This is a genomic window from Micromonospora sp. NPDC048947, assembly GCF_040649495.1.
GTDB classification, from domain to species: domain Bacteria; phylum Actinomycetota; class Actinomycetes; order Mycobacteriales; family Micromonosporaceae; genus Micromonospora; species Micromonospora alfalfae.
Genome location: NZ_JBEZFO010000010.1, coordinates 161,246 through 217,516, shown reverse-complemented (window position 1 = coordinate 217,516; position 56,271 = coordinate 161,246). Strand labels below are relative to the sequence as shown.

The 56,271-nt window shown below is 73.1% G+C and carries 53 protein-coding genes, 1 pseudogene and 1 riboswitch (1 of these 55 running past the window's edge); of the genes and pseudogenes, 24 read left to right on the top strand and 30 right to left on the bottom strand.

From position 1 onward, the window contains the following. The 12 genes from AB0B98_RS17115 to AB0B98_RS17060 form a co-directional block, all read right to left on the bottom strand. Window positions 1–1,008, bottom strand: partial view of a putative baseplate assembly protein gene (locus AB0B98_RS17115; protein ID WP_357363630.1) — the start only. It extends 1,662 nt beyond the left edge of the window; the window shows 1,008 of its 2,670 coding nt (coding positions 1–1,008); it begins with the start codon at window positions 1,006–1,008; the stop codon falls past the left edge of the window. Continuing rightward, window positions 1,005–1,439, bottom strand: a complete 435-nt coding sequence (locus tag AB0B98_RS17110) for a GPW/gp25 family protein (RefSeq protein WP_030489705.1) — start codon at window positions 1,437–1,439, stop codon at window positions 1,005–1,007. Before AB0B98_RS17110 ends, AB0B98_RS17115 begins: the two co-directional genes overlap by 4 nt. Beyond that, entirely contained in the window at window positions 1,436–1,774 is a 339-nt protein-coding gene (locus tag AB0B98_RS17105) for a hypothetical protein (RefSeq protein WP_357363628.1), read from the bottom strand. Before AB0B98_RS17105 ends, AB0B98_RS17110 begins: the two co-directional genes overlap by 4 nt. Further along, window positions 1,774–3,366, bottom strand: coding sequence for a contractile injection system protein, VgrG/Pvc8 family (locus tag AB0B98_RS17100; RefSeq protein ID WP_357363626.1), 1,593 nt, complete (start codon window positions 3,364–3,366; stop codon window positions 1,774–1,776). Before AB0B98_RS17100 ends, AB0B98_RS17105 begins: the two co-directional genes overlap by 1 nt. Then, window positions 3,363–4,235, bottom strand: coding sequence for a hypothetical protein (locus AB0B98_RS17095; RefSeq protein WP_357363624.1), 873 nt, complete (start codon window positions 4,233–4,235; stop codon window positions 3,363–3,365). Before AB0B98_RS17095 ends, AB0B98_RS17100 begins: the two co-directional genes overlap by 4 nt. Beyond that, the gene (locus tag AB0B98_RS17090; protein ID WP_357363622.1) at window positions 4,235–5,617 is read right to left on the bottom strand and encodes a hypothetical protein; all 1,383 of its coding nucleotides are present in this window, start codon (window positions 5,615–5,617) and stop codon (window positions 4,235–4,237) included. Before AB0B98_RS17090 ends, AB0B98_RS17095 begins: the two co-directional genes overlap by 1 nt. After that, window positions 5,592–6,074 carry a phage tail protein gene (locus tag AB0B98_RS17085; protein WP_030327509.1) on the bottom strand — a complete coding sequence of 161 codons (483 nt, stop codon included), beginning with the start codon at window positions 6,072–6,074 and terminating at the stop codon, window positions 5,592–5,594. Before AB0B98_RS17085 ends, AB0B98_RS17090 begins: the two co-directional genes overlap by 26 nt. A gap of 1 nt (window position 6,075) precedes the next feature. Next, complete coding sequence (locus tag AB0B98_RS17080) at window positions 6,076–7,326, bottom strand: phage tail sheath subtilisin-like domain-containing protein (RefSeq protein WP_357363620.1); 1,251 nt, start codon at window positions 7,324–7,326, stop codon at window positions 6,076–6,078. A 23-nt stretch (window positions 7,327–7,349) separates the two neighbouring features. Continuing rightward, complete coding sequence (locus AB0B98_RS17075) at window positions 7,350–8,048, bottom strand: carboxypeptidase-like regulatory domain-containing protein (RefSeq protein ID WP_357363618.1); 699 nt, start codon at window positions 8,046–8,048, stop codon at window positions 7,350–7,352. Beyond that, a complete protein-coding gene (locus AB0B98_RS17070; protein WP_238670645.1) occupies window positions 8,045–8,653 on the bottom strand; it encodes a glycine zipper family protein in 609 nt (202 codons plus the stop codon). Before AB0B98_RS17070 ends, AB0B98_RS17075 begins: the two co-directional genes overlap by 4 nt. 11 nt (window positions 8,654–8,664) lie before the next feature. Continuing rightward, window positions 8,665–9,009 carry a hypothetical protein gene (locus AB0B98_RS17065; RefSeq protein WP_357363616.1) on the bottom strand — a complete coding sequence of 115 codons (345 nt, stop codon included), beginning with the start codon at window positions 9,007–9,009 and terminating at the stop codon, window positions 8,665–8,667. A 143-nt stretch (window positions 9,010–9,152) separates the two neighbouring features. Next, on the bottom strand, window positions 9,153–9,935 hold the full coding sequence (locus AB0B98_RS17060; RefSeq protein WP_238670646.1) for a DUF3153 domain-containing protein: 783 nt from the start codon (window positions 9,933–9,935) through the stop codon (window positions 9,153–9,155). 170 nt (window positions 9,936–10,105) lie between these two features. Here AB0B98_RS17060 and AB0B98_RS17055 point away from each other — a divergent pair, with 170 nt between their 5' ends. Then, on the top strand, window positions 10,106–10,570 hold the full coding sequence (locus AB0B98_RS17055; RefSeq protein ID WP_357363614.1) for an NUDIX domain-containing protein: 465 nt from the start codon (window positions 10,106–10,108) through the stop codon (window positions 10,568–10,570). Here the strand turns inward: AB0B98_RS17055 and AB0B98_RS17050 are convergent. Further along, window positions 10,540–11,703 (bottom strand): FAD-dependent oxidoreductase, encoded by a 1,164-nt coding sequence (locus AB0B98_RS17050; RefSeq protein WP_357363612.1) that lies wholly within the window; start codon window positions 11,701–11,703, stop codon window positions 10,540–10,542. The two genes, AB0B98_RS17055 and AB0B98_RS17050, sit on opposite strands and share 31 nt — an antisense overlap. Before the next feature lie 67 nt (window positions 11,704–11,770). Here AB0B98_RS17050 and AB0B98_RS17045 point away from each other — a divergent pair, with 67 nt between their 5' ends. Then, window positions 11,771–12,400 (top strand): TetR/AcrR family transcriptional regulator, encoded by a 630-nt coding sequence (locus tag AB0B98_RS17045; protein ID WP_357363610.1) that lies wholly within the window; start codon window positions 11,771–11,773, stop codon window positions 12,398–12,400. A 359-nt stretch (window positions 12,401–12,759) separates the two neighbouring features. After that, a complete protein-coding gene (locus AB0B98_RS17040) occupies window positions 12,760–13,884 on the top strand; it encodes an FUSC family protein (protein WP_357363608.1) in 1,125 nt (374 codons plus the stop codon). Window positions 13,885–14,048: 164 nt separating this feature from the next. Here AB0B98_RS17040 and AB0B98_RS17035 read toward each other — a convergent pair whose 3' ends face one another. Continuing rightward, a complete protein-coding gene (locus AB0B98_RS17035) occupies window positions 14,049–14,750 on the bottom strand; it encodes a phospholipase (protein WP_357363607.1) in 702 nt (233 codons plus the stop codon). Window positions 14,751–14,828: 78 nt separating this feature from the next. Continuing rightward, window positions 14,829–15,821: a LacI family DNA-binding transcriptional regulator gene (locus tag AB0B98_RS17030; protein WP_357363606.1), complete on the bottom strand. Its 993-nt coding sequence runs from the start codon at window positions 15,819–15,821 to the stop codon at window positions 14,829–14,831. Between the two features lie 160 nt (window positions 15,822–15,981). Between AB0B98_RS17030 and AB0B98_RS17025 the strand changes: the two genes are divergently transcribed. Then, complete coding sequence (locus AB0B98_RS17025) at window positions 15,982–17,244, top strand: MFS transporter (RefSeq protein WP_238670653.1); 1,263 nt, start codon at window positions 15,982–15,984, stop codon at window positions 17,242–17,244. Window positions 17,245–17,497: 253 nt separating this feature from the next. On the opposite strand, the gene ileS is transcribed toward AB0B98_RS17025, so the two are convergent. The 5 genes from ileS to AB0B98_RS17000 form a co-directional block, all read right to left on the bottom strand. After that, window positions 17,498–20,644 carry an isoleucine--tRNA ligase gene (gene ileS, locus AB0B98_RS17020; protein WP_357363604.1) on the bottom strand — a complete coding sequence of 1,049 codons (3,147 nt, stop codon included), beginning with the start codon at window positions 20,642–20,644 and terminating at the stop codon, window positions 17,498–17,500. A gap of 279 nt (window positions 20,645–20,923) precedes the next feature. Further along, entirely contained in the window at window positions 20,924–21,586 is a 663-nt protein-coding gene (locus AB0B98_RS17015; RefSeq protein WP_357363602.1) for a hypothetical protein, read from the bottom strand. 20 nt (window positions 21,587–21,606) lie between these two features. After that, complete coding sequence (locus tag AB0B98_RS17010) at window positions 21,607–22,449, bottom strand: metallophosphoesterase (RefSeq protein WP_357363599.1); 843 nt, start codon at window positions 22,447–22,449, stop codon at window positions 21,607–21,609. A gap of 62 nt (window positions 22,450–22,511) precedes the next feature. Continuing rightward, the gene (locus tag AB0B98_RS17005) at window positions 22,512–23,582 is read right to left on the bottom strand and encodes a DUF5937 family protein (RefSeq protein ID WP_357363598.1); all 1,071 of its coding nucleotides are present in this window, start codon (window positions 23,580–23,582) and stop codon (window positions 22,512–22,514) included. Between the two features lie 91 nt (window positions 23,583–23,673). Further along, window positions 23,674–24,159: a hypothetical protein gene (locus tag AB0B98_RS17000; protein ID WP_357363596.1), complete on the bottom strand. Its 486-nt coding sequence runs from the start codon at window positions 24,157–24,159 to the stop codon at window positions 23,674–23,676. 157 nt (window positions 24,160–24,316) lie between these two features. On the opposite strand from AB0B98_RS17000, the pseudogene AB0B98_RS16995 reads away from it, so the two are divergent. Both AB0B98_RS16995 and AB0B98_RS16990 read left to right on the top strand, forming a co-directional pair. Beyond that, window positions 24,317–24,421 (top strand): annotated as a pseudogene (locus AB0B98_RS16995) (4a-hydroxytetrahydrobiopterin dehydratase); the annotation flags it as partial. A 115-nt stretch (window positions 24,422–24,536) separates the two neighbouring features. Next, a complete protein-coding gene (locus AB0B98_RS16990; protein WP_357363594.1) occupies window positions 24,537–25,313 on the top strand; it encodes a maleylpyruvate isomerase family mycothiol-dependent enzyme in 777 nt (258 codons plus the stop codon). On the opposite strand, the gene AB0B98_RS16985 is transcribed toward AB0B98_RS16990, so the two are convergent. Then, complete coding sequence (locus tag AB0B98_RS16985; RefSeq protein ID WP_357282776.1) at window positions 25,310–26,035, bottom strand: hypothetical protein; 726 nt, start codon at window positions 26,033–26,035, stop codon at window positions 25,310–25,312. The two genes, AB0B98_RS16990 and AB0B98_RS16985, sit on opposite strands and share 4 nt — an antisense overlap. Further along, window positions 26,028–26,483: an RNA polymerase sigma factor gene (locus AB0B98_RS16980; RefSeq protein WP_357363592.1), complete on the bottom strand. Its 456-nt coding sequence runs from the start codon at window positions 26,481–26,483 to the stop codon at window positions 26,028–26,030. The genes AB0B98_RS16985 and AB0B98_RS16980 overlap by 8 nt, the downstream gene beginning before the upstream one ends. A 255-nt stretch (window positions 26,484–26,738) precedes the next feature. On the opposite strand from AB0B98_RS16980, the gene AB0B98_RS16975 reads away from it, so the two are divergent. The 13 genes from AB0B98_RS16975 (at window position 26,739) to cobA (ending at window position 44,130) form a co-directional block, all read left to right on the top strand. Continuing rightward, window positions 26,739–27,074, top strand: coding sequence for a hypothetical protein (locus tag AB0B98_RS16975; protein WP_357363590.1), 336 nt, complete (start codon window positions 26,739–26,741; stop codon window positions 27,072–27,074). A gap of 431 nt (window positions 27,075–27,505) precedes the next feature. Next, window positions 27,506–27,635: riboswitch (cobalamin riboswitch) on the top strand. A 278-nt stretch (window positions 27,636–27,913) separates the two neighbouring features. Further along, window positions 27,914–31,582 carry a cobaltochelatase subunit CobN gene (gene cobN / locus AB0B98_RS16970; protein ID WP_357363588.1) on the top strand — a complete coding sequence of 1,223 codons (3,669 nt, stop codon included), beginning with the start codon at window positions 27,914–27,916 and terminating at the stop codon, window positions 31,580–31,582. An 89-nt stretch (window positions 31,583–31,671) separates the two neighbouring features. Then, complete coding sequence (locus tag AB0B98_RS16965) at window positions 31,672–33,846, top strand: VWA domain-containing protein (RefSeq protein WP_357363662.1); 2,175 nt, start codon at window positions 31,672–31,674, stop codon at window positions 33,844–33,846. Window positions 33,847–33,933: 87 nt separating this feature from the next. Beyond that, window positions 33,934–34,545, top strand: coding sequence for a cob(I)yrinic acid a,c-diamide adenosyltransferase (gene cobO / locus AB0B98_RS16960; protein WP_238670664.1), 612 nt, complete (start codon window positions 33,934–33,936; stop codon window positions 34,543–34,545). Further along, window positions 34,542–35,903, top strand: coding sequence for a cobyrinate a,c-diamide synthase (locus AB0B98_RS16955; RefSeq protein ID WP_357363586.1), 1,362 nt, complete (start codon window positions 34,542–34,544; stop codon window positions 35,901–35,903). The genes cobO and AB0B98_RS16955 overlap by 4 nt, the downstream gene beginning before the upstream one ends. Beyond that, entirely contained in the window at window positions 35,900–36,679 is a 780-nt protein-coding gene (gene cobI, locus AB0B98_RS16950; RefSeq protein ID WP_357363584.1) for a precorrin-2 C(20)-methyltransferase, read from the top strand. Before AB0B98_RS16955 ends, cobI begins: the two co-directional genes overlap by 4 nt. Then, window positions 36,676–37,521, top strand: coding sequence for a precorrin-4 C(11)-methyltransferase (gene cobM / locus AB0B98_RS16945; protein ID WP_357363582.1), 846 nt, complete (start codon window positions 36,676–36,678; stop codon window positions 37,519–37,521). The genes cobI and cobM overlap by 4 nt, the downstream gene beginning before the upstream one ends. Next, window positions 37,518–38,669: a cobalt-precorrin-5B (C(1))-methyltransferase gene (locus AB0B98_RS16940; RefSeq protein WP_357282756.1), complete on the top strand. Its 1,152-nt coding sequence runs from the start codon at window positions 37,518–37,520 to the stop codon at window positions 38,667–38,669. Before cobM ends, AB0B98_RS16940 begins: the two co-directional genes overlap by 4 nt. Further along, on the top strand, window positions 38,666–39,988 hold the full coding sequence (gene cbiE / locus AB0B98_RS16935; RefSeq protein ID WP_357363580.1) for a precorrin-6y C5,15-methyltransferase (decarboxylating) subunit CbiE: 1,323 nt from the start codon (window positions 38,666–38,668) through the stop codon (window positions 39,986–39,988). Before AB0B98_RS16940 ends, cbiE begins: the two co-directional genes overlap by 4 nt. Then, a complete protein-coding gene (gene cobJ / locus AB0B98_RS16930; RefSeq protein WP_357363578.1) occupies window positions 39,985–41,712 on the top strand; it encodes a precorrin-3B C(17)-methyltransferase in 1,728 nt (575 codons plus the stop codon). Before cbiE ends, cobJ begins: the two co-directional genes overlap by 4 nt. Further along, on the top strand, window positions 41,700–41,897 hold the full coding sequence (locus AB0B98_RS16925) for a 4Fe-4S binding protein (protein ID WP_238670670.1): 198 nt from the start codon (window positions 41,700–41,702) through the stop codon (window positions 41,895–41,897). Before cobJ ends, AB0B98_RS16925 begins: the two co-directional genes overlap by 13 nt. Further along, window positions 41,894–42,490, top strand: a complete 597-nt coding sequence (locus AB0B98_RS16920; RefSeq protein WP_357363576.1) for a precorrin-8X methylmutase — start codon at window positions 41,894–41,896, stop codon at window positions 42,488–42,490. Before AB0B98_RS16925 ends, AB0B98_RS16920 begins: the two co-directional genes overlap by 4 nt. Beyond that, window positions 42,487–44,130, top strand: coding sequence for a uroporphyrinogen-III C-methyltransferase (gene cobA, locus AB0B98_RS16915; RefSeq protein WP_357363574.1), 1,644 nt, complete (start codon window positions 42,487–42,489; stop codon window positions 44,128–44,130). The genes AB0B98_RS16920 and cobA overlap by 4 nt, the downstream gene beginning before the upstream one ends. Before the next feature lie 3 nt (window positions 44,131–44,133). On the opposite strand, the gene AB0B98_RS16910 is transcribed toward cobA, so the two are convergent. The 7 genes from AB0B98_RS16910 to AB0B98_RS16880 form a co-directional block, all read right to left on the bottom strand. Further along, entirely contained in the window at window positions 44,134–46,290 is a 2,157-nt protein-coding gene (locus AB0B98_RS16910; RefSeq protein ID WP_357363572.1) for an FtsX-like permease family protein, read from the bottom strand. Further along, window positions 46,287–46,967, bottom strand: a complete 681-nt coding sequence (locus AB0B98_RS16905; protein ID WP_357363570.1) for an ABC transporter ATP-binding protein — start codon at window positions 46,965–46,967, stop codon at window positions 46,287–46,289. The genes AB0B98_RS16910 and AB0B98_RS16905 overlap by 4 nt, the downstream gene beginning before the upstream one ends. Further along, a complete protein-coding gene (locus AB0B98_RS16900; protein ID WP_030327552.1) occupies window positions 46,964–47,488 on the bottom strand; it encodes a PadR family transcriptional regulator in 525 nt (174 codons plus the stop codon). Before AB0B98_RS16900 ends, AB0B98_RS16905 begins: the two co-directional genes overlap by 4 nt. Window positions 47,489–47,604: 116 nt before the next feature. Further along, on the bottom strand, window positions 47,605–47,967 hold the full coding sequence (gene crcB, locus AB0B98_RS16895; protein WP_357363568.1) for a fluoride efflux transporter CrcB: 363 nt from the start codon (window positions 47,965–47,967) through the stop codon (window positions 47,605–47,607). Beyond that, on the bottom strand, window positions 47,964–48,437 hold the full coding sequence (locus AB0B98_RS16890; RefSeq protein WP_357363566.1) for a CrcB family protein: 474 nt from the start codon (window positions 48,435–48,437) through the stop codon (window positions 47,964–47,966). The genes crcB and AB0B98_RS16890 overlap by 4 nt, the downstream gene beginning before the upstream one ends. Before the next feature lie 32 nt (window positions 48,438–48,469). Then, complete coding sequence (locus tag AB0B98_RS16885) at window positions 48,470–49,228, bottom strand: class I SAM-dependent methyltransferase (RefSeq protein WP_357363564.1); 759 nt, start codon at window positions 49,226–49,228, stop codon at window positions 48,470–48,472. 142 nt (window positions 49,229–49,370) lie between these two features. After that, on the bottom strand, window positions 49,371–50,591 hold the full coding sequence (locus tag AB0B98_RS16880) for an MFS transporter (protein WP_357363562.1): 1,221 nt from the start codon (window positions 50,589–50,591) through the stop codon (window positions 49,371–49,373). 135 nt (window positions 50,592–50,726) lie between these two features. Here AB0B98_RS16880 and AB0B98_RS16875 point away from each other — a divergent pair, with 135 nt between their 5' ends. The 4 genes from AB0B98_RS16875 to AB0B98_RS16860 all read left to right on the top strand — a co-directional run bounded on the left by AB0B98_RS16875 (window position 50,727) and on the right by AB0B98_RS16860 (window position 54,315). Then, window positions 50,727–51,176 (top strand): MarR family transcriptional regulator, encoded by a 450-nt coding sequence (locus AB0B98_RS16875; protein ID WP_238670680.1) that lies wholly within the window; start codon window positions 50,727–50,729, stop codon window positions 51,174–51,176. A 78-nt stretch (window positions 51,177–51,254) separates the two neighbouring features. Then, a complete protein-coding gene (gene paaK / locus AB0B98_RS16870; protein WP_357363559.1) occupies window positions 51,255–52,577 on the top strand; it encodes a phenylacetate--CoA ligase PaaK in 1,323 nt (440 codons plus the stop codon). A gap of 10 nt (window positions 52,578–52,587) precedes the next feature. Further along, window positions 52,588–53,694: a nucleotide disphospho-sugar-binding domain-containing protein gene (locus tag AB0B98_RS16865; RefSeq protein WP_357363557.1), complete on the top strand. Its 1,107-nt coding sequence runs from the start codon at window positions 52,588–52,590 to the stop codon at window positions 53,692–53,694. Window positions 53,695–53,748: 54 nt separating this feature from the next. Then, entirely contained in the window at window positions 53,749–54,315 is a 567-nt protein-coding gene (locus AB0B98_RS16860; RefSeq protein ID WP_357363556.1) for a dienelactone hydrolase family protein, read from the top strand. A 168-nt stretch (window positions 54,316–54,483) separates the two neighbouring features. Here the strand turns inward: AB0B98_RS16860 and AB0B98_RS16855 are convergent, their stop codons facing one another. Next, window positions 54,484–55,413 carry an NADP-dependent oxidoreductase gene (locus tag AB0B98_RS16855; protein ID WP_357363554.1) on the bottom strand — a complete coding sequence of 310 codons (930 nt, stop codon included), beginning with the start codon at window positions 55,411–55,413 and terminating at the stop codon, window positions 54,484–54,486. Window positions 55,414–55,463: 50 nt separating this feature from the next. On the opposite strand from AB0B98_RS16855, the gene AB0B98_RS16850 reads away from it, so the two are divergent. Continuing rightward, window positions 55,464–56,105, top strand: coding sequence for a helix-turn-helix domain-containing protein (locus AB0B98_RS16850; protein ID WP_357363552.1), 642 nt, complete (start codon window positions 55,464–55,466; stop codon window positions 56,103–56,105). Window positions 56,106–56,271 lie beyond the last annotated feature (166 nt).

The window sequence follows — 56,271 nt, the reverse complement described above, 5'->3', positions numbered from 1 at the left end:
CTGGGCGAAGAACTCGTACGGGCCGCGCAGCAGCACCGACTCCAGCGCCTCCATCTCCCGGCCCCCGGCCGCCGGGGCGGGGTTGTCCACGCGTACCCCCGGTAGCGGGTCACGCAGGCTGGTCAGCGTGCCCGCCGCCACGTTGCCGGTGGGTCCGCCACCGGCGCGGTACCAGAGCCGGATCTGCCGTCCGGCCGGCGGCACCGCCGCGACGGTCACCGGCGCTACGGTGCTCGCCGGTGCTGCCGCGTCGGCAGTGGCCTCGCCGTGCGGGGTCGCCCCGGCGGGGGGTCGCAGGTCGAGGGCCGGGGCGAAGATGACAGTGCCGGAGCAGCGGTCGACAAGGTACGCCTTGGCCTGCGGACCGAGCCCGGCGAAGCTGTCCACCGGCTGCCAGATCTCGAACGTGCGGGAGTCGTGCTCGCGGGCCGCCGCACCCAGCTCGACAGTGCCGGCCGGCACCTCCACCCCGAGCAGCAGGTCCAGCGCCTCGGCGGTGCGTGTCAGCGGCGCGCGCGTCGCGCGCAGAACCTGCCCCGGCTGGCCGGTGCCGACCCCGAGCAACTCCGCCTCGACCGGCTCGCAGTGGTGCATCCGCACCGTCACCGACGTCTCGTCGGCAGGCAGCAGCGTCGGCTCGGTGGTGACGAACACGACAGGCCGAGGGTCCGCGCCCCGGGCCGCGGCGACCCGCAGCCCGGCCGGGATCCGGACCGCACCGCGGTCGGTGCCGGTACGGGTGAACCGGACGTCCGCCCAGGCCGCTGTCGGCGCGTGCCGGGTGACCCCGAGCAGGTTCAGAAACGAGACGTACGCCTTCTCCGGCAACTGGTTCAACCGGTAGATCATCACCTCGGTGAGGTGTGCGAACGTCTCCACCAGTGCCATGCCGGGGTCGTGCGCCGACAGGTCGGTCCACGCCGGGCAGGACTGCCGGATCCGTTCCCGGGCCTCGGTGACCAGGTCGAGGAAGCCGCGATCGTCCAGGTGCGGCACGGGCAGCGTCATGATGCTCCTCCCTGAGCGGGCTCGTCGACCGGGAGCAGATCCACTGAGAAGACCAGTTGCCCGGGGGTCAGGCTGGCCCGCACCCGGTAGTCCAACCGGATCACCAACCGCCACGCGTCGTCCGGGTCCGGCCCGGCGTCCACGTCGATCACCTCGACCCGGGGCTCCCACCGGGCGATGGCCTGCCGGACGTAGTGAATGGCCAGGCCGGCCGTGGTGTCGTCGTTGGGCGCGAAAACCAACCGGTGCAGCCGGGAGCCGTACCCGGGTCGCATCAGCCGCTCGCCCGGCGTGGTCGACAGGAGCAGGAACAGCGCCTGCCGTACGCTCTCGTCGCCCTCGGTCATCGCCAGGCCGCCGGCCGCGGTGAGCGCCAACCCGCCGGTGCGGCCGGCGTCGAAGCCGGCGCCGACGAAGCGGAAGGCCCTCATCGGTCCGCCCCCAGGAACTGTTGGCGGGGGTCGCGCACCGTGTGCTTGACCAACCCCGGCGGTGTGCCGTTGGTGAACCCCTCCAGGTGCGACAGCACCACCCGGTGCCCGTCGACGCGGATCCAGTCGCTGTAGCCGACCCGGACGGTCAGCGTCGTCGTGCACGGCTTGATGGTCGGGCCGTAGTTCGGGCAGGCGACGATCGTGCGTCCCTCCGGGTCGTCGTCGACGAGCACTGGCACACCGGTGACGGTCACCCACTGCCGCGAGGGTCGGTTCTCGACCCGGCCGTCGTGATCGCAGGTGATCACGGAGTCCCTGTGGATCCAGCGCATCAGCCGCCTCCTTCGTGGTGGGCGCGGGCGAGCGAACGAGCCTGCTCCGCCGCGGTGCTCGGGTCCTCGGTCGAGTCGGCGTGCAGGAAGTCCACGCTGCGGGCGCGCACCACGATGGCCCGGCCGGGTGCGGAGATCACCAGGTCGGACGCCGCGTGCAGGGTGGCCAGGTCGGGGGTCAGCTCCAGGAAGCTTCCGCCCTCGGTGCCCAGCCGCAGGCTGCGCCGCACGTCGTCGACGACGATCGACTGTCCGCCGGCGGTGCGCATCGTCCAGCGGCGGGCCCTTCCGTCGTCGATGCCCGCGTCGTACGGCTCGACGGCGCCGAACAGCGAACCGAGCACGATGCCCGAGGCCGGCTCGCCGCCGGGCAGCACCACCAGCACGGTGTCGCCCGGATCGGGCAGCGCCACGAGACCCTTGCCCGGCCCGGCCCCGGGGCAGAGCACGGCGAGCCAGCCGGCGTCGAGGTCCCCGTACGCCGGCAGGGTCAACCGGACCCGGCCCAGCCCGTCCGGGTCGGCGACGTCGGTGACGCTGCCGAGGGTGACCACCGCCCCGCCGCCCGGGGTCGTCGGGGTGGCCGGCGGCGCAGTGGAGAAACGGGTCAGGTGCCCGTTGCCGTCCACCGTGTGCACCACCTCGGTCAGCACGTACGTCCCGGCGACCGGGTCGGGCACCCCGCCGAGGTCGACGCGCCGGCCCGGCCGTAGCGCCGGATCGCCCTCGGCCACCCCCTCGGCCGTGGCCAGCGCCGCCGCGCGGGTGTCCAACCGGGCCTGGGCCAGCGCCGCCAACTCGTCGTCGCTGCGGCCGGGCTGGTCCACGGCGGTGCGAACGCCGCCGGCACCCACGTCGGCCGGGTCCGGGCGGTCGTCGGCGGGTCGGCCGCAGCGCGCCTCGTCGACCTGCTGGCTGATCACCTCGGCCCGCTGCGGGTGCCAGCCCAGTGCCGCACTGGCACCGCTGGCCTGGTCGGTGTTCGTGGACAGTCGCAGGGTGTGCACTCCCGCGCCGAGCGTCAACGCGACAGGCTCCCCGTAGCCGGCGAGGGTGACCAGCCGGACGCCGTCACCGTCGGCGGCCAGGTGCAGCCCGGCCCGGCCGGCCACCTCGCGCAGCAGCTCCAGGTCGCTGTGCCGGTGTTGGAGCAGCCGCTCCAACCGAGGGCCGTCGACCTCGGCCGTCACCGCCAGCCCCACCGCGCCGCACAGTTCCCGGGCCAGCTCGACGGCGGTCACCGCGGTGAAGACCCGTAACCCCTGCCGCTTGCGCAGCCGGTGCAGCCTGTCGTACGCCCGCAGCCGCAGCACCGCCGCCCCGTCGGCGGCGAACTCCACCTCCACGCAGGTGACCTCGCCGCTGAACAGGGCGTCCACGTGGTCGGCGAGCCGTACGTCGAGCGCCGTGCCGGGACGTACCGCCGGGTCGAACGCGCCGGTCCCGGCGGTGGTGGCGAGCACCAGCTCGGCCTGGGTGGGCTGGTTGAGCCGGGCCGCCACCCGCACTGAGCGGACCCGCTGACGAGCCGCGCCGACCAGCTCGACGCCGTCGAGCAGGACGATCAACGCCCGGGGCGCGACGCTGGTCACGGCGTACCCCCGGGACTGCCGGACCCGCTCGGAACCGCGCCGGTCGGGCCGGTGGCCCTGTCCCACGGCGCTCCGGCGACCGAAGCGCCCAGGTACGACGCTCCCGCGCCCACAGCACCCGCCACCGACCGCGCCAACCCGGTCACCGAAGCGGTGCCGGCGGTCGGTGGGACGGCGAGGGTGGTGCCGGCCGGCACGGCGAGGGGATCGGTGATCCGGTTGTGTTCGGCAAGCAGCCGCCAGCGCAGCGGCGAGCCCAGCGCGTCGTTTGCCAGCAGGTCGAAGCGCACACCGGAGCGGCCCGGCTCGGCCGCGCCGTCACCGGCGGCGATCACCGCGCTGCCCGGCGCGGCGGTCGGGGTGCTCGCCGCGGCCAACTCCTCGGCGAAACCGGCCTCGGCCTGATCGGCCGTCTCCGCGGCGCGGACCAGCTTCAGCCGCAACCAGGACCGCCGCGGCGACCCGGTGCCGGTGAACGCGTCGAACCGTTCCGCCACCGCGACGATCACACCCGGCACGTTCCAGGTCTTGCCCCAGACCAACCGGACCAACGGCGGTCGCAGCCAACCATGCTCGGCGGTGGAATTCTCCGCCAGCATCCACAGCGGACGCGTGAGCACCCGGACGTCGGCCGGACGCAGTTGCGCCTCCACGAAGTCGACGTCGAAAAGCAGGTCCAACACCAGCTCGGTACGGCCACCGCCGGTGAAGACCAGCGGGTCGTCGGCCAGACCGGACCCGGTGAGCTGCCCGCCGTCGGCACCCCGTTGGCGTACGCCGGCGAGCCGGGTCACCTGCACGGTCTCCGGGTTGAGCAGACAGTCCACCCGAACGCCCGAGGAGTCGATGAGGAAGGCGACGCGTTCCATCAGTCACCCGCCTGTTCCCGGTCCAGTCGGGTCAGATGGGCGTTGTCCACCGACGCCCCGGCGACCGACCACAGCGCGGTGTCGTCGGGCAGCGCCGGCCATGGGTCGACACTCCGCGTCGCCGCGCTGGGCGACGGCCCGTCGACGCCCGACGCTCGCCCACCGCCGGCCGCTCCCGTCAGTGCGTCGCGCAGCGGGGCCACGGGCCCGGGTAGTGCCGGTTCGCCGGGCAGGGCCAGCCAGGGTCCACCGTCCCCGAGGCGATCCAGTTCGCCGCGCGCGGATGATGACGGGTTCCCGCCGCTCGTTGCCGTCGCACCGGCCCAGGACGCGTCGACCCCGCCCCGGGTCGGCCCGTTCACGAAGCGGTGCCCAGCCACCGCGTCCACCTGCGACGTCCGCGCCACGCTCGGCGCACCACCACGTGGGTGCCCGCCCGCATCCCCTCTCGGCCGGGCCTGGCCGTCCACCAGGTCGCCCCGGAACCCGTCGTGACCAGCCGAGAGTCGATCGGCGGTGGGTAGTGCGATGGAGGAGTCGGCGGAACGCCGGTGGGCGACCTCGCCGGGCCACTGTGCGTCAGGGTGCGGGTGGGAGGTGGTTCGGGTGGCTTCGCCATCCGCCCGGGGCAGCCCGCTCGCGTCGAGAGCCGTGCTGTCGAGGGCCATGGTGTCGAGGGCCGTGGTGTCGACCCGGGCCGCCCGCAGTACCGGAGGCGCCGCCGCGCCCGGTCCCGCCGGCCCTGTCGAACCGGCTGGCGGGGTCGACGGATCCGGCCAGGTGGACCCGGCCGGCATGATGGTCAGGTCCGAGCTGGTCGGGGGCGTCCCGTCGCCGGATGGGCAGGCAGCACCGGTGCCCGTACCGTCGGGCTGGTCACCGGCTCGCGACGGGCCCGCCCTGCCGGTTCGGCCCTCGGCCCGCGACCGGGTCGACCCCTTGTCCCCGCTCGCACCGGGCCCGCCCACGTCTCCCGCGTCGCCGAGCCTGTCGAGCCTGGGCCCGCCGGATCCGCCGGACCTGCCGGATCCGCCAAGCCTGTCGGACCTGCTGAACCTGGCGTTCGTGACCGGGTCCGCGCCGTCGGCGTCGACCCGAGCGGCCGGCTCGCCCTGCCCGCCGTTGCGGACCCCGGCCTCGGCGTTGCCGGTCGGGGACGGGTCGAGGTCCAGGTCGTGCAGCAGGCCTGGCGCGTGGGCCGCGACAAGGTCCAGCCAGTGCCGCGGAGGCTCCCCGAAACGGCGGGGGGCCACCACTGGCGTCTGCGACGGCGGCGGAAGGTGGCCGGCGGGCTCGACCCGCCCGGCGAGGCGTTGCACCGCCCCGGCCGCCGAGCGCAGCCGGCCGGCCAGCCAGCTACGCGGGCGTCGGCGCGGTGGCACCGCCGGTCTCCAGCTCCAGGCCCTCGTAGCGCAGGGTCAGCGAGGCGATGGCGATCTCGTGGCTGAGGGTGTTGAGGTGTGCCCCGCGCCACCGGGTCGGCCAGGCGTCGATCAGGTTCCAGCGCAGCACCTCGGCCGTCCCGACCGAGTCGAGCAGCACCACTGACACGTTGCGGCGGTTGAGAGTGCCCTGGGCGGTGGCGTTCACCCAGTCCCACAACTCACGGGAGGCGGTGAGGCCGAAGTGCAGCGTCACCGGCTCGTACTCGGCCTGGCCGGGCACCATCCGCATCCGACCCAGGCCGTGCTCCCGGTACGGCTGCCCGGGGATGTTCACCTCCAACCCGGTCATCTCGGTGAAGTGGCCGTTGGTGACGCCGTTGATGAGCAGTCGGAAGTTGTACGCCCGGTACGGGTCGACAGGGGCCCCGGGTTGCGGGGTGGCGGTGGTGGGCATGTCAGCCTCCGATCGTCTCGGTCTCGGTGCCGCCGGCCCACTGGCTCAGCTTGAACACCACGAATTCGGCGGGCTTGACGACAGCGATGCCGATGTGGGCGATCACCATGCCCGCGTCGCGGACGTCCGGCGGGTTGGTCTCCTCGTCGCACTTGACGAAGAACGCCTCCTCCGGGCTGCGCCCCAGCAACGCGCCGTCGCGCCACACCCGGGTGAGGAACGCCCCGATGTCGCGCCGGATCGAACGCCAGAGGGTGAAGTCGTTGGGCTCGAACACCATCCACCGGGTGCCGTTGGCGATGGCCTGTTCGATGGCGATGCTGAGGCGTCGGACGTTGAGGTAGCGCCACTCGCTGGCCTCGGCGGCGAGCGTACGGGCGCCCCAGACGCGGATGCCCTCGCCGGCGAAGTAGCGGATCACGTTGACGCCCTTGGGGTTGAGCACGTCGTGTTCCGGTCGGGTGACCAGGTAACCCAGGTCGACGGCGCCGCGTACCGGTTCGTTGGCCGGTGCCTTGTGCACCCCGCGCAGGGCGTCGGTGCGGGCCCAGATGCCGGCCAGGTGCCCGCTCGGCGGGGTGAGTTCCAACTCGCCGCTGATCGGGTCGCGCACCCGTAGCCAGGGGTAGTAGAACGCGCCGAACTCGGACTGTCGCGGCCGGTAGGCGGCACCCTCGTGGCCGCCGGAGCCGCCCGGCTGGGCCGTGCCGCCGCCGGGACCGCCGCCCGTACCCTCGGCGGGTTTCGGGGGTTTGCCGGAGGACGGCGTGGCCACCCGGGTCAACGCGGAGATGTCGTCGATGTCCGGCGCCGGGTCGCAGATCGCCACCATGGTGCGGGTGCGCTCGGCCATGCTGAGCAGCGCCTCGTGGGACACCACGTCGTGGAACCCGGGCGCGGCGATGATGGAGATCTCGTCGACGGCCTCCAGCAGTTGCAGACCGCCACGCCGCTGCCCGGTGCCGGTGATCGCGCCACCCTCGCCGACGTTCACCACCCAGCAGCGGGCGCCCCCGTTGTCCAGGAAGCCGAAGACCGCCCGGGCCAGCGGGGTGCTCTCCACCCGCTCACCACCGGCGAAGAGGCGCAGGAACTCCGTCCAGTTGTTGACCGGCACCGCCTTGCCCAGGTGGGCGGAGCGGTCCGGGGCGACGCCGACGAAGGCGGCGATGCTGGTGCTCGCCGGCCCGATCGGTCGGGCGCCGCTGGGGACCTCCTCGACATAGATGCCGGGGGAGAAGTAACTGGGCATCGGTCCTCCTGTGCCTGTGGGTGTCAGTGGGTCGGTGGCGCGCAGACGATGACGATGTCGTCCTCGGCCGGGTCGACGTCTGCGGTGAGGACGAGCCCGCGTCCGGTCAGCCGCAGCCGGACCGGGCCCGGGTGCTCGGGGTCGTGCGGGACACCGACGATCAGGAACCGGCCCGCGGTGTCGGTGCGGGTGGCGGACCCGGTGGCGGGCAGCTCGACCCGCATCGCGGCCAGTGGCTGCTCCTGGGGGCCGACCACCCGCCCACTGAGGCTGCGCACGTCGAGTTGCCGCAACCGCAGCGGTTGCAGCACCGGCGGCGCGGCCGGAGTCGGGTGCTCCACCTGCGCCGCCACGTCGATCAGCAGCGCCGGTCGGGGCGCCGTGCCGAATGCCGTCCACAGTGCCGGATCGCCCGCCTCCAGCACGACCGGGTAACTGCCATCGTTGGTAGCGGCGGTGAGTACCCGGTCCAGCCGGGGCAACCCGGCCGGACCGGTGACGCAGAGCAGGTGGCGGACAGTGAACCGGTACGGTTCGCGGACCGCGCCGCTGGAGCGGGTCTGCCGGGCGGTGCGCAGCTCCATCGGCCAGAGGGTGAGCCCGTCGGCGTCGTCGCACGGGCGGGGCGGGCCGATCGGGACCGGTTCCCCCGCCGCGCTGGTCACCCAGGCGGCCAGCGCGGCGGTGGCGGTCTCGATCGGTCCGCGCCCGTGGGTGGTCATCGCGGCGGCGTCCCCTGGATCCGGTACGCGATGGCTTCGTTCCACACGTGCGGGTAGACGCCGATCTCGAAGTACCGGGTGAAGCGGTTGATCGGCGCGTTGGTGTGGTCGTGGTAGAGCAGCCACACCGGCGCGATGGTGAACAGGACGTAGTTGGCCAGCACCAGGGGGATGTAGAGCGGACCGAGCAGGCGACCCTGGAAGATGTGCACGTCCTCGTGCCGCTGGATGCCGGAGCTGGAGCCGGCGCAGACGGTGCCGATGGTGGTGGCGTAGCGGGGTGAGACCCCCTCCACCACGCTGACCCGTCCGCTGCCCAGCGACGTGGGCCGGTCCAGTGAGTGCCCGAAGATCAGGTGCACGGTCAGGTAGATGGCGCCGACGACAGTGTTGAGCAGACTCCAGGTGTGGTCGACGACGAAGAGGAAGATGCCGCGCGCGTCCGAGGCGTACACCCCGGCGGAGGCCACCGACCAGCCGAAGACCGCGCCGACCACCAGGCCCACGACGGCGCCGATCAGCAGCCCGATCGAGCCACCGGCGAGGAAGCCGAGCAGGGCGGCGAAGCCGACCTGGATGGCTGCGCTGAGAATTCCGAAGACCATGACGGCACCCCTCAGACCCAGGAACGGAAGACTCGGGGTTCACGGCCCTGCGCGACCTGGGTCGGCGACGGTTGGGTCGCCTGCCGGTTGCCGGGCGGGAACTGGTTGACGCCGAGCGCGGCGGAGAAGATGACAAGCGCGTTGAAGAACGCGATGACCCACTTCTCGCCGCCGGCGTCGTCGGCGAACGCCGCTGTCAGGTAGGACAGCAGCAGCGCGATGGCGATGGCGATCCACTTGCGGAGCTTGTCGCCGCTCGGGCCGATCAGCCCGCCGATGACGTTGGTGGCCAGCACTGTGGCGGCGCTCGCGCCGGCGATGGTCCCCAGGGCTGCCCAGGTGAAGAGATCGTTCATGACGATCCCCCTTCTGCGATGGTGCGACCGGGATGTGGTGGTGGTGAGGTCCGGTGTCCCTGCGGGGAGCACCGGGGCCGGTCGCCGTCGTTTCGGGGGCGGCCGGGGCCGGGCGTGGCCGGCTGAGCCGGCCACCAGATGGATCAGCCGGGCCCCGGGGCGCCGGCGGGCGGGCCCGGCGGCGGGGTCGGACCGGGCGCAGCCGGCGCCGCGGGGTGACGGCGACGAACCAGGAGTACGCCCACCGCGGCGAGCAGCAGCAGGAGGAGGACACCGCCGACGACCAGCAGCCAGGGGAACCCGCTGTCGTCCTCCTCGCCGGCGGCAACCGGTGAGGAGGACGGTCGCGCTGGCGCCTCGGCAACGGCCCGCAGTTCGGCTGGCTTCTCCTGGTTGGGGTCGACCTTCCAACTGACCGAACGGCCGTTGACGGTGCCATTGCTGTCGATCACCCGGCCGGGGAATGTCACCGAGATCTCGAACGACATCAGCTTGAGGAACGCCTGTTGGTTTTGCGGATTCTGCTCCGCAACCTTTCCGCCATACTTCTTGGGATCGAGCGGCAGCGTGAAGCGGTACAGATCCCCGTCCCTGACCAGTTTCACGCTCTCGGTGTCGAACCCGGCGAGCGGCGCCTTGCGGTAACTGATCTGGGACCCGTAGAAAGTGTCGTCCTGGTAAAGGGTTTCCTCGCCCGCCGGTAGGGCGGGGATGTTCTGCCGCAGCTCCGCGAAGGCGACCGGGAGGTTCTTGTTACGACCACTCAGCACGGACTTCTGGGCCGTCAGCAGGAGCTGCCCGTCGACAGTGTCGTCGGCGTTGACTGTCAACCCCATGTTGAGTTGCATGCAGCCGCTCAGCGCGGCGAGAAGAAGGAGGCACACCGCGACGCGGAGTGCCCTGCCGCGGTTGACTCTCCTGTTCATGGGGTCAGTGTGTGTGATCGCTTTCACCATCAGCAGTCAACGATCGGTCACAACGAAGTCGCCGATTGTACCGGCGCACTGTCGCCTTTGATTAGCCCCGACGACGACCCGAATGACTATTCTGGAGCTTTGGGGCCGCGACGGTTCCTCGCCGGCCGTAGTCTGGTCGGATGAGAATTGTCGCGTGCGTCCTGTTGGTAGATCCCGACGGGCAGTTGCTGCTGCAACTGCGCGACGGCAACGCGACGCACCACCCGAACGTGTGGGGGCTGCCCGGCGGCCACGGCGAGCCGGGGGAGACGCCGGAGCGGACCGCCGAGCGGGAGTTGTGGGAGGAGACCGGCCTGCGGGCCGACGGGCCACTGCGCCCGGTCGCCGTGCAGTCGCTGCCCGAGCTGGCCCGGGTGAAGCACTACTTCCTCGGCAGCACCAGCGCCCGGCAGGAGGACGTGGTGCTCGGCGAGGGCGCGGCGATGCTCTTCGTCCCCGGTGCCGAGGTGCTCGACGGTCGTCAGTGGACTCCGGGCACCGTGGAGGTGTTGACCGAGTTCCTCGCCTCAGCCGAGTACACCGCCCTGGCCACCGGCCGGATCGCCGGGCCGGCTCAGCCCGCCGGTGGTCGCCAGTCCGCGTAGCGAGCCATGCTGCGCAGGGCCAGCCGGCTCGGGATGAGCCGCAACGCGACGGTCCGCATCGCGAAGGCAATCGGGTTGTGCAGCTGCTGTCCGAACCGCCCGGCAACGTAGGAGGCACGGGCGACGGACTGACTACGCGGTCGACGCTGCTCGTCGTACGCGGCCAGGGCGGCGGGTACTTCCTTGGCGCCGCCGGCGCAGACCGCGCCGAGCACCACCGCGTCCTCGATCGCCTGCCCTGCGCCCTGCCCGAGGTTGGGCGTCATCGGGTGGGCGGCGTCGCCGAGCAACGCCACCCGCCCCCGCACGTACGAGGGCAAGGGCTCGGCCAGGTAGTGGATGTCGTTACGTAGGACGGCTTCGGGCGGGGTCGCGGCGAGAAGCTCCGGGATGGGGGCATGCCAGTCGCCGAAGTGCTCCCGCACGGCCGCCAGTTCGTCGGGGGCGTGGCCGCCCGGCGGGGCGTTCAGCGCGCCGTACCAGTAGAGCTGGCCGTCACCGATCGGCACCATGCCGAACTCGGCTCCCGGCCCCCAGGTGATGGCGGCCGGGATCGGATCGGGAAACGCGATGGCCGCTCGCCAGGTCGTCGATCCGGCGTACACCGGGCCGGGGTGTTGCGGCCAGAGTTGGGCGCGGACCCGGCTGCGCAGGCCGTCGGCGCCGACCACCAGATCGGCGGTGAGGGTGTGGGGGCCGTCCGGCCTCTGGTAGCGCACCTCGGCGCGGTCCGGGCCCGACTCTACGTGCTCCACCACGGCGTCGGTGTGCAGCGACGACGCCGGCAGGGCCTCGCGCAGGGTGCGGTGCAGCGTGGCCCGGTGTACGCCGAGCGCCGTGGTGCCCAGCTGCCTGATCATCTCCGAGGCGTCCACCCGGGACAGCCACCGCCCGTGCCGGTCGCGCATTCCGCCGGGTGCCTCACCGTGTCCACCCCGGCGCAGGGCCGGGCCGAGACCGAGGGCGTCCACCCCGCGCACGGCGTTGGCCATCAGGCTCAGGCCGGCACCGACCTCGCGCATTTCGGGGGCGCGCTCCAGCACTGTGACCCGCCACCCGCGCCGGTGCAGGGCGAGTGCCGCGCTCAACCCGCCGATGCCGGCACCCACCACCACCGCGTGTGAGTCGTCCATGTCGATCCTCCTTCTACATCTGTAGAAGAGCGATACTACCTGCGGACCACCGGAAGGGAGGAGAGCCATGACGGCGCGGGCGAACCGGATCGCGACACTTACCGACGCGGCCATCGAGCTGATCGCCGACGGTGGCATGCGAGCCCTGACCCACCGCGCGGTCGACGGCCGCGCCGGAATGCCGCCGGGCACCACCTCCGCGTACCTGCGGACCCGGCAGGCGCTGATCGAGGCGGTCGTCGGACGGCTCGCCGAACGGGACCGGGCCGACCTGGCCGCGTACGACCTGCCCAGCGGCCCGCCACCCCCGACCCCTGCCCCCCGGCTCGACAGCGGCGACCTCGACGCACTCGCCGCCGGCGTCGCCGAGGTGCTCGACCGCTGGTTGAGCACCGGGCGCAGCCGGAGCCTCGCCCGCTACGCCTGCCTCTTGGAGGCGGTGCACCGGCCCGAGCTGCGCGGCATCCTGCAACACGGCACCGGCCTGCGGGTGCAGGCCCGGGACCTACTGACCCGGGCCGGGGCCACCGACCCCGAGCGGCAGGGCGACCAGTTCGTGGCGTTCGTGGACGGGCTGCTCTTCGACCGGCTGGCCGGAGCGGGCGCGCTCAGCGCCCCACCGCCCGGCACCGCGGCCAGTCGGGCCGACCTGAGCTCCGCCGTCCGTACGCTGCTGCGCGCCCTCAGCGGAGCCTGACCTGGACGGCGCGCCCGTCGTCGATCAGGTCGCCCGGCCCGGCATCGCGCGGACCCGTCGGCCCGCTGGCACCCGGGCGGGTAGCGACGCCCTGGCACCCGGGCGGGTAGCAAGCAGCCCGGTGATCAGGTCCGACGCGTGATGGGAGACGATCGCCTCGGGACGCCGCCGGCCGCCGGCATGGTGCCATGGGCCGGTCCTTTGGAGCTGAATCGTTTACGACATCGAACCTGATGCGTTTACGGCATCAGCTCCAAAGGGGGGAACGGACGGCCTGCTGCGGCGAGCCAGCGGCGTGGTGTCGCACTTCCGGCGGCGCGGCGGACCGGCCGGCCGGCGTGGGCGGGAGAGGGTGGGCGATGACGCGGTTCAGCGGCCTGCGGACGGCCGGCGGGCGGTTGCGGCAGGGCTGGCGGCCGGTGCTGGAGGCGACCGTCGCGGCGACCGTGGCCTGGCTGCTGGCCACCCGGTTGCTCGCCCACCCGCAGCCCTTCTTCGCGCCGGCCGCCGCGCTGATCGTCCTCGGTCAGGCCCGGGGGCAGCGCATCCGCCGGGCCGTCGAGGTCATCCTCGGGGTAGCCGCCGGGGTGCTCGTCGCCGACCTGGTGGTGCAGGCGCTCGGCCCGGGCAGCACCTGGACGGTGTTCACAGTCATCCTGCTCACCGTCCTCCTCGCGGTGGCCTTCGGCGCCACCGGCGTGACGCTGGTGCAGGCGGCCGTCTCGGCGCTCTACCTGGTGGTGGTCGCACCACCGGACGGCTCGTTGGTGCCGTTCCGCTTCGTTGACGCGCTGGTCGGCGGCGTGGTCGCCCTCGCGGCCAGCCTGCTGGTCGACGCCCGGCATCCGCTGGCGCCGCTGGTCGCCGAGGTGCGGCGGACCTTCGACGAGTTGGCCGGGCTGCTCGGCGGGATCGCCGACGCGCTGGACGACCGCGACGAGCCGGCGGCGGTCGCCGCGCTGCGGCAGGCCCGGGGGATGGACGCCCGGGTGGACGGGCTGCGCGACGGAGTGCTGGCCGCCGGTGAGGCGCTGCGGCTCAACGTCCGTCGACGTCGGCACATCGGTCGGCTGCGCTCCGTGGACGAGTCGATCCGGCAGATCGACTACGCGGTCCGCAATGTGCGGGTGCTGGCCCGTGCGGGCGTGACCCTCAGCCGGCTGCACACCCCGGCCCCGCCCGAGCTGGGCGCCGCCCTGCGGTCGCTGGCCGAGGCGGTCCGTCAGGCCGGTGCCGCCCTCGCCGCGGACCTGAACGGGCAGGAGGAGACCGCCGACCGGCACGCCAGCCGGGCCGACGAGTCGGCGTTGGCCGCTGTGCACGCCGCCGGGCAACTCTTCGGCCCCACGCAGACCCTCCCCCTGGCGATGATCATCGGTCAGGTTCGGGCCACGGCCATCGACCTGCTGCGGGGCGTCAACCCGGAGGACGACGCCGCAGTCCTCGCCCGCGTCGACGACGCCCTCGGCCTCCCCCCGGTCTGACGTCCGTACCGATCAGCGGCAGTTCCCACGCCCCGCCCGGGTCGATCAAGGACTTGTGGTGCCTCCCGTAAGCCACTTTCCGTCGTCAATCGCCCACCACAACTCCATGATCGACCAGGCTGCGGCGGGGCGGGGCGGGGCGGGGCGGGGCGGGGTGGGGTGGGTTACGTGGTGAGCCAGGCGAGGGCGGAATCGCGGATCGGGGTGGGAACGTCATGGCCGCCGGGGAACTCCTCGTAGGTCACGTCGTAGCCGAGGTCGTGCAGGTGGGGGACGAGACGGCGGCTGCACACGTCGATGGGCAGCACCCGGTCGTCGACCCCGTGCGAGATGAAGATCCGTGGCCGGCCGTGGGTGACCGGTGGGGCGGCGAAGCCGGGGGAGAAGGCCAGCACCGCGTCGACCAGATCCCCGTTCGCCAAGCCCAGGGACAGCGCGTACGAGGCGCCGTCGGAGAAGCCACCGACCGTCACATCGGCCACCGGGTAGGTGTCGAAGACGGTCGCCAACAGCCCGTCGATGCGCCCCACGTCCGCCCCGAAACCGCCGGCGATCAGGTCCCAACTGGCCGCCGACGAGTCCGGGGCCACAAGCAGCAGGTGCTGCGCGTCCGCGACCGGCAACAGCAGGTCCAGCCCCTGTCGCGCGGAACCGCCCGCGCCGTGCAGGAGCAGCACCAACCGGTACGCCGAAGCGTCGGTCGCCGGCTCCGGGGCGTACCCCAGGGCCAGCCGGTCACCGTCGGGACCGGTCATCGGCACCAGCCCGGTGCGGCCCTGCGCCACCGGCGGGTGGCGGCGGGCGGTCAACCGGCCGTCCCGGGGGCTCGGCGCCGGGTCCCAGTGCGACGGCGCGGAGTCGGACACGGGTCGGCGCTCCTCACGCTGGACGAAAGGTCCGACGCGGTTACCCGGCCCGGACGGGGTTAACCGCCGAGCGTCGACTCAGGCGCTGGCCCGCGCCACCAGGGCCGACGGGAAGAGGGTCGCCGGTGCTGCCGGGCGTCCGTCCAGCAGAGCGGTGGCCGCTGCGACAGCGATCCGCCCCACCGGGTGACTCGCCGTGGTCAGCGCCGGGGCGGTCATCCCGGCCAACGGAATGTCGTCGAAGCCGGCCACAGCGACGTCGCCGGGCACCCGCACACCGGCGTCCCGTAGGCCCGCGATCACCCCGAGCGCGGTGTCGTCGCTGATCGCGTAGACCGCGTCGATGTCCGGCCAGCGCTGCAGCGCCTCGCCGGCCGCCGTCCGGCCGCGCGCCGCCCGGAAGTCCCCGGGCAGTATCCGCTCCGGTAGGCCCGCCTCGGCCATCAGCCGGCGGTACGTCTGCACCGGGCGTTGCGCGCAGGGCAGCCACCGGGGGCCGGTCACCATGGCGATCCGGCGGCGCCCCGAGGCGTACAGATGGCGCAGCACCGCTTCGGAGCCGGCGGCGTTGTCGACGTCGAACGACGGCACTGTCGCCGAGCCGACGCCGATCGAGACCACCCGACCGTGCAACGACCGGGGCACCGCCGCCAGCAACTCCTCGGTGGTGTTGACCAGGATCACCCCGCACACGCTGCGATCCCCGTCGAGTTGGTGGAGGCTGCGGGGGTCGCCGAACGGCAGCCAGTGCAGTGCCACCCCGACACCGGCGGGCGTGCACACCCGGGCGGCCGAGCCGACCACCTGGTGCACGTACGGGTCGTCCAGCACCGCGTCGCTGGTCCCCAGAACGGCCACCACCAGGCGGACGCCGCCGCCGCGGACCAACGCCCGGGCTGCCGGGTTGGGCACGTAGCCGAGCTGGTCGACGGCTGCCGTGACCTGTTTCCGGGCGGCCGGCGACGCGAACCCAGTGCCGGCGATCACCCGCGACGCCGTGGACCGGGACACCCCGGCGACCCGGGCCACGTCGTCAAGAGTGGCCGGTCGCTGCTGTGCCGCTGTCGTCATCATCGCCTCCCGCGGCGGCCCGTCCGGTCGGACCAACGCCTGCGCACATCATGCCCCGGCCCGACCAGCAGCGGTAAGGGGCGGTCCTGGGTTGTGGTGGTAGCGCTCTCAGGTGTGCGATCGTGCCAGGAGATCACCCCGAGAAAGAGGAACCGCCCTCGTGAGCGCCCCCACCAGTCGACCCCTGGCCCCGCACACCGCCTCGCCGAACCTGCGGACGGTGCGGCTCGCCCGCAACGGTGTCGCCGCCACGTTCACCCTCAACGGGCTGGCCGTCGGCAGTTGGTTCTCCCGCGTTCCGGCGGTCCGTGAGGCGTTGGACCTTTCCGCCGGCCGACTCGGGCTGCTGCTGCTGGCGATGAGCGTCGGCGCGCTGCTCGCCATGCCCACCTCCGGCCTGCTCGCCCAGCGATTCGGCGCGGCCCGCACCGTGACGATGGCCACCGTGCTGGTAGCGGTCGGCCTGACCGTGGCGGGGCTGGGCGCCACGATGACCGGGTCGTTCGCCCTCGTCGCCCTGGGGTTGGTTGCCCTCGGCTACGGCTCCGGCGCCTGTGACGTGGCGATGAACGTCGAGGGCGCGGCTGTGGAACGACGGCTGGGCCGGACGATCATGCCCCGTTTCCACGCCGGGTGGAGCCTCGGCTCGGTGGCCGGGGCGGCGCTGGGCGCCGGGGCGGCCCGCTTCGACGTGTCGGTCGGCGCGCATCTCGTCGCTGTGGCGGTGGTCGTGTTGACCGGCACCGCGCTCGCCGCGCGGACGTTTCTGCCGGTGGGCAGCGACCACACCGGTGACCCGGCGGACGCCACCCCCGCCGCCCGTCGCCGGGCGCAACTCGCCGCCTGGCGAGAGCCGCGCACCCTGCTGATCGGGCTGTTCGTGCTGGTGGCAGCGTTCACCGAGGGTGCCGCCAACGACTGGCTGGCCGTCGCGTTCATCGACGGACGGGACCTCAGTGAGGCTGCCGGCGCGGCGGTCTTCGCCGTCTTCGTGGTGGGCATGACCGTCGGACGCACCCTCGGCACCATCGCGCTGGACCGGTGGGGTCGGGTGCCCGTGCTCAGCGGCACCATCGGCCTCGCCGTGGTCGGCGCCGGCCTGGCCGTGCTGGCGGGTTCCGGGCCGGTGGCCGTCATCGGCGTCGCACTGTGGGGCCTCGGCGCGTCGCTGGGTTTCCCGGTCGGGATGAGCGCGGCGGCCGACGACGAGGCGCACGCGGCGGTACGGGTGAGCGTGGTCGCGGTGATCGGCTACACCGCGTTCCTCGGTGGCCCGCCCTTGCTGGGGCTGATCGGCGACGAGGTCGGCATCCTGCGCGCGCTGCTGGCGGTGCCGCTGCTGCTGCTGCCGACCCTGCTGCTGGTGCCGGTGCTGCGCCCGCCGCACCCCGCTGAGACAGCTCCGTCGGTGGTCAAGAACTGACCCACTTCGCTGCCGGGCGGGTGCGTGGCCGACTGCGCCGCGCGCCCGTGCTGGTTACGGTCGCCCGATGCCAACCGAAGAGATCACCGCCGGCGCGGCGGGTAGCCGGACCCCGCGTCCTCCGTCTCGCCCGGCGGCACCCTGCGCGTCGGCACCGGGCCGGCCCGCTACGCCACCGAGCTGATCCGCGCGGCGCTCGCCCCGTACCCGGAGGACCTGACCCAGCTCGGTTGACCGCCCGCCCGGCCACCGCTCAGGCCCGCACCACGTGTACGACGATCTCGTAGCCTTCGCCCACGGTGCCGGAGAAACCCTCCGACAACGCGTCCAGCACGGTCAGCTTGAGCGCGAGGGTCTCGTGCGCGATGAGCTTCTGATGCGCGGTGATCGCTGCCGCCACCTCCGGGGACGCGGCGATCGACACCGTGATCCGGTCGGCGACCTCGAAGTCGGCGTCGCGGCGGGCCTGTTGGATGATGCGGACGACGTCGCGGGCGACGCCTTCGGCCGCCAGCTCGGGGGTGATCTCGGTGTCCAACGCGATGGTCGCGCCGCGCTGGGACTCCACCACCCAACCGGTACGCGGCACCTCAGTGATCAGGATGTCGTCCAGGCCCACCTCGACCTGCGCGCCGTCGACAGACAGCGGGTACGTCCCGTTGGTCCGGACGCCGTCGACCAGGTCCCGGGGGGTCACGGCGGCAATGGCCTTCGCGACGTGCTGGGTGCGGTTGCCGAACCGGCGGCCCAGGGTCCGGAAGTTCGCCTTGACCTGCACGTCGATGACCCCGCTCTGGGCATCGAGCGGCTGGAGGACCTTGACGTTCAACTCGTCGCCGATGTCGTCAAGCAACGCCTGCGGGAGAACGGTGCCGGCCGGTAGCCCCACGAGCGCCCGGCTCAACGGCTGCCGGATCCGCAGACCGCTCGCCTTACGGGCGGACCGGCCCGCCTCGGCCAACGCCCGCGCCGTGGCCACCTGGGCCGACAACTCTGTGCTGATCGCTGTGGTGTCGGGTGTGGGCCAGGTCGCCAGGTGTACCGACTCCGGAGCCGACTGGGCACCGCGCCGGACGACCTGCTGCCACACCTCCTCGGTGACGAAGGGTATGAACGGCGCCAGGAGCCGCGTGAGGATGTCGAGGCACTCGTACAGGGTGGTGAGGGCATTGGGGTCGCCCTCCCAGAAACGCTGCCGCGACCGCCGTACGTACCAGTTCGACAGGTCGTCGATGAAGTCGGCGAGCAGTCGGCCGGCGCGCGCCGTGTCGTAGTTCTGCATCCGTTCGTCAACGGCGGCGGCGAGGGCGTGGACCTCGCCGACGATCCACCGGTCCAACACCGGTCGCTGGGCCACCGGCTGCGCCAGATGCGGCGCCCACGTCGAGTTCGCCGCGTAGAGGGAGAAGAACGCCGCGGTGTTCCAGTAGGTCATCAACACCTTGCGGACGATCTCGTCGAGCGGGCCGGGCCCGATCCGGCGCGGCGACCACGGTGAGCCGGAGCAGGCCATGAACCAGCGCACCGCGTCGGCCCCGTGCGTGTCCATCAACGGGATCGGCAGCAGGATGTTGCCCAGGTGTTTGCTCATCTTGCGGCCGTCCTCGGCCAGGATGTGCCCGAGGCAGACGACGTTCTCGTACGGGGACCTGTCGAAGACCAGCGTGCCGACCGCCATCAGCGTGTAGAACCACCCCCGCGTCTGATCGATCGCCTCGCAGATGTACTGGGCCGGGTAGGTGCGCTCGAAGATCTCCCTGCTACCCGGCACGTGGGGGTAGCCCAACGACGCGAACGGCATCGCCCCGGAGTCGTACCAGGCGTCGATCACCTCGGGGACCCGGGTGGCGACCTGGCCGCAGTCCGGGCAGTTGAAGGTGATCTCGTCGACATACGGACGGTGCGGATCCAGCTCGGACAGGTCGGCGCCGGCCAGCTCTCCGAGCTCCGTGCGGGAACCGACAGCTGTCACGTGGTTGTCCGGGCATCGCCACAACGGCAGCGGGGTGCCCCAGTACCGCGAGCGGGACACCGCCCAGTCGATGTTGTTCTTCAGCCAGTCGCCGTAGCGGCCGTGTTTGATGTGCTCCGGGAACCAGTTGGTGTTTTCGTTCTCCCGGGTCAGCTCGTCGCGGACCTCGGTCGTCCGGATGTACCAGGACGGCTGCGCGTAGTACATCAGCGGGGTGTGGCACCGCCAGCAGTGCGGGTACGGGTGCTCGAACGGCTCATGCCGGAACAGCCGACCCGACGTCCGGAGACGGTCGATGAGCAACGCGTCGGCGTCCTTGAAGAACATCCCACCGACCAGGTCGATGTCGTCGTTGAAGCGCCCGTTCGGGGCGACCGGGTTCACCAGCGGCAACCCGTACGCGCGGCAGACGGCGAGGTCGTCCGCGCCGAACGCCGGCGCCTGGTGCACCAGCCCGGTGCCGTCCTCGGTCGTGACGTACTCCGCGAGGACCACCCGGTGCGCGTCCGGGATGTCCACCAGGTCGAACGGCCGCTCGTACCGCAAACCTTCCAGGGCCGACCCCGGCAGGGTCGCCAGGATCTCCGCCTCGTCGCCGAGGACCCGCCGGGTCAGCGGTTCGGCGACGACGAACGTGCCCTGCCCGGTGCGGGCGAGGGCGTACGTCACAGCGGGATGCACGGCGACGGCGGTGTTGGACACCAGGGTCCACGGGGTGGTGGTCCAGATCAGCAGGTCGACGCCGCCGTGTCCGGCTACCTCCCCGCGCAACGGGAACCGCACGTACACGGACGGGTCGGTGACGGTCTCGTACCCCTGCGCCACCTCGTGGTCGGACAGGGTCGTTCCGTCGCGGGTGCAGTACGGCGCGACCCGGAAGTCCTCCACGAGTCGCCCGCCGTCGTGGATCTGCTTCAGTGACCACCAGACGCTGTCCACGTACTCAGGGGACATCGTCTGGTACGGATGCTCCAGGTCGATCCAGTAACCCATACGCTCGCTGAGCTGGACGAACTCGTCCACGTGCCGCAACACGGAGGTGCGGCACAGGGCGTTGAACTCCGCGACGCCCATCCGCTCGATGTCGGGCTTGCCGCTGAGCCCCAGTTCCTTCTCCACAGCGAGCTCAACGGGCAGACCGTGGCAGTCCCACCCGGCGCGGCGCGGCACCGAGAAGCCCCGCATCGTCCGGTACCGGGGGAAGAGGTCCTTGAAGACCCTCGCCTCGATGTGGTGGGTGCCAGGCGTGCCGTTGGCGGTCGGCGGCCCCTCGTAGAACACCCACGGCGGACCGTCGGCCGTCTGCTCCAGACTCCGGTTGAACACGTTGTTGGCTTGCCACCACTCGATGACCGCGCGGTCCAGCCCACCAAGGTCGATCTTGGTGGGAAGTGGCACGAATGGCGACTTCGACGGACCGTCCGGCACCGACGTTCTCCCTACACTTCACGTCCGCTCGCGAGGGCATCAGCTCGATGCCCACACGGGGACGAAGTGCCGGGCGTATGGCCAGGACCCCGCGGTACCACCCCGCTTGCGCCTCGATGGTGCAGGCGCCGCTCAATTTCGCGACGTGACGTGCCGCGACGTCCGGTTCTACTGGGGCGGCGAGGCTGCCCGTTCTTCCGGAGGCTCCCCGGTGATGGCCGGATCGGTGCCGATGCCGCCCAGCATAGCTGCCCGTGCGCGGCGTCAGTGGCCGGAGCGCTAGGTGTGCAGCCAGACGCGGAGAGGGCCGGTGGTGGTGAAGCCAGCGGAGAGCGCCGGAGGAAGGTCCGCTGTGGTTTCGTAGCCGACCAGCGGCGCGTTGGGCACTGTGGCGCACACCGCGCACCAGATGTCCCGGGAGGTGTCGGTGCGGGTGAACAGGTTGGAGACGCCGTACGGGCCGTCACCGCTGAGCACCGCTCCACCGGTGATCACACAGCTGTCGTCGTGTCGGGCGAGCACCCGTACGCGGGGGTCGGCCAAAAGCGCGGGGCGGAACAGCTGCCCACCGCCGTGGGCCGCCGCCCAGGCCGTCAACTCGTCGGGTGTGGTGACCGGGGCCAGCGGGTTGTCGACAGGTGGTGCCGCCGGTGGCCGGTAGATCCACTGCGCGTCGAAGAGCACCCGGAACCCGTACCCGGACAGGTCGAGGTCGGCGAAGCTGTCCTTCACCGACGCGCCGGGCCCCGCGTCGATGCGGGACAGCAGGGCCTCGGCGTCGACGCCCGGTCGCACTGTGACGGCGTCCGGGTACCACTGTGCCGAACGGTGGGGGACCGACCAGGCGTCGGCGTCGGTACGGCCGGCCAACCCGTGGCTGACGCAGACGATGTCGCACCATTCGGCGTTGTTGCGGGCCGCCGTCCGCACGTCCTCCAGCACGTCGGGCAGCCTAGCCAGGGTCAGCGGAGTCGAGTGAGCAGGATCCGGCCGCCCTCGTGGACGCCACCGTCGATGGCGATGACTCTGTCGTCGGCGTACCGCAGCGCGACTGTGACATCCTGCGGCGCCACGCCGAAGTGCTTGGTGAGGGTGCTGTGGCCGTGGACGAGCACGCTGCCTCCGAGCGTGCGCAGCATCAGCGACACCGGATCGTCGGGGTGCGCCCGCACCGCCGCACGAAAGGCGCCCCGATCGCTCATCCGGCCGCAGAAGTCCAGCCACGCCGCCGGGTCGCTGGAGGCGAGAGCCGTGGTGACTGCCGAGTTCACGGCGGCCACACTGGATCCAAGCTCCAGGTACCGGGCAGTGTCGGAGTGCACGAGCAGGAACCCGTCGACGACCGCTACCGCAGGCAGCCGCGTCATCCACTCGACGTGCTGTGGCGTCAACTGGTGCAGGTCCTTCTCCCGTCCGCCGAACCGGACCCAGCCACCGCGGAACCCGCCGGGTTCGTCCCAACCGGCGACGGGCATGGTGCCGAACCGGTGCGCGGCCAGCAACTGCGCCTCGTGGTTACCCAACAACGCCCCGACGTGGCCGCCCGCCGCTCGCGCGGAGACGGCGAGCCGCTGGATGTCGTTGATGACGCCGATACCGTCCGGACCGCGATCGACGTAGTCGCCGAGCAGCCACAGCAGCGCGCCACCCCCGGACCAGTGCCCCGTGTGGTCGACGAGCCCGGCCTCGCGAAGTGACTCCCAGAACTCGGAGCGGTGACCGTGGATGTCCGCCGCCACGTACAGCGGCGTCGGCACGTCGCGGTCGGCGGTCGACCGCCACGTCCTCTCGTCGAGCGTCACCATGGCCGCCACGGTAGGGAGTGCCGCTGGCCGGCCGCCAATGCCTGCAAGTCTTCGGCAGGGAGTCAGCGGCGGAGCACGTCGAGCAGGTCGGCACCAATCGTCTGGATGGCGGACGCCTCCAGCGAGTACCGGACGAAGTGCCCAGCCCGCTCCGCCCGAACCAGTCCAGCGACGCGCAGAGCGGACAGGTGCTTGGTCACTGTGGTCTCGTCGAGGCGCCAGAGCCGGGCGATCTCCCGCGCTGACCTGGGCTCCACCGCGATCGCCCGGCACACCTCCAGACGCGCCGGATGAGCGAGCACATCGAGCCGCCGCAGGGTCAGTCGCCGGTCGGCAGCACGCTCCGGCGGCGGGAACGGGTAATGCACCACCACCGGGCGGCCCGTCTCGTCGGCGACGTACACGTGTGGAGCGCCGAAGACTGTGGGGACCAGCACCAGCCCACGTTCGGACACCGCCAGCGACTTGCTCTGCACCTTGTCGATGGTGACGCGGCCGTCCTCACCGATGGCCACCGCGGGCGACAGACCAGACAATGCGGCGCGGAGGCCGCCGCGCGCACCCATGCGTGCTCGCGCCCGCACCTCACCATCCAGCGCGGGCTCGATCCGGTGCCACTCAGCCGCGAAGAAGGCCGACCAGCAGCCCTCCAGAATGTCGACCACTGCGGCCTGCGCGGCGGCGGGCTTGTCCAGGAGCAGTCGCACCGCCCGCGTCGCCCCCGCTCCCCGCGCCCGCGACAGCGCCACCAATTCGGCACCCACGCGCTGGTCGGCCACGTCGGCGGACCGACCGCCCACCCGCAGCAGCGGCCGAAGCATCGCGGCGGCAAACTGCGCGGCAGGCATCCTCCGGAGTGCCGTCACCGCCTGGACCCAGTCGAGGGCGGGCGGCAGCGTCGGATCCGCGAACACTGTCGCGCGGACCGCTCGTACCGCGAACGACCAGGCGCTCAACTCTGCGGCCAGGTCGTCTGGCAACTCCCCGAGCACTCGCTCCGCCCACTCCGCCCGCTCCGGGTGATGCTCGGTGCCGACCAGCACATGCCACGCCCAGGCCAACTCCACGATCGGGGACACCGCGAACGTCACCGCCGTGGCCCGATCGGCGGGAAGTGGAAAGGTGATCGGCACGACCACACCCTAGGCGGCGGCGGTGGTAGTGGGGACGGGCCAGGAGGTCGCGTTCCCGCATCGTTCGAGGTGGTGGCGGATAACGGGTAGCTCAGGGGGCGTAGACCAGGTCCATCGTGTCGGTGTGCCCGGACCAGCGCAGGTCGAGCCGCCAGCAACCGGCCTCCGGCAGATCGATGATCGACGGCCCCGGCCCGCCGGCGACCTCCCGGATCACCCGTGTCTCGGTGCCGTCCAGCCTCGCGGTGATCACCAGGGTTGCCGGTGCGGTCGAATCGGGCGAGGTCGTGGCGGCGCGAGCCACCCAGAGGATCTTGTTGTTCGACCCGTCCGTCCGGACCTGCCGCAGCGGATGGGCGAACAGCACCGCCACGATGTCACCCTTCGCGCCGAAGACGTGCGGAACCCGCGCGTCCCCGCTGAACCCGGCGTCCGCCCAGTCCGGCAGCGACCCCGTCTCGACCCGCGCCGCGCAGGCGGTCGCGGTGCTCGCCGTGGTGGCCGCACCCGCCGTCGGTGCCGCTCCGCCGGCCGTGGTCGTACACCCCGCCAGCAGGACCACCGAGGATGCCAGCATCAACCTGCCCCAGGAAACCATCTCGCCCCTTCCGGTACGCGTCGAGCACTCGTCGCACCTATCCGACACCGCCCAGGCCCGCCGGGTTCCTGGTGCTCTGACCGGGAGCGTGCGTACGTCATCACGGGCGCATGTGAGGATGCCCAGGTGGACCGATGGACGACTCGTATCCGCGTCCCATGCTCCCGCCTTCTGGGTTCTCGCCGACGTCGAGGGCAACGAGGCCTGTGTGACGACCTGGCAGGGCCGAGACGACTCGTAGACCGGGCTGACCGGCCAGGAAACACTGCTGCCACCTCGGGCCGCCGCCGGCTGTCGACGCGATCGTCCGACTAATTCGCTATCCGGTGGCCGGTGCGCAGTGATACACAACCGAGGTGCAGCACATTTCGGAGTTCCCCGAGGTCCTGCGGCTGATCGACGACCGTTCGGCCGCGTTCCGGGCCGCGATCGCGTCCGCCCCCGACCTTGACGTCCAGGTCCCGACCTGTCCGGACTGGACTCTGCGCGAACTGGCGCAGCACCTCGGCGACGGCCGCCGCCGCCAGGCCGCCATCGTCGCGGCGGGTCCGGGCGCTGAACCCCCGGCGAGGACGGACCCGAAGTGTGCCCCGACTGCGCCCCGCGAACGCGAAGCCCTGGACGCCTGGCTCGCCGAGTCGACCGGGCTCATGCTCGACGCGATGCGCGCGGCCGGCCCGGACCGCGGCTGCTGGACCTGGTGGGGCCGCTCGCAGGCCCCGGAGACCAGCGGAGCCGTGGCCCGCCACCAGATCCAGGAGTTGGCCGTCCACACCTACGACGCCCAGCTCACTCAGGGGGTCGCACAGCCGCTGCCGACGGCCGTCGCGGTCGAGGGCGTCGACGAGTTCCTGACGACGGTAGCGGCGACGACCGTCGCCTGGCCGTTCAAGCCGGCGACCATCGACCTGCACACGACCGAGGGCCGCTCCTGGCGACTGACCCTCAACGCCGACGGCGTCCGCTGCGACGACCTTGCCGCTGACGCGCAGCCGGGCGACATGGCGATGCGAGGCGCAGCGAGCGACATGGTCCTCTACTTCTACGAGCGAGTCCCACTCGACGACCTGGAGACCACCGGCGACATCCAGCCGATGGAGCAGCTCGCAGACTGGGACCCGACCGCGTACTAGCCCAATGAGCGCGCGATCTCGATCGCCTCGGCCTTGGTGAGGGTGCCCTCAAGCCGGTAGCTGACGTCCTCGTCCTGCCAGATCAGGGTCGAGCCGGCAAGTCGGGCGGTCTCCCGGCGGATCCCGCCCGCCCGATCCACGTAGGACAGAACGTGCGGGCCGTCGACCCAGACGGCGAAGTCGCCGTTGACCTGGACCCAGTTCGCGCCCGGCGGCGTGACCTCCTTGTGGAAGGCCAGGTCGAGGCGACCGTCGAACGCGTCGACGCGGAGCGCGCCCCCGTCGTAGAGCAGCGTCGCCACCCGGTACCGGCCGGTGGCGTCCGGGTCGGCGACCAGCACCTGCTCGGGTGTGCCCAGCATCGCCGGCAGGCGGATCGGAAACCGTACCGACAGTTGGGCCTCGTCCAGGGCTACGGCCCGCTGCCCGGGCAACGGCGACGCGGTGCCGCCGGGCGGCGTCGGGGCGGATGAGGTGGCGATGCTGACCCCGGCGAAGCGCAGCAGCCCCGTGACGACGTCGGCGATCGCGGCCCGCGTCGGCGGCAACAGCGCCACCAGCAGTGCGACGAGCGCGACCGCGGCGAGCGACCGCCACCGACGCCGCCGGGGCGCGGGCGCGGGCGTGCCGAGTCGTACGCGGACGCGGGCGGTCACGTCGGGCGGATCGGGAGTGTCCAGCCAGGCGGACAGGTCGCGCAGTTCCCGTTCGAGGTCACCCATGCCGGACCTCCTCACTGTCGAGCAGGCCGCGAAGCTTCCCCAGCGCCCGGGACGTGCGCGACTTCACAGTGCCCCGGGGCCAGCCCAGAGCCGACACCGTCTCCTCCTCGGTGAGATCGAGGAAGAAGCGGCAGACGATCACCTCGCGGTCCCGTACCGGCAGTTGTCGCAGTGCCTGCACCAGCGACGCCCGGCGCTCACCGGCGAGGACCGCGCCGACCGCGTCGTCCTCGGCGACCTCGGACGTCGGGTCCGCTGCCGCCGCCCGCAGCACGAGCCCGTCGCGCCGGCCACGGGAGCGGTGCAGGTTGCGGGTCTCGTTCGCGACGATCGCGAGCAGCCACGACCGGAAGGACGCGTCACCCCGGTAACGGGACAGCTTCCGGTACGCCTTCACACACGCCTCCTGGATGACGTCCTCGGAGTCCGAGCCCGCGCCGAGCAGCACCGCCGTCCGGTACGCGGACGCGGTGTGCCGGGCGACCAGGAGGTTGTACGCCTCCAGGTCACCTGCCCGAGCGCGGGTGACGAGCGCCTCGTCGTCCAGGGGAGCCTCCGTTTCGGATCACACTCATGACACCGCCCACCCGCCGCTGGTTCCACCCGGATATCCCGACGCAGGTCAGCTCTCTCCCATCCGGCGTGCAGCGTATTGCCAGGAACCGGTGCTGCACTGGAGGGACGTCGAGGAGAGGGGCCGGGCATGAGCTGGTTCAACCGCCGGTCACGGGGTGCCGAGGTGACCCCGACGAAGCTGGATCGGGAGGCGACCCGCGACGACCTCGCGGCGCTGGAGGCGTTCGTCGCCACCCGGCGCGGGGTGGAGTTCTACCTGGAACCGGAGACGACCGCGACGGACACCACGGTGGTGGCGATCGCCCACGACGGCGAGTGGATCCGCCGTCGTACCGGAACGCCCCGCGCGGCCGGGACGATCGCCCGCAAGCACGCGGTGCCGCTGTACGAGGCGGCGCGCACCGGCTACCCGGAACGGATGCGGACCTGGAGCCGGGCCCACCCGGAACGCCACGCCCGCTGAGGCCAGGTCAGCGCGGCTGGGCCGGCGCGGGTGCGCGCGAAGTGGTGGCGCGGGCCTGCACCCGCCGGAAGTCGCGTGAGGTGACAGGGCCTGATGCCCTCCCCGGGATTGATCGCGGACACTGGTGGTGCGTTCGCCGATCCCAGGTGATGGTGTCGACCGACGCCACGCTGCCGGATGATCGGCGCAGGCCAGAGTTCGTTCGGATGTCCTTTGCTCTGCTTACCTATGCGCACCAGGAACGGAGCGTCACTGGTGCCTATGGGTAAGCAGAGCAAAGGACATCGGGCATTGAGCGGGGGCATTGCGGCGTACCGATTCGCGCTCGCACCAATCGCTGAAGCCCGATGGGTTCCGTCCGTCTGGTAGGGCGGGACCGGCGTTGACCGGCGGCGCGACGGTGTGGCAGCATTCGCGGCCTGACGGCAGTGAAGGAAGTCGGTGCGATTCCGACGCGGTCCCGCCACTGTCACCGGGGAGCGATCCCCCCTCGTGAGTCACGGCCGTGTGTCTGCGGTTGGAAGGCCGGGGGAGAGCGTCGATCCGGAAGCCAGGATACTTCGGCCGTCGGGACGTACCCCAGGGCGTGGACACCCGAGGAGGACCCGATGACGCACAGCGTCTTATTCATCGACGATCATCGTCGTATTGCGCTCCAGGCAGCGCGCTCCAGGGACATCGGCCACCGGCACCGCTGAGCTGATCGCCCGGCGCTGACCGGCCCCGACGCACGCGTCGGTGCGCCGTTCGCCCGGGCCGTCGTACCGGCTGACGCCGAACCCACCCGCATCGCCCGGTCGCCCCCTGAGGGCCCAGGGCGTCACTTTCCGGAGCCTGCCGTGCGTATCCTGCTGCTGTCCACCGCCGACACCGACCTGCTGGCCGCCCGCGCCAGCGGTGCCGACTACCGGCTGGCCAACCCCGCCAGAGTCGCCGCCGACGAGGTGCCCGCCCTGCTCGACGGGGTCGCCCTCGTCGTCGTACGGCTGCTCGGCGGTCGGCAGGCGTGGCCGGACGGACTCGCCGCGGTGCTCGCCACCGGCGTGCCGACGGTCGTGCTCGGCGGTGAGGCGCTGCCCGACGCGGAGCTGATGGCCATCTCCACAGTGCCGTCCGGGGTCGTCACCCAGTCGCTGGCGTACCTGGTGGAGGGCGGTCCGGACAACCTCGGGCAGTTGGCCCGGTTCCTCTCCGACACGGTGCTGCTCACCGGCGAGGGGTTCGCCGCACCAGCGCCCACCCCGGCGTACGGCGTGCACGGCGACCACCCCACCGACCCGGACCGGCCCACAGTGGGGATCGTCTTCTACCGGGCGCACGCTCTGGCCGGCAACACTGGTTTCGTCGACGTGCTCGCCGACGCGGTCCACCAGGCCGGCGGCAACCCGCTGCCGATCTTCTGCGGCTCGCTGCGCGGGCTGACCGCGGGCGCCGGCCCACTCGGGCTCTTCGCCCGCTGTGACGCGCTGCTGGTCACGGTGCTCGCGGCCGGCGGTGCGGTCGCCGCGGACGCCTCCGGTGGCGGCGACGAGGACGCCTGGGACGTCGGCGCCCTGGCGGCCCTGGACGTGCCGGTCATCCAGGCGCTCTGCCTCACCAGCACCCGCGCGCAGTGGGCCGACAGCGACGCCGGCCTGTCCCCGCTGGACGCCGCCATGCAGGTCGCCATCCCCGAGTTCGACGGTCGGATCATCACAGTGCCGTTCTCGTTCAAGCAGATCGACGCCGACGGGCTCTCGGTATACGCCGCCGACCCCGAGCGGGCCGCCCGGGTCGCCGGGATCGCGGTGCGCCACGCCCGGCTGCGGTACGTGCCGCACGCCGACAAGCGGGTCGCCGTGGTGCTCAGCTCGTACCCCACCAAGCACTCCCGGGTCGGCAACGCTGTCGGGCTGGACACCCCGGCCTCGGCGGTCCGGCTGTTCGCCGCGCTGGCCGAGGCCGGCTACGACCTGGGTGACGCGCCGCCGCCCGACGACGGCGACGCGCTGATCCACGCCCTGATCGCCGCCGGTGGTCACGACGTGGAGTGGCTCACCCCGGAGCAGTTGGCCGCCGCCGAGGCCCGGATACCGGGGACGACGTACCGGCGTTGGTTCGACGAGGTACCGGCCGAGCTGCGCGAGCGGATGCGGGAGCACTGGGGTGAGCCGCCGGGCGAGCTGTACACCGAGGGCGGCGACATCGTGCTCGCCGGGCTGCGCTTCGGCAACGTGGTGCTGCTGATCCAGCCGCCCCGCGGCTTCGGGGAGAACCCGATCGCCATCTACCACGACCCGGACCTGCCGCCGAGTCACCACTACCTGGCCGCGTACCGCTGGTTGACAGCGCCGGTCGCTGACGGCGGCTTCGGCGCGGACGCCGTGGTGCACCTGGGTAAGCACGGCACCCTGGAGTGGCTGCCCGGCAAGGGCCTCGGCCTGGCCGCCGACTGCGCGCCCGACGCGGTCCTCGGCGACCTGCCGCTGGTGTACCCGTTCATCGTCAACGACCCCGGCGAGGGCACCCAGGCCAAGCGGCGGGCGCACGCCGTGGTCGTCGACCACCTGGTCCCGCCGATGGCCCGCGCCGAAACCTACGGCGACCTCGCCAAACTGGAGCAACTGCTCGACGAGTACGCGACAGTGCAGGCCCTCGACCCGGCGAAGGTGCCCACCGTGCGGGCCCAGATCTGGGACCTGGTGCGCGCCGCCGAGCTGCACCACGACCTGCACGCCGACGCGATGCCCGACGCTGACGACTTCGACGACTTCGTGCTGCACCTCGACGGGTACCTGTGCGAGGTCAAGGACGTGCAGATCCGCGACGGCCTGCACATCCTCGCCGACGCGCCCACGGGCGAGCCTCGGGTCAACCTGGTCCTGGCGGTGCTGCGCGCCCCGCAGGTCTGGGGTGGCGCCCGGGCCCTGCCCGGCCTGCGACAGGCCCTCGCCGTCGCGTACTCCCTCGACGAGCAGGAGCTGCTCGCGTCGCCGGGACAGCGACTGGCGCTGCCCACCGCACTGACCGACGTGGTGGACGGGCCTGCCGGCACCGCCGCCGACGCGATCGACCTCATCGAGGTCCTGGCCCGGCGGCTGGTCATCGGCATGGAAACCCTGGACTGGGCAGTGGACACTGTTGACGCCGTGGTGACCGAGGTGACCGGTCAGTCGATCCCGGACGTCGCCGCGGTGCTGCACTTCGCCGCCACCGAGCTGGTGCCCCGACTGGCCCGGACCACCGACGAGCTGACCAACACCCTCGGGGCGCTGGACGGTAGGTTCGTGCCGCCCGGCCCGTCCGGTTCACCCACCCGGGGCCTGGTGAACGTGCTGCCCACCGGCCGCAACTTCTACTCCGTCGACCCGAAGGCCATCCCCAGCCGCAACGCCTGGGACGTCGGGGTGGCCCTCGCCGACTCGCTGCTGGCTCGACACCTGGCCGACACCAGGGCGTACCCCCGCTCGGTGGGGTTGACAGTCTGGGGCACCAGCGCGATGCGGACCCAGGGCGACGACATCGCCGAGGTCCTCGCGTTGCTGGGCTGCCGGCCGGTCTGGGACGACAGGTCCCGGCGGGTGACCGGCATCGAGGTGGTGCCGACCGCCGAGCTGGGCCGCCCGCGCGTCGACGTCACTGTGCGCATCTCCGGGTTCTTCCGCGACGCGTTCCCACACGTGGTGGCGCTGCTCGACGACGCCGTCCGGCGGGTCGCCGCCCTCAACGAGCCGGACGAGGAGAACTACCTGCGCGCGCACGTCGCCGCAGACCTCGCCGAACACGGCGACGAGCGGAGGGCCACCGCCCGGATCTTCGGCTCCAAGCCTGGCGCGTACGGCGCTGGGCTGCTGCCCCTGATCGACGCCCGGACCTGGCGCAGCGACGCCGACCTGGCCGAGGTGTACGCGGTGTGGGGCGGCTACGCGTACGGCCGCGGGCTGGACGGGCGGGAGGCGCGCGCCGACATGGAACGCTCGTTCGCCCGGATCGCGGTGGCGGTGAAGAACCAGGACACCCGCGAGCACGACATCGTCGACTCCGACGACTACTTCCAGTACCACGGCGGCATGGTGGCGATGGTCCGCCACCTCACCGGCACGTCACCGCAGGCGTACGTGGGTGACTCGGCGATGCCGCACGACGTGCGCACCCGCACGCTGGGCGAGGAGACCCGGCGGGTGTTCCGGGCCCGGGTGGTCAACCCGAAGTGGATCGCCGCGATGCGCCGGCACGGCTACAAGGGCGCGTTCGAGCTGGCGGCCACAGTGGACTACCTGTTCGGCTACGACGCCACAGCCGGTGTGGTCGACGACTGGATGTATGAGCATCTGGCCGCCGCGTACCTCTTCGACGAGACCACCCGGGAGTTCCTGGAGAAGTCCAACCCGTGGGCGTTGCGCGGCATCACCGAGCGGCTGTTGGAGGCCGCCGACCGGGGGCTGTGGGCCAAGCCGGAGCCGGCCACCCTCGACCGGCTGCGCGACACGTACCTGGCCAGCGAGGGCGACCTCGAGGACCGGGTGTGAGCGCGAGGAGTGAGCCGGTTGTGCGAGCCCCGCAGTCGCGAACGAAAGAAGGCGCAGTGACGATCTACCCGTTCAGTGCGGTGCTCGGCATGGCCGACATGCGACTGGCGTTGCTGCTCAACGCGGTCTCCCCGGCGATCGGCGGGGTGCTGGTACGGGGTGAGAAGGGAACCGCCAAGTCCACCGCCGTGCGGGCCCTCGCCGCTCTGCTGCCGCCGGTGCGGCGGGTGGCGGGCTGCCGTTTCGCTTGTGATCCGGCCGAGCCGGACCCGGCCTGCCCGGACGGCCCGCACCCGACCGACGCCGCCGAGACCCGCCCGGCCCGTCTCGTCGAACTGCCGGTGGGCGCCGCCGAGGACCGGGTGGTCGGGGCGCTGGACCTGGAGAAGGCGATCGGTGAGGGGGTACGCGCCTTCGAGCCGGGCCTGCTCGCCGCCGCGCACCGGGGTGTGCTCTACGTCGACGAGGTCAACCTGTTGCACGACCACCTCGTCGACCTGCTGCTCGACGCGGCGGCGATGGGCCGTAGCCACGTCGAGCGGGAGGGCGTGTCGGTCAGCCACGCGGCCCGGTTCCTGCTGGTGGGCACGATGAACCCGGAGGAGGGGGAGCTGCGCCCGCAGCTGCTCGACCGGTTCGGGCTCACGGTGGAGGTGGGTGCCAGTCGGGATCCGGAGGTCCGGGTCGAGGTGGTCCGTCGGCGGCTGGCCGCCGACGCGGACCCGGTGGGCTTCGCGGCCCGCTGGGCCGACGCCGACGCGGAGATCGCCGGCCAGGTGGCCGCCGCCCGCCGTCGACTTCCCGGGGTACGACTGCCGGACGCCGCGTTGCGGCAGATCGCCGAGGTGTGTGCGGCGTTCGACGTGGACGGGATGCGGGCCGACATCGTCACCGCCCGTACCGCTCTGGCGCACGCCGCCTGGCACGGCCGGGACCGGGTCACCATCGACGACGTCCGGGTGGCCGCCCGGCTGGCGCTGCCGCACCGTCGTCGCCGCGACCCGTTCGACACCCCGGGGCTGGACGAGAAGCGCCTCGACGAGGCGTTGCAGCGCGCCCAGGACGCGCACCCCGACGACCCGGACGACTCCGGCCCCGAGGACAGTGGCCCGGCTGGTGGCGGTGGCCCACAGGGCGGTGGCGGCGGCCCGAACGGGGGTGGACCAGACGGTGACAGCCCGAGCGGCGGGCCGCAGCACGGCGACGTCGGCGACCTCGGTGAATCCGAGACGGCCGGGCAGTCCTCGGCGCGTGACGGCGCTGGCCCGGACGCGCGCGGCGACGGACCGGACGGTGCCGACGGTTGGCCGCAGCGTCAGACGGGCGACCGGGGCGACGGCTGGCCGCAGAGCCCGGCCGACGACCGGAGCGGCGACGGTCGGCACGCACGCACGCCTGACGGCCGGCAGTCGGCGGCCGGTGACGGCGATCCGACCCGCGGCGCGGAGTCCGAGCTGGTGGCCGTACCCCGGGGTGGGCTGAAGGCGCGGGTGCTCACCGCGCCCGGCCTGGGTGACGGGGTGCCGGGCCGGCGGTCACGGGCCCGCACCGGTCGGGGCCGCACCACCGGCGCCCGGGTGCCGGCGGGTCGGGTCGGCGCGCTGCACCTGCCGGCCACGATCCGCGCCGCCGCGCCGCACCAGGCGGCCCGGGGCCGGCTCACCGGTCCGCTGCGACTGCGCCGTGACGACCTGCGGGAGGCGGTTCGTGAGGGGCGCGAGGGCAACCTTGTGCTCTTCGTGGTGGACGCGAGCGGCTCGATGGGCGCCCGGCAGCGGATGACCACGGTGAAGGACGCGGTGCTCGCCCTGCTCACCGACGCGTACCAGCGGCGCGACAAGGTCGCGGTGATCGCGTTTCGGGGTGGCGGCGCCCGGACCCTGCTGCCGGCGACCTCGTCGGTGCTGGCCGCCTCGACCCGGCTGGCCGAGCTGCCCACCGGAGGGCGTACGCCGTTGGCCGAGGGGTTGCTCGCCGCCGCGGACCTGTTGCGGGTGGAGCGTCTGCGCGACCCGAAGCGCCGACCGCTGGTCCTCATCGTCACCGACGGCCGGGCCACCGCCGGCACCCGTCCGCTGGACCGATCGGCAGCAGCCGCGAAGGTCCTGGCGGCGACAGGTGCCCCGTGCGTGGTCGTCGACTGCGAATCCGGTCCGGTCCGCCTGAACCTGGCGCCCCGTCTGGCAACCCAGCTGAACGCGCCCCTGCACACCCTGGCCACCCTCACTCACCCCCGCGATCTTGCACTTCCTGTCGCGGCATAAGGGATCAAGTGCGCATATGACCAACAGAAATCGCAAGATCGCGGAAGAGTCGGGCGCGGGAGTGCCCGCGGGACGGGGGACGGGCTGATGCCGCAAGGACAGCCGAGTTCGGTGCCTGTTGACGGGTTGACGACCCGGCAGCGGCGGCACCGGCCACTGTTGATCGTCCACACCGGACAGATGAAGGGGAAGTCGACGGCGGCCTTCGGGCTGGCGTTGCGGGCCTGGACCGCCGGGCTGCCGGTCGGGGTGTTCCAGTTCGTCAAGAGCGCCAAGTGGCGGGTGGGGGAGGAGAACGCCTTCCGGGCGCTCGGCGAGGTGCACGAGCGCACCGGCCAGGGCGCGCCGGTGGCCTGGCACAAGATGGGCGAGGGTTGGTCCTGGATCCAGCGCGGCAGCGACGCCGACCACGCCGCCGACGCCCTGGAAGGGTGGCGGCAGATCCAGCGTGACCTGGCCGCCGAGCGCTACGGGCTGTACGTGCTGGACGAGTTCACCTACCCGATGAAGTGGGGCTGGGTGGACGTCGACGAGGTGGTCGCCACCCTGGCCGACCGCCCCGGCTTCCAACACGTCGTGATCACCGGTCGGGACGCCGACCCGCGCCTGGTCGCCGCCGCCGACCTGGTCGCCGAGCTGACCAAGGTCAAGCACCCGATGGACGCCGGCCAGAAGGGCCAGAAGGGCATCGAGTGGTGACCGCCCCCACCGAACCGTTGTCGCTGCCCCGGCTGGTGGTCGCCGCCCCGGCCAGCGGCCACGGCAAGACCACTGTGGCCACCGGGCTGCTCGCCGCGCTGCGCCGACGAGGCCTGACGGTCAGCCCGCACAAGGTCGGGCCGGACTACATCGACCCCGGCTACCACGCCCTCGCCGCCGGACGACCCGGGCGCAACCTCGACCCGTTCCTGGTCGGGGCCGACCGGATCGCGCCCCTGCTGCGACACGGCGCGAGCGTCCCCACGCCCGCCGACATCGCAGTGGTCGAGGGCGTCATGGGCCTGCACGACGGTGCCGTGGGCCGCCGCGACTACGCCTCCACCGCACACGTCGCCCGGCTGATCGAGGCGCCCGTGCTGCTGGTGCTGGACACCACGGCGCAGGGCCGCTCGGCCGCCGCGCTCACCCTCGGCATGGCCGCGTTCGACACTGCGGTACGGATCGGCGGGGTGATCCTCAACCGGGTCGGCTCACCCCGGCACGAGTCGCTGCTGCGCGACGCCCTCGCCGAGGTGGACGTACCGGTGCTCGGGGCGGTGACCCGCGCCGCCGAGGTGGCCGCGCCGGCCCGGCACCTCGGACTGGTGCCGGTCGCCGAGCGGGCACCCGAATCAGTGGCGATCGTCACCGCGCTCGCCGAACTGGTCGAGGCCACAGTGGACCTCGACGCCGTGCTCGACCTGGCCCGGACCGCCCCGCCGCTGACCATCCCGGCGTGGGACCCGGTCGCCGCCGTCGGTGGTCCGGCCGGCGTCGAGCGGCCACGGATCGCCCTCGCCGGTGGTCCGGCCTTCACCTTCTCGTACGCGGAGACCGCCGAACTGCTCACCGCGGCCGGCGCGGAGGTCGTCACCGTCGACCCGCTGCGTGACCCGGCGCTGCCCACCGGCACCCGGGCGGTGGTGATCGGCGGCGGCTTCCCCGAGGCGTACGCCCGGACGCTGGCCGACAACACCGCGCTCCGCGCCGAGCTGGCCGACTTCGACGGCCCGATGGTGGCCGAGTGCGCCGGGCTGCTCTACCTCGGACGGTCCCTGGACGGCGTACCGATGTGCGGTCGACTGGACCTGACCGCCCGGATGACCGACCGGCTCACCCTCGGCTACCGGGAGGCGGTGGCCGTCACCGACTCCCCGGTGGCGCGCGCTGGCGAGCCGGTACGCGGTCACGAGTTCCACCGCACCACCACCGACCCGGGGCACGGCGACGCGCCGGCGTGGCGCTGGAACGACACCGAGCACGGCTTCGTCGCCGGTCGGGTGCACGCGTCCTACCTGCACACCCACTGGGCGGGCCACCCGGACGCGGCCCGCCGGCTGGTCGAGGCGTGCCGATGAGCGCCGACGTCACGCTCACCGGGGTCGGCGTCGGCCCCGGCGACCCGGAACTGCTCACCGTCAAGGCGGTGCGGCTGCTGCGCGAGGCCGACCTGGTCTTCGTACCCGTGATGGCCGACCGGGTCGCGCCCCTCGCGACCGCCGGTCCGACGCCGCCCGGTGCGGACGCCGGGCGGGCCGAGGCGACAGTGCGCTCCCACGTTGCGGCGGACCGGCTGCGCCGGCTGCCGTTCGCGCTTGACGACCGGGGCGGGGTCACCGCGCGCCGGACGGCGGCCTGGGACGACGCCGCCCGGGTGGTGGTCGAGGCGATCGACGCGGGCGCACTGTCCCTCGCGTTCGCCACCATCGGCGACCCCAACGTCTACTCCACCTTCGGTTACCTGGCCCAGAGCGTCCGCGCACTGCGCCCGGCGGTGCGGGTGGCGACAGTGCCCGGCGTCACCGCCATGCAGGAGCTGGCGGCCCGCAGCGGCACCCCGCTCTGTGAGGGACGCGAACCGCTCACCCTGCTGCCGGCCACCGCGGGCCTGGCGCTCTTCGCCGACGCCCTCGCCGGGCCGGGCACCGTCGTCGCCTACAAGGGCTGGCGGCGGCACCCGGAACTGCTCGCCGAGCTGCGCCGGCAGGGCCGCCTCGCCGACGCCGTGCTCGGACGCAGCCTGGGGCTGCCCGGTGAACACGTCGGACCGGTCGACGACACCGAGCACGACCTGCCGTACCTGTCGACGCTGCTGGTTCCGGCCCGCCGCGAGCACCGAGGAGGAAAGCTGTGACCAGCGACGGCACTGTGTGGTTCGTCGGAGCCGGCCCGGGGGCGGCGGACCTGCTGACCCTGCGGGCCGCCCGGGTCATCGCCGAGGCGGACATCGTGATCTGGGCGGCCAGCCTGGTGCACGCCGACGTGCTCGACCACGCCCGCCCCGGCGCGGAGATCGTCGACTCGTCGCAGCTGCCCATCGAGGGGGTGCTGCCGCTCTACCAGCGCGCCGCCGAACACGGGCTGACAGTGGCCCGGATCCACTCCGGCGACCCGGCGCTGTGGGGCGCGGTACAGGAGCAGCTGGACGTGTGCCGGGCGCTCGGCCTGGCCGTCGAGATCGTGCCCGGGGTGTCCTCGTTCACCGCCGTCGCGGCGATCGTCGGACGGGAGCTGACAGTGCCCGAGGTGGCCCAGTCGGTCATCCTCACCCGCCTCGAAGGCGGCAAGACCCCGATGCCGCCCGGCGAGCGGGTCCGCGACTTCGCCCGGCACGGCACCACCATGGCGCTGTTCCTCTCCGCCGCCCGCTCCGGGCAGGTGCAGGCCGAACTGCTGGCCGGCGGCTACCCGGAGGACACCCCGGCCGTGGTGGCCTACCAGGCGACCTGGCCCGACGAACTCGTGGTGCGCTGCACGGTCGGCACCCTGGAGGCGACTGTCAAGCAGCACAAGCTGTGGAAGCACACCCTCTTCCTGGTCGGGCCGGCCCTCGCCGCCGAGGGCACCCGCTCGCACCTCTACCACCCGGGGCACTTCCACACCTTCCGGCGGGCCGAGCCGGCCGCCCGCGCCGAGCTGCGCCGCCAGGCCGGCGCCCGCACCGGGGGGACAGCCACACCGGGGCAGACACCATGACGTACGCCGAGCCGCCGCTGCGCGAGCCGGACCTGCCGCGTACCGCGAAGGTCCGGCCCACAGCACTGCGCACCGGCTGGACCACCGGCGCGTGCGCGACGGCGGCGGCCAAGGCCGCCCTCACCGCGCTGGTCACCGGCACCAGCCAGCAGGAGGTGGAGATCGGGCTGCCCGCCGGACGCCGGGTGCGCTTCCCGGTGGAGCGCTGCGAGGTGACCGGCACCCCACCGGTCCGGGCCGAGGCGGTGGTGGTCAAGGACGCCGGGGACGACCCCGACGTCACCCACGGCGCCGAGCTGACCGCCACAGTGAACTGGACCGACGTGCCCGGCCTGCGGCTGGCCGGTGGCGCCGGCGTCGGCACTGTCACCAAGCCCGGCCTCGGGCTGGCGGTCGGCGGTCCAGCGATCAACGACACCCCCCGCCGGATGATCGGCGAGGCGGTGGCCGAGGTGGTCGACCTCAGCGAGGTCGGAGTCCGGGTGGTGATCAGCGTGCCCCGGGGCGAGATCATGGCCCGCAAGACCACCAACCGTCGGCTCGGCATCCTCGGCGGCATCTCGATCCTCGGCACCACCGGGATCGTCCGCCCGTTCTCCACCGCGTCGTGGCGCGCCAGCGTCGTCCAGGCCGTGCACGTGATGGCCGCCCAGGGCGAACCGACGGTGGTGCTCTGCACCGGCGGGCGTACCGAGCGGGCCGCCCGCGCGCTCCTGCCCGACCTGCCCGAGGTCTGCTTCGTCGAGGTCGGCGACTTCACCGGGGCCGCGGTGACCGCCGCAGTGGGTGACGCCATGACCGGCGTGGTCTTCGTCGGCATGGCCGGCAAGCTCGCCAAACTCGCCGCCGGCATCCTGATGACCCACTACACCCGCTCGAAGGTGGACCTTTCCCTGCTCGGCGCGGTGACCGCCGAGGCCGGCGGCGACCCGTCGCTCGTCGCCGCCGTGACCGAGGCGAACACCGGGCGGCACGCGTACGAGCTGTGGGAGGCCGCCGGGCTGCTCGCCCCTGCCGGCGACCTGCTCTGCCAGCGGGTCCGCCAGGTGCTGCGGCGCTTCGCCGGACCGACTGTGACAGTGGACGTGGCGATGGTCGACTTCGCCGGAGCGCACGTCGTCGCCTCGTCCGGCCGGTGGCCCCGATGACGCTGATGACGCCGGAACCCCCGATGACCGCCGTGACAGTGGTCGGCCTGGACGCGGCGGGCGCACCGCCGCACCCCGCGCTCGCCCCGGCGCTGGCCACCGCCGGGCTGCTGGTCGGGGCCGCCCGGCACCTGGCCGTGGTGCCCGTACCGGTCGGGGCGGACACCGTCACCCTCGGGCCGCTCGCCCCCGCCCTGCGCCGCCTCGCCGAGGCCGTCGACGCCGGGGTGCCGGCAGTGGTGCTGGCCAGCGGCGACCCCGGCCTGTTCGGCATCGTCCGGCGGCTGCGCGCGGCCGGGCTGCCGCTGCGGGTGGTACCGGCGGTGTCCAGTGTGGCCGCCGCGTTCGCCCGCGCCGGGCTGCCCTGGGACGGTGCCGCAGTGGTCAGCGCCCACGGGCGCGACCCCCGAGCCGCAGTGAACGCCTGCCGGGCGCTGCCACTGGTCGCGGTGCTCACCGCGCCCGGCGCCGGTGCGGCCGAACTGGGCGCCGCCCTGATCGGCTGGTCCCGCCGCCTGCTGGTCGCCGAGCACCTGGGCACCGCCGCCGAACGGATCCGCGCGGTGAGCCCCGAGCAGGCCGCCGTCGAGACGTGGGCCGACCCGCACGTCCTGCTCAGCCTCGCCGACCCCGTGCCCACCGGGTTCGTGCCCGCCGACGCCGTGCCCGCCGACGCCGTGCCCGCCGATGCTGCGTCCGCCGACGCCGTTCCCAAGAGGGGCGCGGCCGGCGGGATGCGCGCCGACAACCAGCCCGCCGCCGCGCCGGCCGGTGGCTGGGCGCTGCCGGAGGACCGGTACGCCCACCGCGACTCCATGATCACGAAGTCGGAGGTGCGCGCCCTCGTCGTCGCCCGGCTGCGCCCCCGACTCGGCCGGCTGATCTGGGACATCGGGGCGGGCAGCGGCTCGGTCGGCATCGAGTGCGCGCTGCTCGGCGCGGCCGTGCTCGCCGTCGAGCAGGACCCCGTGGCCGGCGCGACAGTCCAGGCCAACGCCGCGGCGCACGCAGTGCACGTCCGGCTGGTCACCGGACGTGCCCCGGCGGCGCTGACCGACCTCCCCGAACCCGACGCGGTCTTCGTCGGCGGTGGCGGTGTCGACGTCCTCACCGCCGTGGTGGCCCGCCAACCCGAGCGGGTGGTGCTCACCCTCGCCGCACTGGACCGGGTCGCACCGGCAGTGGGTCTGCTGCGCGCCGCCGGCTACACGGTCGAGGGCAGCCAGCTCTCCGCCGCCCGCCTCGCCGACCTGCCCGGCGGGTCGATCCGCCTCGCGGCCACCAACCCGGTGGTCGTCCTCACCGGGGAGCGCCAGTGACCGACCAGAACCCACCCGCCCGGATCGGCCTGGTGGCGGCCACCGCCGCCGGCCGCCGGCACGCTGACACAGTGACCGCCGCCTGGCCCCACGCCCGGCTGGTCCAGGGGCAGAGCGTCGCCGACGCGCTGCGGACCGCCTGGGCCGAATGCGACGCGGTCATCGCGTTCCTGGCCACCGGGGCGGTGGTGCGGATCGTCGCGCCGCTGCTCGACGACAAGCGCACCGACCCTGCGGTGGTGGTCGTCGACGAGGCGGCCCGGCACGCAGTGGCACTGCTCGGCGGACACGCCGGCGGGGGCAACGCCCTCGCCGAGCAGGTCGCCGCCCTGCTGGACGCCCGGCCGGTGATCACCACCGCCACCGACGCTGTCGACCTGTCGGGGCTGGACACCCTCGGCTGGCCCGTCCAGGGCGCGGTAGCCGCCGTGTCCCGGGCCATCCTGGACGGCGAGCCGGTCCAGCTGATCGCCGACGCCGACTGGCCACTGCCCGCCCTACCCCCGAACGTGCGCGCCGCCGACGAGAACCCGACCGACGACGGGTACCGGCTGCTGGTCACCGACCGGGTCGTGTCACCCGACGAGCGAACCGCAGTGCTGCGGCCGCCGTCGCTGGTCGTCGGCGTTGGCGCGAGTCGGGGCGTACCCGCCGCCGAGGTGGCGGAGCTGCTGCACCGGGTGCTGGCCGAGGCCGGCCTCGACCCGGCGAGCCTGCGCTGCCTGGCCACCGCCGACATCAAAGCCGACGAGGCGGGCATCCGCAGCACCGTCGACGCGCTCGGCGTACCCCTGGTGACCTGGCCGGCGACGCGGCTGGCGGCGGTCGACGTGCCGCACCCCAGCGAGGTGGTCCGGGCCGCTGTCGGCACACCGAGCGTGGCGGAGGCCGCGGCCCTGCTCGGCCCGGACGGCCGGGCCGACGACGCGACGCTGCTGGTGGGCAAGACCGCGACGGCGATGGCCACCGTCGCGGTGGCCCGGCACGCCCCACGCGGCCGGCTGGCCGTCGTCGGCCTCGGGCCGGGCGCCGCCGACCTGCGCACCCCCCGCGCGGTGGCCGAGCTACGTCGCGCCGCCGTGGTGGTCGGCCTCGACCAGTACCTGGAGCAGGTCCGCGACGTGCTCCGCCCCGGCACCCGGGTGCTCTCCAGCGGGTTGGGCGCGGAGGAGGCGCGGGCCCGCGCCGCCGTCGCCGAGGCCGCCGCCGGCCGGGCGGTCGCGCTGATCGGCTCCGGCGACGCCGGGGTGTACGCGATGGCCAGCCCCGCCCTGGAGTACGCCGACGAGCGGATCGACGTTGTCGGCGTGCCCGGCGTCACCGCCGCCCTCGCCGCCGGGGCGCTGCTCGGCGCGCCGCTCGGCCACGACCACGCCTACGTGAGCCTGTCCGATCTGCACACCCCGTGGGACGTCATCGAGCGGCGGGTGACCGCCGCCGCCGAGGGCGACTTCGTGACGCTCTTCTACAACCCGCGCAGCCGGGCCCGCGACTGGCAGCTCGGCAAGGCGCTCGGCATCCTCGCCGCGCACCGGTCACCGGACACCCCGGTGGGCGTGGTGCGCAACGCCAGCCGCCCCGGCGAACGGGTGCACCTCGCCACAGTGGCCACACTCGACCCGGCCATCGTCGACATGTACAGCGTCGTGGTCGTCGGCAGCAGCGACACGCGGCTGGTCGCCGGCCGGATGGTCACACCCCGGGGGTACCGGTGGCGTTCGTGACGATAGACGCCTGCCAGGGCTGCGGCGCCTGCCTGCTCACCTGCCCCACCCACGCGATCCGACCGGTCGCCGGTGGCCTGACGGTCCGATCCGACCGGTGCACCGGCTGCCTGGAGTGCCTGGAGATCTGCCCGGTCGACGCTATCCGCGTCGTCGAGCCCGACCCCTGTGAAGGAGCCCGATGAGCCGGGTCGTGCACCCCATCGAGGCCGAGTCGTACCGCATCCTGCGCGAGCGCGTCGACCTGTCGCACCTGCCGCCGCTGACCCGCGCGGTGACCGAGCGGGTGGTGCACGCCAGCGCCGACCTCGCGTACGTCGACGACCTCGTGTGCGACGAGGCTGCCCTGGAATCGGGGCTGACGGCGCTGCGCGCCGGGGCGCCAGTGGTCACCGACGTGGCGATGGTCGCCGCCGGCATCACCCGCGCCGGCCTGGAGCTGGTCTGCCCGGTCGCTGAGCCGGCCGCCGCCGCGCTGGGCCGCTCGGCCGGGATCACGCGCTCGGCGGCGGCCGTGCGGATCGCCCTGGAGCGGGTCGGGCCCGCAGCGGTCTGGGTGGTCGGCTGCGCGCCCACCGCGCTTGTCGAACTGCTCGCCCTGGACGCGGCACCGGCGCTCGTGGTCGGTCTGCCGGTCGGCTTCGTGGGCGCCGCCGAGTCGAAGGCGGCGCTGCGGGCCAGTGGCCTGCCCGCCGTGTCCAACGTGGGGGAGAAGGGGGGCTCGGCGGTCGCCGCAGCCGCCCTCAACGCCCTGCTCTACGTCGAGGAGAAGTCATGACCGGGTTGGTCATCGTCGGGCACGGTACGCGCAGCGCGGCCGGGGTCGAACAGTTCGCCGCTCTCGTCGAGCGGGTCCGCGGTCGCGGTGACATCGGCGACGTCGAGGGCGGCTTCATCGAGCTGTCCCGCCCACCGCTGACGGACGCGGTCGGCGCTCTCGTCGCCCGGGGGCACCGGGCGCTGGTGGCGCTGCCGCTGGTGCTCACCGGCGCCGGTCACGGCAAGGGCGACATCCCCGCCGCGATGGCCCGGGAGCAGCAGCGCCATCCCGGGCTGAGCTACCGCTACGGCCGTCCGCTCGGCCCTCACCCGCTGCTGCACACCGCCCTCGAAGAGCGCGTCGACGCCGCGCTGGCCGGTGCCGACCGGGCCGATACGTGGGTGGCGTTGATCGGGCGGGGGTCCACCGACCCGGACGCAAACGCCGAGGTCGCCAAGGTCGCCCGGCTGCTCTGGGAGGGACGCGGCTACGCGGGCGTGGAACCGGGGTTCATCTCCCTGGCGCAGCCGTCGGTGCCGGCCGTGCTGGAGCGGCTGCGCCGCCTCGGCGCGCGGCGGATCGTGGTGGCGCCGTACTTCCTGTTCGCCGGGGTGCTACCGGACCGGATCGTCGCCCAGTCGGCGGAGTTCGCCGCCGCCCACCCCGACCTGGACGTCCGGGTCGCCGAGGTGATCGGTGACTGTGACGCCCTCGCCGACCTCGTCTCGGAGCGGTACGCCGAGGCGCTGGGCGGGGACATCCGGATGAACTGCGACACCTGCGCGTACCGGGTGCTGATGCCCGGCTTCGCGGACAAGGTGGGTCGTCCGCAACGCCCGCACGACCACCCCGACGACCCGGTCGGCCATCACCACCACCACGGGCACCACCACCACGACCACGCACATCACGGGCACGACCACGGCTCGGTCGCCGTGGTCGGTGGCGGGCCGGGGCCCGACGACCTGATCACGGTACGCGGCAAGGCGCTGCTCGACGCCGCGGACGTCGTGGTGGTCGACCGACTCGCCCCGCAAGGGCTGCTCGCCGGGCTGCGCCCCGACGTGCTGGTGATCGACGCCGCGAAGGTGCCCCGTGGCCCGTCGATGGCCCAGGAGGCGATCAACGAGGCCCTGGTGTCGCACGCCCGCGCCGGTCGTCGGGTGGTCCGGCTCAAGGGTGGTGACCCGTACGTCTTCGGGCGCGGCCACGAGGAGGTGCAGGCCTGCGCGGCGGCCGGGGTGCCGGTGACCGTGGTGCCCGGGGTGAGCAGCGCGCTCGCCGCACCGGCCCTCGCCGGCGTGCCGGTGACGCACCGGGGCGTGGCGCACGATGTCACAGTCGTGTCCGGGCATCTGCCGCCCGGGCACCCGGACTCGCTTGTCGACTGGGCGGCGCTGGCTCGCACCCGGGGCACCGTCGTGCTGTTGATGGCCGTCGACACCATCGCCAAGATCGCGGCTGTGCTGATCGAGCACGGTCGCGCTCCGGAGACGCCGGTGCTGGCCGTGCAGGACGCCGGGCTGCCCGATCAGCGGTCCCTGCCCGCGAGGCTGGACGAGATCGGCGCCGTCGCCGCTCGGGAGGGCGTCGGCCCGCCCGCCGTCTTCGTCCTCGGCCCGGTGGTCGCTCTCAGCACCACCGGGCCGACGAGATGACGACTACTCGCTGCGGGCGGTCTCCGGCCCGGTGATGCGTTCCAGCAGCGGCAGGGTGGAGGCGATGACGCCGAGGCAGGCTGCCAACCCGACGACGACGATCACGTAGTAGCCCGGCTGCGGCGCGACGAGGGTGTAGTCCATCTGTGCCCGCAGGAACAGGTGGGCGGCGAGCAGGCCCATGCCGATGGCGACGGCGGCGACGGCGAGCATCGGTACGGCGCTCTCCAACGCCACCACCCGACGCAGCACCCGCACCGGCGCTCCGCTGAGCCGCAGCAGGCTGAACGGGCGTCGACGTTCGGTGAGGCCGCCGATGACGCTGACCGCGAGGCTGCACCCGCCGAGCGCGAGGCTGGCGATGATGATGACGTTGGCCAGTTGCTCCCAGCCGCGCAGCGTGTCGGCGAAGTCCGACTCGAAGTCGCCGGGCACGTTCGGCCCCACCCAGAAGGTCGGGAAGGCGACCTCCAGCACGGTGCGGACGCGCTCGACGGCGGCTTCGGAGCCGTCGGTGCCGACGACCATCGACCCGACCGGTAGCCGCTGGAGTTCGTCGAGGGTGAACGACGCGGCGGGCCAGACCGTCGCGGGCGACGCCGACTCCCGCCAGCGGCTGAGGCCGATCGGCACCTCGATGACGCTCGCGCCGTCGGCGCACCGGCCGTACGCGCTCGGAAGGTCGGTGCACGCGATCAACCCGCCCTCGCCGCCGTTCATGATGTCCGGGTCTTCCCGGATGGCGGTCGCGGACCGTACGCCGCTGATCGCCCGCAGCTCGGCGAAGAGCGGGTCGGGCACCGACGGCACCTTCTCGTCGAAGACGGTGGTCACCGTGCCGGCGTCGGTCGAGCCGACCGGGGCCGGACCACGAATTTCGACGATCGTGGTGATCACACCGACTGACACGCTCGTGACGAAGAGCGCGAGCATGATCCCGCTGATCGCCCGGAAGCCTGCCTTCGGGTTGTCGGCGAGCCGCCGCGCGGCGATGAGCGTGGCGGGGCGGCTGGCATACCGGGCCATCACCCGGGCGCCGACCATCGTCAACCAGGGGCCGGCGACGATCAGGCCGACCATGATGAGCAGCAGCCCGGGCAGGAACACCGCCGCCTGGCCGTCGGACGTCTCGGGGCGGAAGCCGATGGCGAAGAACAGCACGGCGACCCCGAGCACCATCGGGATCAGCCGGTACGCGCGCGGCGCCCGGGGGGTGACCCGCCGGGTGACGCCCAGCGGCGAGATCCGGACCCGGCGCAGCGAGACCTGGGCGGCCAGCGCCGCGCCGGCCGGGACGCCGAGCGCCACCAGCAGGATGTTCAGCACGCCCAGGGACATGTCACTGGGGAAGAACGGCATGCCGGTGAACGGGATGCCCGCTAGCGGGTCGCGGAAGGCGTAGAACAGGCCGAAGCCGACGGCGGTGCCGGCAACGGCCGCGGCGGCTGCCTCCACCGCGGCGACCATCGAGATCTGCCGGGGGGTCGCGCCGACCAGGCGCATCGCGGCGAAGCGTTGCTCCCGGCGGGCGGCGCTGAGCCGGGTGGCGGTGCCGATGAAGATCAGTACCGGGAACAGCAGCCCGCCGGCGATCACGCCCAGGATGAGGTTCACCGCGGTCTCGGGAAGCGCTGGTTTGTCACCGACGTCGCTGACCTGCCTGGCGTTGGGCAGCTTGCCGACGCTGTCCGGGGTGCCGCCGACGATGGCGAGCAGGGTGTTCGGTGAGGTCAGCCCGGCGGGGGCGACGGTGCCGACGTCACGGCCCGGGTAACGGTCGCTCAACTGGTCGGCCGGGTGTGCGGCCAGCAGTTCCCGCAGCGCGGGCGAGGCGTAGAACTCCCCGGGGCCGGGAGTGGTAGGGACGCCGGCCGGGGTGGGAGCGTTCGAGCCGGTGGCGGCCACGTCGATCCGGATGATCTGTTCACCCTGGAAGTAGTCGTTTCGGGTCGACCACCACAGCGGGTCGGCGTCGCCGCCGGTCGAGGCGCTGGGATACACCGAGGCGTACCGGGTGAGCTGGGCGTCGACGGCGTTGACCCCGGCGAGTGTGGTCAGCAGCAGACCGCTGCCGATCGCGACGGCGGCGGCGATGACGATCAGGCGGGTGAGCGCCTCACGGCCGCCGGCCACGGCGAGGCGGAGCCCGAAGCGGATCATGAGGCGATCCGGTCCGGCGCGTTCACGCGCCCGTCGCGGACCATGACCTCGCGGTCGGCGTACGCGGCGATCCTCGGCTCGTGGGTGACCAGGATGACAGTGGTGCCCTGCTCGCGGGCGGCGCCGACCAGCAGATCCATCACCTGCTCGCCGGTCAGCGAGTCGAGCGCGCCGGTCGGCTCGTCGGCGAAGAGCACCTGCGGCTCGGCGACCAGGCCCCGGGCCAGGGCGACGCGCTGCGCCTGCCCACCGGACAGCTCACCCGATCGGCGCTGCTGCATGCCGTCGAGGCCGAGGCGCTCGAACCACGTGTACGCCCTGCGTAGCGCCTCGGTCCGGCGTACGCCGCTGAGCAGCATCGGAAGGGCGACGTTCTCGGCCGCCGTCAGCTCGGGGACGAGCTGGCCGAACTGGAACACGAACCCGAACCGGTCCCGGCGCAGGCTGCTGCGCTCGGTCTCGGCCATGGCGTGCACCTTGGCCCCGTCGAAGAGGATCTCGCCGGAGTGCGGCACCAGGATGCCGGCCAGGCAGTGCAGCAAAGTGGACTTGCCTGAGCCGCTGGGGCCCATGACGGCGACGATCTCGCCCGCGTCCACGGCGAGGCTGGCGCCGCGCAGGGCGGGGGTCTGGCCGAAGGAGAACTCCACGTCACGCGCTTCGATCACGACGCTCATCGCCGCACCTCTTTCCGCAGGGCGTCCAGTCGGGCGCCGGTCATCTCGATCCACCGGAGGTCCGCCTCCAGGTGGTAGAGGCCGTGGTCGGCGAGCAGCGCGTCGACAAGGCTGCCGGCGCGCTTGATCTCGGTCAGCTCACGCATCCGGTGCAGGTGGGCGCTGCGCTGGGTGTCGAGGTATTCGGCGGCCGGGCGGTCCAGCATCAGCGCGAGCACGACCTTGGCGAAGAGCACCGTCTGCAGGTGCGGTTCCGGGTCGACCGGTTGGGTCAGCCACTGCTCGACCTCGGTCGCGCCGACGTCGGTGATGATGTAGCGCTTGCGGTCGGGGCCGGAGCCGGGGGCGACGTCGCTGATCACCACCTTGCCGTCGCGGGCCAGTCGGCTGAGGGTGGAGTAGACCTGGCCGAAGGGCAGTGGCTTGCCCCGGCCGAAGAAGGCGTCGTAGTCACGCTTCAGGTCGTAGCCGTGGCTGGGCTCGCGTTCGAGGAGTCCGAGAAGGGTCAGTGGCACGCTCATGCCAGCAGACTACACCGAGGGTATACCTCGCGTATATACCCTCGGTGTGTTCGTGGGGAACGCCTGGTCCAGGCGTTGCTGGGGATGGAGTCGGGCGCGGCGCGGCTGGTGTGCGGTCAGCCGGTCAGGGCGCGGGCCACCGCGTAGCCGACGGTGGCCGCGGCGAGCCCGGCGGCAACGCTGCCGAGCGCATTGGCCAGCGCAAGCAGCCGATGACCACCAGTGGTCAGCCGCAGCGTCTCGTAGCTGAAGGTGGAGTAGGTGGTCAGCGCGCCGCAGAACCCGGTACCGAGCAATGCGCTGACCGCCGGACCGGCCGGCCACCCGACCAGGAAGCCGAGCAGCAGCGACCCGGCCACGTTGACCAGCAGCGTCCCCCACGGGAACGCCGAGCCGTGCCGTGACTGCACGGCCCGGTCGGTGAGGTAGCGCAACGGCGCGCCGACGGCCGCGCCCAGTGCGATGAGCAGCACGGTCATCGGGTCACCCGACCCAGCAGGCCGGCGGTGACGGCGTCACCCACAGCGACAGCGACGAGCGCACCGAGCACCGTCGCGGCGAGATACGCCAGGGCGGTGCCCGGTGCGCCGACGACGATCGCCTGCTGGACGTCGACCGCGTACGTGGAGAAGGTGGTGAACCCGCCGAGCACCCCGACCCCGAGGAACGGGCGGGCCAGCGGGTGCCCGCCGCCGAGGTGCCCGAGAACCGCCATCAGCACGCCGATCAGCAGGCAGCCGGACGTGTTGACGATGAAGGTGGCCCAACCGAAGCCGCTCGGTGGGTGCGGAACGGCGTGTTGCAGGCCGGCCCGGGCCAGCGCGCCGAGCACCCCGCCGGCCGCGATCGCGGCGAGGATCGTCGCGGGACGAGCGGTCAGCTCGCGGCGGTCGGCGGGGACGCGCAGGTCGACGTCGGGGTCGGTACGCGGCTCGAACGGCTCTGGCACGGCTCCTCAGCGTAGTGCCGGCGAGGGTGGCGTCAGCGCACCGCCGCGACGGCGGCGTCCGGGCCGCCTCGCCAGACCGTGCCGACCTCGCTGAAGCCGGCCGCGGTGAGCGCGGCCAGGTGCCAGGAGACCGGCGGGGTCCAATCGGGGCTGTGTCCGGTCGGGTAGATGGCGTGTCGCTGGGCGACCAGCGGGGCGAGCGCCGGGTCGGCGCCGGCCCGCTCCCACCAGTCCGACCAGGACAGCATCGAGCCGGCGGCGTACCGGGCGTTGCGCCGGTCCCGTGCCCGGTCCATCAGCCGCTTGGTCAGCTCCGGCACTGTGTCGTCGGGCATGTGATCGGCGTTGACGAAGACCCCGCCCGGTCGCAGCACGTCACGCAGCTCGGCGTAGAGCTGCCCGAGCCGGTCGGCCGGCAGCCAGTGCAGGGCGGTGGCGGTGAGCACGGCGTCGTACTCCTGGTGGGGGAGCGTGGAGCGCCACTCGGGGGTGCCGAGGTCGGCCGTGATGATGGTGGCCCGGTCGGCCAGCGAGGCGGCGGCGATGGCGAGCAGTGCCGGGTCGAGGTCGACCAGTGTCGTCTCGGCGGCGGGGAAGCGAGCGAGGGTCCGCAGCGAGATGGTGCCGGTGCCGCCGGCCAGGTCGAGCACGCGCGGCGGCCGGCCGTCGAGGACAGCATCGACGGTGTCGAGCATGGCGGTGAACCGGTGTTCCCGGTCCGGGAGGTAGGCCTCCTGTTGGCGGTCCCAGCTCTCCTGCCAGGCCCAAGGATCCACAATGTAAGGACTCATAGAGGTCAGGCTAGTTACGGCACGTCAAGGTTGTCCAGACCTTGTTGCACATCTTTTGCAATTGCGAGATGATGGCAGGGCGATGATCAGGGCGACGCCGGGTCGGGCACCCGCCCGGCCCGGCGTCCTCCTTTCGGCGACGTCAGACCGGGGCGTCCACAAGGCTCGCGTCGGCCCGGGCCGGCTCGTCGCGGCGGGCCAGCCGCAGCGCGCCGAGGAGCACACCCAGACCGATGAGGGTGAGTGCGGCCCCGGCCCAGATAGGCGAGGTGTAGCCGAGTCCGGCGGCGATGGTCACCCCGCCGATCCACGCGCCCAACGCGTTGCCGAGGTTGAACGCGGCGATGTTCGCCCCGGACGCCAGGGTCGGCGCCTGGTGGGCGTACCGCATGATCCGCATTTGCAGCGGCGGCACCGTGGCGAAGCCGAACCCACCCATCAGCACCAGCGCGACGATGGTCAGCACCGGATTCGTGGCGGTCAGCGCGAAGCCGACGAGCACCACGGTGAGCACCGCCAGGACGGTGACCAGCGTGCGCGACAGTGACCTGTCCGCCGCCCGGCCGCCGAGCAGGTTGCCCGCGAAGAGGCCCACGCCGAAGAGGACGAGCAGCCACGGCACGGTGCTGGTGGCGAAGCCGCTGACCTCGGTCAGCGTGTAGGCGATGTAGGTGAATGCGCCGAACATCCCACCGAAGCCCAGGACGGTGATCACCAGGGACAGCCAGACCTGCGGGTGGGTGAAGGCGCGCAACTCGCCGCGCAGCCCGCCGGCCGGGCGGTCGGCGGTGGCGGTGGTGCCCGCCGGGATCAGCAGGGCCAGCCCGATCAGGGCGACCACCCCGATGGCGGTGATCGCCCAGAACGTCGACCGCCAGCCGAAGTGCTGCCCGAGGAAGGTGCCGAACGGCACGCCGAGCACGTTGGCGATGGTCAGGCCGGCGAACATCATGGCGATGGCGCCCGCCCGTCGGGCCGGTGCGACCAGGCCGGCGGCGACCACGGCGCCGATGCCGAAGAACGCGCCGTGGCAGAGCGCGGCGACGATCCGACCGGCCATCATCACTGCGTAGTCGCCGGCGACGGCGGAGAGCAGGTTGCCGATGATGAAGAGCACCATCAGGCCGAGCAGCACCGGTTTGCGCGGCAGGCGGGTGACGGCCGCGGTGAGGGCGACCCCGCCGACCGCCACGCTGAGGGCGTAGCCGGAGATCAACCAGCCGGCCACCGGCTCGGTGACCGCGAAGTCGGCCGCCACCTCGGGCAGCAGCCCCATGATCACGAACTCGGTGAGCCCGATGCCGAAGGCGCCGATGGCCAGCGCGATCAGGCCGGGCGGCAGGGACTTGGGGCGTACGGACATGGTCTTCCCATCGGGAGGGGGCATTTATGCGGCGCTTGCAACTACACGCGCCAGCAACGAAATACTTGCACGCGCTTTATATCGGCGCAAGCGTGGTAGCCTGGGGTCCGTTCAGATCACACCGAGGAGGCCGCCATGGGCATCGCCGACGACGCGGTCGAGATCCGCGCCCAGGGTTGGCGCACCCTCGCCGCCCTGCACGGGCTGATCGAGACGTCCCTGGAGCGGGCCCTGCAGGCCGGCCACGGCCTCTCCGTCGTGGAATACACGGTGCTCGACGCGCTGTCCCGCCAGGACGGCTGGCACATGCGGATGAGCCAGCTCGCCCGCGCCGCCGCGCTCTCCGGCAGCGCCACCACCCGGCTGGTCACCCGCCTGGAGCAGCGAGGGCTGCTCACCCGCATCCTCTGCGCCGACGACCGGCGCGGCATCTACACCGAGCTGACCCCGGCCGGCTCCGAGCTGCTCGCCCAGACCCGACCGACCCACGACCGGGTGCTCACCGACGCGCTCGCCCAGGCGGAGGCCACCCCCGAGCTGGCCCCGCTCGTCGACGCCCTGCACCGGCTGCCGGTCACCGGCTGACCGCCCCACCGGCCCCGGCGACAGCGGGCGTACGGTACCCGCAGCCCCACCGGGACCGCCGCGCCAAGGAGGCAGCCGATGCAGGACCGCACCCCTCGTCCCGAGGAGCTGGAGCCGATCGAGCGCGCCGGCATCGACGAGCTGCGCGCCCTGCAACGCGACCGACTGCGCTGGTCGTTGCGGCACGCGTACGACAACGTGCCGCACTACCGGCGGGCGTTCGACGCTGCCGGCATGCACCCGGACGACTGCCGGGATCTCGACGACCTGGCCCGCTTCCCGTTCACCGGCAAGGCGGAGCTGCGGGAGAACTACCCGTTCGGCATGTTCGCCGTACCCCGGGAGCGGGTCGCCCGCCTGCACGCCTCCTCCGGGACCACCGGCCGGCCGACAGTGGTCGGCTACACCCGCGACGACCTGCGCACCTGGGCACGGCTGATGGCCCGATCGATCCGCGCCTCCGGCGGCCGCCCCGGCGACCGGGTGCACGTCGCGTACGGCTACGGGCTCTTCACCGGCGGCCTGGGCGCGCACTACGGAGCCGAGGAGCTGGGCTGCACTGTCATCCCGGTCTCCGGGGGCATGACCGAGCGTCAGGTCATGCTGATCCGCGACTTCGAACCCGAGGTCATCATGGTCACGCCCAGCTACCTGCTGGCCATCGTCGACGAGATGCGCCGCCAGGGCGTCGACCCGCGTGCCACCTCACTGCGGGTGGGCATCTTCGGCGCCGAGCCGTGGAGCGAGGACATGCGCCGCGAGATCGAGCAGCAGCTGGACATACACGCCGTCGACATCTACGGGCTCTCCGAGGTGATGGGCCCCGGCGTGGCGACCGAGTGCGTCGAGACCAAGGACGGCCTGCACCTCTGGGAGGACCACTTCTACCCGGAGATCATCGACCCGATCACCGGGGCGGTGCTGCCCGACGGCGAGCGGGGTGAGCTGGTGTTGACCTCCCTGACCAAGGAGGCGATGCCGGTCGTGCGCTACCGCACCCGCGACCTGACCCGGCTGCTGCCCGGCACCGCCCGACCGATGCGCCGGATCGAAAAGATCACCGGCCGCACCGACGACATGATGATCCTGCGTGGGGTGAACATCTTCCCCACCCAGATCGAGGAGTTGATCCTGCGCACCCCGCAGCTCTCGCCGCACTTCCAGTGCGTCCTCGATCGACACGGCCGGCTGGACACCCTCACGGTGCGGGTGGAACGGCGAGCCGACGTCGACGTGGACGCCGCCGAGCGGGCCGGCGATGCGCTCGTTCAGCTGGTGAAGAACACCATCGGCGTGAGCGTGGCGGTAGACGTCCTCGCCCCCGACGCCGTGGAACGGTCGATGGGCAAAATGCGCCGCATCGTCGACCAGCGGCCTGCCTCCGTGTCGTCGTCGACATAGGATCCAACCCATGCGCGTGCTGGTGGTCTCCGCCCCGCTCGTCGGGCACGTCTTCCCGCTGGTGCCGCTGGCGGTCGCCCTCCGCGACGCCGGCCACGACGTGCTGGTGGCCACCGGCGGCGGAGCTCTGGCCGCCGCCGAGGCGGGCCTGCCGGTGCACGACATCGCGCCGGGCTTCGACTTCCGCCGGATCGCGCTGCGGATCCTTCCCCGTCACCCGCTGATCGCGCGGGCGGAGATGGCCGGCACCGCCGGCACCCGGGGCGCCGGCCTGCTGTTCGGCGCGCTCAACGACCAGCTCGTCGACCCGGTGGTCGCGCTGGCCACCCGGTGGCGGCCGGATCTGGTGCTGCACGAGCCGTTCGCGGTCGCCGGTGCGGTGGCCGCCGCACGGCTCGACGTGCCGGCCGTACGCCAGGAGAACGCCCTCTTCGACGGCCGGGACCTGGTCCGGGCCACCGTCGCCCGACTCGGCGCGGCGCTGCGCCGGCACGGCCTCACCGAGCTGCCCGCGCCGGCCGCCGCCCTCGCCGTGGCCCCACCCAGCGTTGCCACGCAGGGCGGCTGGCCGATGCGCTACACGTCCTACGTCGGCGGCGGGGAACTGCCGGCCTGGTTGCGCGAGCCGGGTGAGCGCCAGCGGATCCTGGTCACCCGCAGCACCCTCACCGGCCCCGGCGATCGGGGGCCGATGCCCGCCGTGGTGGCCGCCGCGGCCGAGGTGGACGCCGAGATCGTGCTGGTCCGCCCCGACGAGCGGTCGGCCCGCTCGGTGCCCGGCAACGTACGGGTGGTCGGCTGGATTCCGCTCGACGAGGCGTTACCGGCGAGCGCGGCGCTGGTGCACCACGGTGGCGCGGGCAGCGCCCTCGGCGCTCTCGCCGCGGGCCGGCCCCAGCTGGCCACCACGGGTCCCGGGGACCGGCGGCACAACGCCGAGCTGGTGGCCCGTCGAGGCGCCGGCCTGGCGCTGCGTCCCCGGGACATCACCGCGCGGGCACTGACCCAGCTGCTCACCGACGAGCGCCTGCGGACCGCTGCCGCGCAGGTCAGCCGAGAGATCGCCGCGATGCCGCCACCGACGGACCTGGTCGCGCGGCTGGCGGCACTGGTCTGACGCCACCCCGCGTGGCCACCCCTGATGCACCGTCGACTGCGGCAGGATGACCGGATGCGACACGTCGTGCTGTTCCACTCCGTGTACGGGCTGCGGCCCGCCGTGCGCGCCGCCGCCGACCGGTTGCGCGCCGCCGGGCACCAGGTCAGCACCCCCGACCTGTACGGCGTCCCGGCCACCGGCACCGTCGAGGAGGGCTTCGCGCTACTCGACAAGATCGGCCAGGAGGTGGTGCTGGACCGGGCCCGCGACGCGCTGCGTGACCTGCCACCGGAGACGGTCCTCGGCGGCTTCTCGATGGGCGCCGGGGTGGCCGGGGCGCTGCTGGCCGAGCGCCCCGACGCCGCCGGTCTGCTCCTGCTGCACGGCACCGGCGGCGCCCCGGACGCGGTCCGACCCGGGTTGCCGGTGCAGCTGCACCTCGCCGACCCCGACCCCTACGACGCGCCGGACGAGGTCGACGAGTGGCAGCAGGCGCTGACCGCCGCCGGCGTTGACCTGACGGTCTTCCGCTATCCGGGCGTGGGCCACCTGTTCACCGACCCGGACGTGGCCGACTACTCCCCGGACGCGACCGCGACGGCCTGGCCGCGCGTGCTGGCCTTCCTGGCCGCCCGCTGAGCACCCGTCCCGCTGACCGTGCTTGCGTGGTGCCCGCCGACCACACCGGACGGTCACCAGGTCCCTTGGGACGTGCCATCGCCCTCCGTCACGTCACGGCCCACGCCGTCGTCGGTGACCGGGCGGGCTCTCCAGGCGAGGGCGGACCGCGGTGGCCGGGCGGGCGACCTACGGCTTCAGCACGATCTTGCCTCGCGCACGGCGGGACTCACTGAGCTCGTGGGCGGCGGCCGCCTCTTCCAGAGAGAACACTGCCGCGACCGGCACTGTGAAGCGACTCCGCTCGGCGAGTTCGCCGGCGGCGGCGATTCCTTCGAGTGCCGGTGTGTCGGCGCCGGGGCCAGAGCCGCGCGACAGGTGCAGGCCGTAGGCCTCGGCGTTGATGTCGGCGATGCTCACCACCCTGTCCGGGCCGGCGACCAGGCCGACCAGGTCTGGCAGGGAGCCAGAGCCGGCGCAGTCGAGTACGACATCCACCCCGCCGGGCAACAGGGTGTGGACCCGCTCGGCCAGCCTGGGGCCGTAGGTGGTCGGGATCGCCCCGAGCGAGGCGACGAGGTCATGGTTGCGGTCGCTGGCTGTGCCGATGACGGCCGCACCGCGGGCGACCGCGAGCTGGATCGCTGTCGTACCGACCCCGCCGGCCGCGCCCTCGATCAACAGCGTGGTGCCGTCCCTGACGCCCAACCGGTCGAGCACCCGGGTGGCCGTCTCGATGTTGCCGGCCGCGCCGCCGGCCTGCTCCCAGGTCAGGGCGGCCGGCTTCGGCGCCCACGCGGCCAGGACGGCGTACTCGGCGTTCGCTCCGCCCATCTGGGCGTAGTCCGTGATCCCGAAAACCTCATCGCCTACCCGCGCCGTGGTCACCCCGTCACCGATCTCGTTGACCACGCCGGCGGCGTCGACACCGGGCACGTGCGGCAGGCGGAGCGGAATCCATTCCTGGAATCGGCCGGCGCGCACGTAGGTGTCGGCCGGATTGACACCCGAGGCCCGAACCGCCACCCGTATCTGGCCGGCTCCGGCGTGCGGTTCCGGTGCCTCCGAGACCTCAAGGACACTCGCGGGACCGTACTTCGAAAATTGCAAAGCCCTCATGCCCACGGACGCTAACGCAGGCCGCTGTCCGCCTCGCTAAAGTGAGAGCCGTGACCGATCGTTTGCCTCACGCTCTTCGCTCCGACGCTCTGGACAACCGCGAGCGCATCCTCGAGGCCGCCCGCGCGGTCTTCGCCGTTGACGGCCTGGACGTGCCGATGCGGGTGGTCGCCCGGCGGGCCGGGGTTGCACCCGCCACCCTGTACCGCCGGTTTCCGACCAAGGAGATTCTGGTCACCGAGGCATTCACGGAACAGATGTACGCGTGTCGCGGCGTTGTCGACGAGGGCCTTGCCAATTCGGATCCATGGCGCGGTTTCTGTCTCGTGATCGAGAAAATGTGTGAACTGCACGCACGTGACCGAGGCTTTACCGCAGCTCTTATGTCGACCTTTCCCAAGGCAGTTGATTTCGAGGCGCGCCGTGAATACGCGCTCAGAGCGATCGACGAGCTGGCCCGCCGCGCGAAGGAAGCCGGTCGCCTGCGCCGCGACTTCGTCCTGGACGACGTCATCCTCGTGCTGATGGCCAACAGCGGTATCCACGCGAGCTCGCCGACTACTCAGCTCAACGCGTCCCGGCGCTTCGCGGCGCTCGCCATCTCGGCATTCCACGCCTCCCCGGATGTCTCGCCGCTCCCGCCGGTGGCGCGGTTGGCACCCCCGGCGTCGGTTCCAGACCCGGCCGGGTGAGCTGCTTCTCCCGGCGGCCCGGCTGGCCGGGATCCCGACCCGGACCGCCGCGTCGACCGCCGACCCAGCCACGTCGGGCGAGCCGCCGACTCAGCCGCGTCGGGCGAGCCGCCGACTCAGCCGCGTCGGGCGAGCCGCCGACTCAGCCGCGTCGGGCGAGCCGCCG

What these genes read in the sequence shown, in the direction of transcription:
- AB0B98_RS17110 (WP_030489705.1), bottom strand. Translation starts at nt 1,439, where the DNA reads ATGAGGGCCTTCCGCTTCGTCGGCGCCGGCTTCGACGCCGGCCGCACC.
- AB0B98_RS17105 (WP_357363628.1), bottom strand. Translation starts at nt 1,774, where the DNA reads ATGCGCTGGATCCACAGGGACTCCGTGATCACCTGCGATCACGACGGC.
- AB0B98_RS17095 (WP_357363624.1), bottom strand. Translation starts at nt 4,235, where the DNA reads ATGGAACGCGTCGCCTTCCTCATCGACTCCTCGGGCGTTCGGGTGGAC.
- AB0B98_RS17085 (WP_030327509.1), bottom strand. Translation starts at nt 6,074, where the DNA reads ATGCCCACCACCGCCACCCCGCAACCCGGGGCCCCTGTCGACCCGTAC.
- AB0B98_RS17080 (WP_357363620.1), bottom strand. Translation starts at nt 7,326, where the DNA reads ATGCCCAGTTACTTCTCCCCCGGCATCTATGTCGAGGAGGTCCCCAGC.
- AB0B98_RS17075 (WP_357363618.1), bottom strand. Translation starts at nt 8,048, where the DNA reads ATGACCACCCACGGGCGCGGACCGATCGAGACCGCCACCGCCGCGCTG.
- AB0B98_RS17070 (WP_238670645.1), bottom strand. Translation starts at nt 8,653, where the DNA reads ATGGTCTTCGGAATTCTCAGCGCAGCCATCCAGGTCGGCTTCGCCGCC.
- AB0B98_RS17065 (WP_357363616.1), bottom strand. Translation starts at nt 9,009, where the DNA reads ATGAACGATCTCTTCACCTGGGCAGCCCTGGGGACCATCGCCGGCGCG.
- AB0B98_RS17060 (WP_238670646.1), bottom strand. Translation starts at nt 9,935, where the DNA reads ATGAACAGGAGAGTCAACCGCGGCAGGGCACTCCGCGTCGCGGTGTGC.
- AB0B98_RS17055 (WP_357363614.1), top strand. Translation starts at nt 10,106, where the DNA reads ATGAGAATTGTCGCGTGCGTCCTGTTGGTAGATCCCGACGGGCAGTTG.
- AB0B98_RS17050 (WP_357363612.1), bottom strand. Translation starts at nt 11,703, where the DNA reads ATGGACGACTCACACGCGGTGGTGGTGGGTGCCGGCATCGGCGGGTTG.
- AB0B98_RS17045 (WP_357363610.1), top strand. Translation starts at nt 11,771, where the DNA reads ATGACGGCGCGGGCGAACCGGATCGCGACACTTACCGACGCGGCCATC.
- AB0B98_RS17040 (WP_357363608.1), top strand. Translation starts at nt 12,760, where the DNA reads ATGACGCGGTTCAGCGGCCTGCGGACGGCCGGCGGGCGGTTGCGGCAG.
- AB0B98_RS17030 (WP_357363606.1), bottom strand. Translation starts at nt 15,821, where the DNA reads ATGACGACAGCGGCACAGCAGCGACCGGCCACTCTTGACGACGTGGCC.
- AB0B98_RS17010 (WP_357363599.1), bottom strand. Translation starts at nt 22,449, where the DNA reads ATGGTGACGCTCGACGAGAGGACGTGGCGGTCGACCGCCGACCGCGAC.
- AB0B98_RS17000 (WP_357363596.1), bottom strand. Translation starts at nt 24,159, where the DNA reads ATGCTGGCATCCTCGGTGGTCCTGCTGGCGGGGTGTACGACCACGGCC.
- AB0B98_RS16985 (WP_357282776.1), bottom strand. Translation starts at nt 26,035, where the DNA reads ATGGGTGACCTCGAACGGGAACTGCGCGACCTGTCCGCCTGGCTGGAC.
- AB0B98_RS16975 (WP_357363590.1), top strand. Translation starts at nt 26,739, where the DNA reads ATGAGCTGGTTCAACCGCCGGTCACGGGGTGCCGAGGTGACCCCGACG.
- AB0B98_RS16965 (WP_357363662.1), top strand. Translation starts at nt 31,672, where the DNA reads ATGGCCGACATGCGACTGGCGTTGCTGCTCAACGCGGTCTCCCCGGCG.
- cobO (WP_238670664.1), top strand. Translation starts at nt 33,934, where the DNA reads ATGCCGCAAGGACAGCCGAGTTCGGTGCCTGTTGACGGGTTGACGACC.
- cobI (WP_357363584.1), top strand. Translation starts at nt 35,900, where the DNA reads ATGAGCGCCGACGTCACGCTCACCGGGGTCGGCGTCGGCCCCGGCGAC.
- AB0B98_RS16940 (WP_357282756.1), top strand. Translation starts at nt 37,518, where the DNA reads ATGACGTACGCCGAGCCGCCGCTGCGCGAGCCGGACCTGCCGCGTACC.
- cbiE (WP_357363580.1), top strand. Translation starts at nt 38,666, where the DNA reads ATGACGCTGATGACGCCGGAACCCCCGATGACCGCCGTGACAGTGGTC.
- AB0B98_RS16920 (WP_357363576.1), top strand. Translation starts at nt 41,894, where the DNA reads ATGAGCCGGGTCGTGCACCCCATCGAGGCCGAGTCGTACCGCATCCTG.
- cobA (WP_357363574.1), top strand. Translation starts at nt 42,487, where the DNA reads ATGACCGGGTTGGTCATCGTCGGGCACGGTACGCGCAGCGCGGCCGGG.
- AB0B98_RS16910 (WP_357363572.1), bottom strand. Translation starts at nt 46,290, where the DNA reads ATGATCCGCTTCGGGCTCCGCCTCGCCGTGGCCGGCGGCCGTGAGGCG.
- AB0B98_RS16905 (WP_357363570.1), bottom strand. Translation starts at nt 46,967, where the DNA reads ATGAGCGTCGTGATCGAAGCGCGTGACGTGGAGTTCTCCTTCGGCCAG.
- AB0B98_RS16900 (WP_030327552.1), bottom strand. Translation starts at nt 47,488, where the DNA reads ATGAGCGTGCCACTGACCCTTCTCGGACTCCTCGAACGCGAGCCCAGC.
- crcB (WP_357363568.1), bottom strand. Translation starts at nt 47,967, where the DNA reads ATGACCGTGCTGCTCATCGCACTGGGCGCGGCCGTCGGCGCGCCGTTG.
- AB0B98_RS16885 (WP_357363564.1), bottom strand. Translation starts at nt 49,228, where the DNA reads ATGAGTCCTTACATTGTGGATCCTTGGGCCTGGCAGGAGAGCTGGGAC.
- AB0B98_RS16880 (WP_357363562.1), bottom strand. Translation starts at nt 50,591, where the DNA reads ATGTCCGTACGCCCCAAGTCCCTGCCGCCCGGCCTGATCGCGCTGGCC.
- AB0B98_RS16875 (WP_238670680.1), top strand. Translation starts at nt 50,727, where the DNA reads ATGGGCATCGCCGACGACGCGGTCGAGATCCGCGCCCAGGGTTGGCGC.
- paaK (WP_357363559.1), top strand. Translation starts at nt 51,255, where the DNA reads ATGCAGGACCGCACCCCTCGTCCCGAGGAGCTGGAGCCGATCGAGCGC.
- AB0B98_RS16865 (WP_357363557.1), top strand. Translation starts at nt 52,588, where the DNA reads ATGCGCGTGCTGGTGGTCTCCGCCCCGCTCGTCGGGCACGTCTTCCCG.
- AB0B98_RS16860 (WP_357363556.1), top strand. Translation starts at nt 53,749, where the DNA reads ATGCGACACGTCGTGCTGTTCCACTCCGTGTACGGGCTGCGGCCCGCC.
- AB0B98_RS16855 (WP_357363554.1), bottom strand. Translation starts at nt 55,413, where the DNA reads ATGAGGGCTTTGCAATTTTCGAAGTACGGTCCCGCGAGTGTCCTTGAG.